Source organism: Tsuneonella flava, assembly GCF_002870965.1.
In the GTDB taxonomy this organism is placed as follows: domain Bacteria; phylum Pseudomonadota; class Alphaproteobacteria; order Sphingomonadales; family Sphingomonadaceae; genus Tsuneonella; species Tsuneonella flava.
The window spans coordinates 57,672-115,342 of record NZ_PHSO01000006.1 but is presented as its reverse complement, the minus strand read 5'-3'; the positions used below and the strand labels follow the sequence as shown (position 1 = coordinate 115,342).

At 61.0% G+C, this 57,671-nt stretch carries 37 protein-coding genes and 2 pseudogenes (1 of these 39 only partly in view); 22 read left to right on the top strand and 17 right to left on the bottom strand.

Translation table 11 applies throughout. The features are described 5' to 3' along the window. The 5 genes from CV013_RS10350 to CV013_RS10330 all read right to left on the bottom strand — a co-directional run. A protein-coding gene (locus CV013_RS10350; protein ID WP_102155389.1) for an amidohydrolase crosses the window boundary here: on the bottom strand, positions 1-1,169 show its 5' portion. Its footprint begins 259 nt before the window's first position; 1,169 of the gene's 1,428 nt are visible here — the first part of the coding sequence; its start codon is at positions 1,167-1,169; its stop codon lies beyond the left edge, outside the window. A gap of 98 nt (positions 1,170-1,267) precedes the next feature. Further along, positions 1,268-2,506 (bottom strand): dicarboxylate/amino acid:cation symporter, encoded by a 1,239-nt coding sequence (locus CV013_RS10345; RefSeq protein WP_102155387.1) that lies wholly within the window; start codon positions 2,504-2,506, stop codon positions 1,268-1,270. A gap of 75 nt (positions 2,507-2,581) precedes the next feature. Further along, positions 2,582-2,929, bottom strand: coding sequence for a RidA family protein (locus CV013_RS10340; RefSeq protein ID WP_102155385.1), 348 nt, complete (start codon positions 2,927-2,929; stop codon positions 2,582-2,584). Continuing rightward, on the bottom strand, positions 2,930-4,240 hold the full coding sequence (locus CV013_RS10335; protein WP_223805225.1) for an FAD-dependent oxidoreductase: 1,311 nt from the start codon (positions 4,238-4,240) through the stop codon (positions 2,930-2,932). It lies immediately after the preceding gene. After that, on the bottom strand, positions 4,237-5,646 hold the full coding sequence (locus CV013_RS10330) for a serine hydrolase domain-containing protein (protein WP_223805226.1): 1,410 nt from the start codon (positions 5,644-5,646) through the stop codon (positions 4,237-4,239). The genes CV013_RS10335 and CV013_RS10330 overlap by 4 nt, the downstream gene beginning before the upstream one ends. 506 nt (positions 5,647-6,152) lie before the next feature. On the opposite strand from CV013_RS10330, the gene CV013_RS10325 reads away from it, so the two are divergent. Further along, positions 6,153-8,993 carry a TonB-dependent receptor gene (locus CV013_RS10325; protein ID WP_190276495.1) on the top strand — a complete coding sequence of 947 codons (2,841 nt, stop codon included), beginning with the start codon at positions 6,153-6,155 and terminating at the stop codon, positions 8,991-8,993. Positions 8,994-9,105: 112 nt separating this feature from the next. Beyond that, positions 9,106-11,592: a S9 family peptidase gene (locus CV013_RS10320; RefSeq protein ID WP_102155381.1), complete on the top strand. Its 2,487-nt coding sequence runs from the start codon at positions 9,106-9,108 to the stop codon at positions 11,590-11,592. A 553-nt stretch (positions 11,593-12,145) separates the two neighbouring features. On the opposite strand, the gene CV013_RS10310 is transcribed toward CV013_RS10320, so the two are convergent. From CV013_RS10310 to CV013_RS10300, 3 genes are read right to left on the bottom strand one after another with little or no spacing between them, the layout of a single operon-like run. Continuing rightward, the gene (locus CV013_RS10310; protein WP_223805227.1) at positions 12,146-13,522 is read right to left on the bottom strand and encodes an amidohydrolase; all 1,377 of its coding nucleotides are present in this window, start codon (positions 13,520-13,522) and stop codon (positions 12,146-12,148) included. A gap of 1 nt (position 13,523) precedes the next feature. Then, a complete protein-coding gene (locus CV013_RS10305; protein WP_102155377.1) occupies positions 13,524-14,573 on the bottom strand; it encodes a FecR family protein in 1,050 nt (349 codons plus the stop codon). After that, complete coding sequence (locus CV013_RS10300; RefSeq protein ID WP_102155375.1) at positions 14,570-15,100, bottom strand: RNA polymerase sigma factor; 531 nt, start codon at positions 15,098-15,100, stop codon at positions 14,570-14,572. Before CV013_RS10300 ends, CV013_RS10305 begins: the two co-directional genes overlap by 4 nt. Before the next feature lie 195 nt (positions 15,101-15,295). Here CV013_RS10300 and CV013_RS10295 point away from each other — a divergent pair, with 195 nt between their 5' ends. The 6 genes from CV013_RS10295 to CV013_RS10265 all read left to right on the top strand — a co-directional run bounded on the left by CV013_RS10295 (position 15,296) and on the right by CV013_RS10265 (position 28,596). Continuing rightward, entirely contained in the window at positions 15,296-18,688 is a 3,393-nt protein-coding gene (locus CV013_RS10295) for a TonB-dependent receptor (RefSeq protein ID WP_102155373.1), read from the top strand. A 9-nt stretch (positions 18,689-18,697) separates the two neighbouring features. After that, positions 18,698-20,500 carry a gamma-glutamyltransferase gene (gene ggt / locus CV013_RS10290; RefSeq protein ID WP_102155369.1) on the top strand — a complete coding sequence of 601 codons (1,803 nt, stop codon included), beginning with the start codon at positions 18,698-18,700 and terminating at the stop codon, positions 20,498-20,500. Between the two features lie 153 nt (positions 20,501-20,653). Then, positions 20,654-23,053 carry a TonB-dependent receptor gene (locus CV013_RS10285; RefSeq protein WP_102155366.1) on the top strand — a complete coding sequence of 800 codons (2,400 nt, stop codon included), beginning with the start codon at positions 20,654-20,656 and terminating at the stop codon, positions 23,051-23,053. Positions 23,054-23,216: 163 nt separating this feature from the next. After that, a complete protein-coding gene (locus CV013_RS10280) occupies positions 23,217-24,620 on the top strand; it encodes an aldehyde dehydrogenase family protein (protein WP_102155363.1) in 1,404 nt (467 codons plus the stop codon). Positions 24,621-24,818: 198 nt separating this feature from the next. Next, complete coding sequence (locus tag CV013_RS10275; RefSeq protein WP_102155931.1) at positions 24,819-26,921, top strand: malate synthase G; 2,103 nt, start codon at positions 24,819-24,821, stop codon at positions 26,919-26,921. A 376-nt stretch (positions 26,922-27,297) separates the two neighbouring features. After that, positions 27,298-28,596, top strand: a complete 1,299-nt coding sequence (locus CV013_RS10265) for a sugar MFS transporter (RefSeq protein WP_102155359.1) — start codon at positions 27,298-27,300, stop codon at positions 28,594-28,596. A 557-nt stretch (positions 28,597-29,153) separates the two neighbouring features. Here CV013_RS10265 and CV013_RS10260 read toward each other — a convergent pair. Both CV013_RS10260 and aqpZ read right to left on the bottom strand, forming a co-directional pair. Beyond that, a complete protein-coding gene (locus CV013_RS10260) occupies positions 29,154-30,395 on the bottom strand; it encodes a CaiB/BaiF CoA transferase family protein (RefSeq protein WP_102155357.1) in 1,242 nt (413 codons plus the stop codon). A gap of 126 nt (positions 30,396-30,521) precedes the next feature. Further along, positions 30,522-31,247, bottom strand: coding sequence for an aquaporin Z (gene aqpZ, locus CV013_RS10255; RefSeq protein ID WP_102155930.1), 726 nt, complete (start codon positions 31,245-31,247; stop codon positions 30,522-30,524). Positions 31,248-31,403: 156 nt separating this feature from the next. On the opposite strand from aqpZ, the gene CV013_RS10250 reads away from it, so the two are divergent. The 4 genes from CV013_RS10250 to CV013_RS10235 all read left to right on the top strand — a co-directional run bounded on the left by CV013_RS10250 (position 31,404) and on the right by CV013_RS10235 (position 35,070). After that, positions 31,404-32,696 carry a SulP family inorganic anion transporter gene (locus tag CV013_RS10250; RefSeq protein ID WP_102155929.1) on the top strand — a complete coding sequence of 431 codons (1,293 nt, stop codon included), beginning with the start codon at positions 31,404-31,406 and terminating at the stop codon, positions 32,694-32,696. Positions 32,697-33,112: 416 nt separating this feature from the next. Next, complete coding sequence (locus CV013_RS10245; protein WP_102155355.1) at positions 33,113-34,027, top strand: bifunctional helix-turn-helix transcriptional regulator/GNAT family N-acetyltransferase; 915 nt, start codon at positions 33,113-33,115, stop codon at positions 34,025-34,027. Positions 34,028-34,305: 278 nt separating this feature from the next. Beyond that, complete coding sequence (locus CV013_RS10240; RefSeq protein ID WP_102155353.1) at positions 34,306-34,563, top strand: YjhX family toxin; 258 nt, start codon at positions 34,306-34,308, stop codon at positions 34,561-34,563. A gap of 12 nt (positions 34,564-34,575) precedes the next feature. After that, the gene (locus tag CV013_RS10235; RefSeq protein ID WP_102155351.1) at positions 34,576-35,070 is read left to right on the top strand and encodes a GNAT family N-acetyltransferase; all 495 of its coding nucleotides are present in this window, start codon (positions 34,576-34,578) and stop codon (positions 35,068-35,070) included. Between the two features lie 75 nt (positions 35,071-35,145). On the opposite strand, the gene rimO is transcribed toward CV013_RS10235, so the two are convergent. Further along, complete coding sequence (gene rimO, locus CV013_RS10230) at positions 35,146-36,525, bottom strand: 30S ribosomal protein S12 methylthiotransferase RimO (protein WP_102155349.1); 1,380 nt, start codon at positions 36,523-36,525, stop codon at positions 35,146-35,148. Between the two features lie 81 nt (positions 36,526-36,606). Between rimO and CV013_RS10225 the strand changes: the two genes are divergently transcribed. Further along, on the top strand, positions 36,607-37,017 hold the full coding sequence (locus tag CV013_RS10225; RefSeq protein WP_102155347.1) for a DUF1761 domain-containing protein: 411 nt from the start codon (positions 36,607-36,609) through the stop codon (positions 37,015-37,017). 27 nt (positions 37,018-37,044) lie between these two features. On the opposite strand, the gene CV013_RS10220 is transcribed toward CV013_RS10225, so the two are convergent. The 4 genes from CV013_RS10220 to serS are packed head-to-tail and all read right to left on the bottom strand — an operon-like array spanning position 37,045 to position 40,991. Continuing rightward, positions 37,045-38,115, bottom strand: a complete 1,071-nt coding sequence (locus CV013_RS10220) for a potassium channel family protein (RefSeq protein WP_102155344.1) — start codon at positions 38,113-38,115, stop codon at positions 37,045-37,047. Further along, complete coding sequence (locus CV013_RS10215) at positions 38,115-38,894, bottom strand: M23 family metallopeptidase (RefSeq protein ID WP_102155342.1); 780 nt, start codon at positions 38,892-38,894, stop codon at positions 38,115-38,117. Before CV013_RS10215 ends, CV013_RS10220 begins: the two co-directional genes overlap by 1 nt. After that, the gene (surE, locus tag CV013_RS10210; protein WP_102155341.1) at positions 38,891-39,655 is read right to left on the bottom strand and encodes a 5'/3'-nucleotidase SurE; all 765 of its coding nucleotides are present in this window, start codon (positions 39,653-39,655) and stop codon (positions 38,891-38,893) included. The genes CV013_RS10215 and surE overlap by 4 nt, the downstream gene beginning before the upstream one ends. Positions 39,656-39,710: 55 nt before the next feature. Beyond that, positions 39,711-40,991 carry a serine--tRNA ligase gene (serS, locus tag CV013_RS10205; protein ID WP_102155339.1) on the bottom strand — a complete coding sequence of 427 codons (1,281 nt, stop codon included), beginning with the start codon at positions 40,989-40,991 and terminating at the stop codon, positions 39,711-39,713. Between the two features lie 362 nt (positions 40,992-41,353). Here serS and CV013_RS10200 point away from each other — a divergent pair, with 362 nt between their 5' ends. From CV013_RS10200 to CV013_RS10175, 5 genes and pseudogenes are all read left to right on the top strand, one after another. Then, complete coding sequence (locus tag CV013_RS10200) at positions 41,354-43,015, top strand: ShlB/FhaC/HecB family hemolysin secretion/activation protein (RefSeq protein ID WP_190276497.1); 1,662 nt, start codon at positions 41,354-41,356, stop codon at positions 43,013-43,015. Between the two features lie 32 nt (positions 43,016-43,047). After that, positions 43,048-43,392 carry a hypothetical protein gene (locus CV013_RS10195; protein WP_123639911.1) on the top strand — a complete coding sequence of 115 codons (345 nt, stop codon included), beginning with the start codon at positions 43,048-43,050 and terminating at the stop codon, positions 43,390-43,392. Further along, entirely contained in the window at positions 43,389-52,769 is a 9,381-nt protein-coding gene (locus CV013_RS10190) for a two-partner secretion domain-containing protein (protein WP_102155334.1), read from the top strand. The genes CV013_RS10195 and CV013_RS10190 overlap by 4 nt, the downstream gene beginning before the upstream one ends. A gap of 470 nt (positions 52,770-53,239) precedes the next feature. Further along, entirely contained in the window at positions 53,240-53,518 is a 279-nt protein-coding gene (locus CV013_RS15560) for a hypothetical protein (protein WP_157935764.1), read from the top strand. Continuing rightward, positions 53,515-54,078, top strand: a pseudogene (locus tag CV013_RS10175) (DUF6990 domain-containing protein). The gene CV013_RS15560 and the pseudogene CV013_RS10175 overlap by 4 nt, the downstream one beginning before the upstream one ends. On the opposite strand, the gene CV013_RS15700 reads toward CV013_RS10175, so the two are convergent. Then, on the bottom strand, positions 53,975-54,295 hold the full coding sequence (locus tag CV013_RS15700; protein WP_190276513.1) for a hypothetical protein: 321 nt from the start codon (positions 54,293-54,295) through the stop codon (positions 53,975-53,977). The pseudogene CV013_RS10175 and the gene CV013_RS15700 sit on opposite strands and share 104 nt — an antisense overlap. A 271-nt stretch (positions 54,296-54,566) precedes the next feature. Here CV013_RS15700 and CV013_RS10170 point away from each other — a divergent pair, with 271 nt between their 5' ends. The 4 genes from CV013_RS10170 (at position 54,567) to CV013_RS10155 (ending at position 56,699) form a co-directional block, all read left to right on the top strand. Further along, positions 54,567-54,974 carry a hypothetical protein gene (locus CV013_RS10170; protein WP_102155331.1) on the top strand — a complete coding sequence of 136 codons (408 nt, stop codon included), beginning with the start codon at positions 54,567-54,569 and terminating at the stop codon, positions 54,972-54,974. Between the two features lie 380 nt (positions 54,975-55,354). Beyond that, entirely contained in the window at positions 55,355-55,663 is a 309-nt protein-coding gene (locus CV013_RS10165) for a hypothetical protein (RefSeq protein ID WP_157935763.1), read from the top strand. A gap of 71 nt (positions 55,664-55,734) precedes the next feature. Next, positions 55,735-56,133, top strand: coding sequence for a hypothetical protein (locus tag CV013_RS10160; protein WP_123639916.1), 399 nt, complete (start codon positions 55,735-55,737; stop codon positions 56,131-56,133). Positions 56,134-56,213: 80 nt separating this feature from the next. Next, positions 56,214-56,699, top strand: a complete 486-nt coding sequence (locus CV013_RS10155; RefSeq protein WP_198591857.1) for a hypothetical protein — start codon at positions 56,214-56,216, stop codon at positions 56,697-56,699. Between the two features lie 160 nt (positions 56,700-56,859). Here the strand turns inward: CV013_RS10155 and CV013_RS10150 are convergent. After that, positions 56,860-57,337: pseudogene (locus tag CV013_RS10150) on the bottom strand (integrase core domain-containing protein); the annotation flags it as partial. Positions 57,338-57,671: the final 334 nt, after the last annotated feature.

Sequence of the window (57,671 nt, the reverse complement as noted above, 5' to 3'; positions counted from 1 at the left end):
GTCGGGACGGCGCTGGAAACGTCGCCAACGTCAGTCGAACCATAGCTGGTTTTTACCCGATATGGCTCTACCTGCCCTGCTTTTGCGAAAGGAGGGGCCTTCTCTCCCAGACTTGCCCGGAGCGTTTCTGCCCATGCTTCCTCCTGCGCGCTATAGGTGATGCCGCCCATCCCCTGAAGGATTGCGCTCATCTTCTGCTGCAGTGCAGGGACTGGTCGGGTTGGATTGTTACCGTGGATCACTTCCCAATCGACTTTGGTGCCTGTGCCCATCGCGGCACCTTTTGCCGCCGCTTCGAGGCGGGGCCACAGTGCCCGCACCTCATCCGGGTCCGAATGGCGGACGTAGTAGAATACTTCCGCGAAATCGGGGACGACGTTCGGGGCCGATCCACCTTCCGTGATAACGTAGTGAATGCGCGTATCCATGCTGGTGTGTTCGCGCATCATGTTGACCATCATGTTCATCGCTTCCACGCCGTCGAGCGCAGACCGGCCCTTCTCAGGTGCGGCTGACGCGTGAGAGGAAATGCCGTGGAACCGGAATTTGGCGGAACGGTTGGCCAGCGTGCTGAGCGACGGGGCGGCGTTGCTGTCGCTCGGATGCCAGTCGAGCACGAAGTCGGCGTCGTCGAACAGACCGGCGCGGGTCATGTAGACTTTGCCTGATCCGCCCTCTTCAGCCGGTGTGCCATACAGCCGAATGCGGCCGGGGGTTCCGGTCGCTTCCAGCCAGCGTTTCAAAACGATCGCGGCGGTTAGCGAGCCAGCGCCGAACAGATTGTGCCCACAGGCATGGCCGGCGTGTTTCGTGTCGATAGGATCACGGGTCGCTTTATCCGACTGAGTAATGCCGGGCAGCGCATCGAATTCGGCCAGCACACCGATCACGGGCCCACCGGTGCCCCATTCGGCGATGAAAGCGGTGGGAATTCCGGCGACCCCGGATTTGATTGAAAAACCCTCTGCCTTGATCTCATTTTGCAGGAAACCGGATGACTTTTCTTCCAGATAGCCCAGTTCGGCGTTTTCCCAGATCTGGCGGGCAACCCGCGATGTGCGGCCCAGTTCGGCATCGACTGCCGAGCCTGCGTCATATGCCTCGCGCGCGAAAGCGGGGGCGGGTTGGAGGCACAGGGCCAGCGCGGCCAGTGGCATAAGCGATTTCATCGTTTTCTTCTCCAGATAGCTGCGGCTGAATTGATCAAGGTATCTGCCGTTTCGAGGGAAGCGGGCAGGGGCTGCCCAATCGGAGAGAGTGGTGTGTCTCAGACGTCGTCGGCCGATACGTATTCCTCGACATCGATCTCGCCCGACATCCGGCCGACGGCGACAGCGACGGCGGCGTCGCCGGAAACGTTCGTCATCGTGCGCGCCATGTCGAGGATGTGATTGATCCCTGCGACAAATGCGATGGTTTCCAGCGGTACGCCAATCGAAGAAAGTACCAGGCTCATGATAATCAGGCCCGATCCCGGTACGCCGGCCGCTCCGATCGCGCCGAGCGTGGACGTCAGAATGATCATGACATAAGAAAGCCAGCTCAGCTCAATGCCGTAAACCTGTGCACCGAACAGCGCGATTACGCCCAGATACATCGCTGTGCCGTTCATGTTGATCGTTGCGCCGAGCGCGACAGTGAAGCTGGCAACCGAATGCGAAACGCCGAGGTTCCGTTCGACGCAGCGCAGCGTCACAGGCAGTGCGGCATTCGACGACGCGGTGGAGAACGCCACTGCCTGTGCATCGATGATACCGCGATAGAAATCGATCACCGGCAGCCGTGCGATAAGGCGCAGAATCAGCGGATAGACAATCGCCAGAATGATAGCGCAACCGACATAATTCAGAGCAACAAGCTTGCTGAGCGGGATCAGCGCTTCGAAACCAAAAGTACCGGTAACCCATGCGATCAGCGCGAAGACGCCGAACGGGGCCAGCTCCATCACGAAAATCGTCATGTTCTGCATGACGATCGACCCGGCATTCATCGCCTGAGCAATCGGAGTCCCTTCCTCGCCCGATGCAAGAATGGCGATGCCGAATAGCACAGCGAAAACGATGACCGGCAGAACCGCCCCTTCCGCCATTGCCATAACCGGATTTTCAGGAACCAGCGAGATTACCATTCCGATCAGCGACTGATCGGGCGCAGGCGGAACGGCCGTGCCCACCGGCAACTCAATCGAAAGGCCGACGCCCGGTTGCACCAGTGTTGCCAGCGTCATCCCCAAAGTTACGGATATAAACGCTGTGGACATAAACAGCAGGAGCGCTTTCCCGCCCACGTTGCCCAACCGGCGCAAATCTCCGACAGCAGTCATCCCCGATACCAGCGAGAAGAAGATCAGCGGGATAACCAGCATTTTGATCGCGCGGATGAACAGATCGCCGATCCATCGCACAGATTCGGCATCTTCGCCCAGGACAACGCCCGCGATGATGCCGCAGACCATTGCCAGCAGAACTCTTTTCCAAAGGGGCGATCCGAACCAGATGCGTAGCATATCGTATTCTTCTCCCGTGACTTTTATCGATTTCGGGCGGGGTATTGTATGTGGCGGCCCAATTGTGGCGAAGAACTATCTTACGCAGGCAATCGCTTCGATTTCTACATCGCCGGCCACTAGCCCACAGATAACCGTGGATCGGCAGGGGAACGGCTCTGCAAAGAACTCGCGATAGACTTCGTTGAATGCAGGCATCAGCTTTGCATCGGTCAGCCATGCAGTCACTTTCACCACCTGATCGAGCCGTGCACCTCCTTCTTCCAGAACTGCGGAGAGGTTGGCAAGAGCTTGCCGGGTCTGAATTTCGATCCCGCCTTCGACAATTGCCCCGTCGCTGCCGCGCGGTAGCTGGCCTGAGGTGAAGACAAGATCACCCGCACGCCGGAAGCGGCTGAGCGGCGGAGGTGAGGGATGTGTCATTCACGATGCCTTTCTGATTTGACGGTGTTGACCGATCGATTGCTCCACCAGTGCAGACACTCTTTCGGCAGAACCGGCCGCAAGCGTCCAGCCCAGCATACCGTGCCCTACGTTCAGGAAAATTCTCTGTCCGGCTTGCGAGATCACTGGTTGAGAATTGGGCGTCATCGGCCGCAGACCAGCCCATCCGGAGCGAATTGCCTCGTAATCAACAGCATATGGCATCGCGGCTTTGGCCTGATCGATCAGATGGCGCAGGCGCGCCGGGTCAGGGGCTGGATCGTTGTTGTTCAATTCTGCCAGACCGGCGACCCGCATTGAATCGCCCAGGCGGCAGTAAACGATCTTGCGCGCTGCATCGGTAATGCTGACAGTCGGTGCATATTTGCCGGGTGGAGCGGTAAAGCTGTAGCCCTTCATCGCCGCGATTGGGGCGCGAATTCCCAAGGGAGCGAGAAACCGCGGAGTCTGTGCGCCAAGGCACACGACAACATTGCTGGCGGATAGTTCGTTGCCCTCGTCATCGACCACGATGACTGCATCTCGTTTCTGTGTGATCTGTGCAGCTGAGAAACGATACGCGGTTTTCAAGCCATATCGGCTGACAAGCACGGCCAGCAGACCTTTGCAGAAGCGATAGGGATCGCCAACTTCATCGCTGGGTGTCCACAACGCCCCTGCGATCGGTCCGGCGTCGTGCAAGGCCGGTTCAATGGCCATTGCTTGTGCGGAGGTTAGTATTTCCTGCTCAATCCCGGCGCTGCGTTTTAACGCGGCAACGGTACGCGAATGGTTGAGACTGCCTTCATCCCTGAAGATATGCATTTTGCCCGGCACTGTATGGGCGAAATCGAACGGGTGCCTTTCGCGCAAATCGGCCATCGCGGCTTGCGATTCGAGACCGAGCCTGAGCGTGGCCAGCGTATTGCTGTCGAACTGAGCCTGTGTGCAGTTTCGCAGAAAGGCCAGCCCCCAGCGGAAGAAATCCGGATCGGGGGACAGACGGACACGAAATGCCGGATCGAGTCCGGCGAAAAGAAAAGGCATTTTGCGAAGAAGCGACGGCTGAGCTAATGCGTCTGTATAAGCGTAGCTAAGCTGCGCTCCGTTTGCGAACGAGGCCCCTTGTGCCGGTCCGGCTTCGCGATCGGCGATGGTCACCGAAAAGCCACGCCGCGCGAGGGCATAGGCGGTGGTAATACCGACTACCCCTGCGCCGAGCACGAGTATGTCCGGGGTTTTGTCTGATGCAGAAGGGCAGGGCGAGCATTTTTCGCTCTCCATCGCTTCGCTCAGCATACCCCTTTTCATTCGGTGACATCTTTATCGCGGCGGATAAGGGCAATTCCTTCTATGCCACCCCGACCGACAAGAATCCGTGCGGGATCATCCGTGGGCGTGATCGACATCGAACCATCATGGTAACGGCCATCGTCCTGCGGTGTGAAGTGCCGGACAGTCGGCCTTGCAGTCAGGTCGGACGATATTTCTACCCGTAAACCATCCCCTTCGGGCGCAAGACGATAGCGGGATTCGAGCTGTTCCGAATAGAAGGTGCCAGTAGGCATAGTGGCCGGGAAACCGGGATAGCGGACCCCGCTGGCGGTTATCACATCCCGCAATTTCGCGCTGGCTGTCCAGTCGCCGCGGTTGCACAGGATCGCAAATGCCAGATGCTGACCCGGCAGGCGCGTATATGCGTGTTTCAGCGCCTCTGCCGATCCTGTGTGCATCACGACGTATTGGCCTCCCTTTTCACCAAGGTGGAGGCCGCCACCGTAACTTAGCCCGTTTCCATCATCGATCAGGCTGCCGTCGGCATAGCGCCCGGGTGTCAGCATGATTTTGGCGATTCGCGGGGTCCACACCTTATGGCCGCGATCGATATCGTATTCGTATCGGGCCAGATCGTTCATCGACAGCATCAGGCCGCCCGATCCGCTGAACCGCGGGAAGGTATCACGCACTGCGAAACCTTCTCCAACAGGGAGATAGCCGTGGGCGAAAGTGCCGGGACGAAGGTTATTATCGATGAAATAGGCGCTTTTCATGCCGATCGGTTCGAACACCGCGCGCCTTACATATTCAGCGAAGGGCAGTCCCGAAACGCGCTCTACAATTTCGGCAAGTAGCAGATAGCCGCCATTCGAATATCGGTAGGCAGTGCCGGGTGCGAAATCGGTGCCCTGCTGCTGAAACAGCAAGTGAAGTGCCTGCTCTTTCGACGCTCGTCCGACATCGTTCATGCCGGCGAGGCGCAACAGCCCGAGTGAATCGCGAATACCCGATGTGTGATGCATCAGCATCCCCACAGTCACCGGTGCGCGATAGGCGGGCAATTCCGGCAGATAGCGGCGCACATCGTCATCCAGCGCCAGTTTGCCTTGAGCGACCAGAGTTGCCGCTGCCAATGCTGTAAATTGCTTGGATATCGAGGCCGCGTAGAACTGAGTGTCGCCATCGATTGGCTGGCGGTTTTCAATATCGGCGTAGCCCTGAGGAATCATCTTTTGCGCGGAACCGTCTTTGAACGTCCCGACAATACAGCCTGGGGCAATTTCGTGCTGCTTGTCGGAGATGATTGCCCGGATCGCCTGATTTGTTTCTGTCGCCGGTGAACTGGCGGCAAAGCTATTCGAGACTGGCGACAGCGAAAGCGTCAGGCCCGCAAGAATGGCGCAGGCATGGATCGGATGTTTGCGAACGAAGACAGACAAGTCGGTTCCTTGTTTGGCCTATCACGCTGCGATGCAGCATCGGAAAGCGAAGGGTGAAGCTGCCAGACCCGCAACACAAGGTCGAGTTTTTGGCATATCCATAACCAATGACTATGCATGCGATCATTTGAGTTGAGATGATGAGGTTGGTTTGAAAATGCCAAGAAAGGCCTTCAGTCTTGGTGAAGTAGATCGACGGTTATTCGTGGGACGGCTCAAATCAACAGAAATCGGGGATTTGTGCAGTGCAACAAAATTCTGTTGAGTTATTCAGGCTATCTATAAGTTTCAGTTGCGGTGAGAAAGATCGCTCCTGAAAAATTTCAGCCTATCTCGGCGTTCCATAACGACAGGCTATGGTCTTGCCAAATGTTGCTGCTTCGCATGCCCTGCGATCATTGCAAGATTGTTACGTCTTTGGATCGAAATATGCGGGGAAAATTATGACGGACAGTAATATGGGGCAGGCTTCGGTCGCTGGTGCAATGCGCAGAAGGAAGCAAATTTTGTGCGGCAGCACAGCGCTGATGATGTGCCTGATGCCTTCGCTGGCATATGCACAGGACAGCGGCACCCCGAATGCATCTGAGCAAGCGCAGGACAGCGCCGATACTCAGGGTGCCATTGTCGTGACGGGATCTCGCGTCGCGCGTTCGGGTTTCGATAATCCCACGCCGACGACGATTATCAGCGCCGAACAGATCGCGAATACCGGCCTGAACGATATCGGTGACGTTCTGATGCAAAGCCCGCAAATCGCTGTGGGTCTGGGATCGAGCAACGACACGTTCCAGCGCGATATCGGCGCCAGCTTCATCAACTTGCGCGGTCTGGGCGAGAACCGGACGCTGGTACTCGTCGATGGGCGTCGCCGGGTTTCCGGGTCGCGCGATGGCTCGCAGGTCGACGTTTCTGCCATTCCGACATCGATGATCAAGAGTGTCGAAGTCATCACCGGCGGCGCCTCGGCGGTCTATGGTGCCGACGCCGTTTCGGGGGTGGTGAACATCATCCTCAAGGATGATATCGAAGGGTTCGAAGTGTCGGGCCGTGTCGGTCTGTCCGATCGCGGTGACGGCGCGACGTACCGGATTTCGACGTCAGGCGGAGGGCAATTCGCTGACGGTCGAGGCTCGGCGCGTTTTGGCCTGAATTACAGCAAGAGCGAGACACTGAAATACACTGATCGCAGCTACACCTATGGTGAAGGCGCACTGCGGTTCGTGAACAATCCCGACAACACCGGGCCAGACGATGGGATCCCCGATCGGATCGTCATCACCAACCCGCGCACGATTACGAGTTCGTATGAACCGAGCTTCGTCATTGGTGGCCAGCGGTATTATTATGATAATGGTCTGGCCACGCAATCCGGTGTCGATTGCTACGGCTCGTACTGTTCGGGTGGTGACTACGGATACGACAATCGCGAACGTAATCTGCGGAATCCGCGGGAAAGCTTTTCGGCGATCGCTGGTCTGAAATACGAACTGAGCGATAATATTACAGCGTTCACCGATTTCGAATTCTCCTTCGCCAACAGCGAAACCAACGGGCAGGGGTTCTTCGATTCAAGCCTGACTCTGCAGCGCGATAACCCGACGCTACCGGACGAAGTCACCGCGTTGATGGATGCCAACGGGCTTTCGTCGCTCAAGGTCGGTTACGAAGGGGAATATATCTTCGGCAATCGTGAGCATGGCAACTCGCGCTATATCTACACCGTTACGGGCGGCTTGCGGGGCAAAGTGGCCAATTTCGACTGGGAAGCGTTCGCGCAATACGGTCGCCGCGATCAGCGCTACAAGCGCGGAAACAGCCGTATCGAAAGCCGTTTCTACGAAGCGGTCGATGCTGTCATCGATCCCGGCACTGGCGAAATGGTATGCCGCAGCGAAGCTGCACAGGCCGCTGGTTGCAGGCCTATCAGTGTGTTCGACGGCATGGTGTCTGACGAAGACAAAGCCTATTTCGCAGCGACTTTCATGCGTGAGGTCACCAACGAGCAGCTTCTTGCAGGCATTCAGGCGACAGGTAGCCTGATCGATTTGCCCGCAGGGCCGCTGGGTGTCGCTATTGGCGCAGAATATCGCCGGGATTCGCTCTCCACTCTGGACGATCCGCTGGGTGCTCGTGGCTTGCTTTATCGTACCGATAACGGTGGCGAATCGGTTGATGCCAGCGCCGAAGTGGTTGAAGCATTTGCCGAATTCGTCGTCCCTGTTCTGAAAGACAGCTTTCTCGGCAGATCGCTGCAGGTCGAAGGTGCCGCGCGTTATTCGCATTACGACACAATCGGCAGCACGCTTGCGTGGAAACTGGGTGGCGAGTGGGCACCGATCGACGATCTGCGTTTCCGGGTAACCCGTTCGCGCAGCGTTCGTGCACCGACCATCGTGGAGCTGTTCGCACCGGAAACAATCGGCGCGCTGAATATTACGGCGGATCCGTGCGACGCTGCGGAAATCAACCAGAATCCCAATCGCCTGGCAAATTGCCGCGCGCTGGGCATTCCGGTTGGCTGGGTCGACCCGGCGGCTTCGCTGGCACTGACCACGCGCCTGGGCGGCAACCCCGATCTTCAGGAAGAAACGTCGAATTCGTGGACTGCAGGCGTGGTGACCACTCCTGTCGATGGTCTTACACTTTCGGCTGACTGGTGGTCGATCAAGATCGACGATGCCATTCAGACGATCAGTGGCAATTCGATTGTCGAAAAGTGTGTCGATTCAGAAACGCTCGACAATCCGTTCTGTGCGCTGGTGACACGCGGAAACTTCGTCGGTTTGAGTGATCCCTATGTGATCTCGTCCATCGATCTGCGGCAGGTCAATGTCGGATCGCTGACGGCACGAGGCGTCGATTTTGCAGCGAGTTATCACACATATCTCGACAAGATTTCGTCCAGCCTACCCGGTCGCCTGACGGTGACAGCCACGCTCACCTATCTCGACAAGCTGGAAGAGCTGGTGGACGCGACGGATGAAACGACTCTGTTGATCAAGGATGGGGGATACGAAAACCCGACCTGGCGTGCCAACCTCAACCTCGGCTACACGGTGGGTAATCTGCGGGCTAACTGGAAGGTTCGCTATATCGGCCCGTCGAGCCTCGATGTGGAGAAATCGGCCGAATATTACGGCGGCCTCACTGTTGACGAACGATTTTATCACGACCTGTCAATCAACTACGAACTCGACGACGGCAGCAGCCTTCAGTTCGGTGTAAACAATCTGTTCGACGAGCATCCGCCGCGGACGCCGTCCACTTACACCGGCGCATACGGAAGCTCGCTGTTCGATAGCGTCGGGCGCTTCTTCTATCTTGGTGCTACCAAGAAGTTCTGATGCGCCAATCGGTACGGCGGGCGGTCGCTTTGGCGCTGCTCGCCGTCCGATGCATTATTATCGTATGGAATATCCCGAAGCCGCAAGATTTTGATTTGGGGGGAATAGTTTGATGAGGATTATCGGCCTGATTGCCTACGCCGCACTGACAGTGGGCGTTTTCGTCCCTGCCAGTGCCAGCGCGCAGGATGAATATCGCGAACCGCCGCAGGAGGTGGCCGCAATCCTCGATATTCCGCCACCCCCGGCGGCCAGTGTCAGCCCGGATGGAAACTGGGCCGTTTTCACGACCTTGCAGGGAATGCCATCGATTGCCGATCGCGCTGTGCCGATGGCGCGGCTTGCCGGTGTGCGGGTGAACACCGCCACCAACGGACCCTACGATGCGAAGGCATATGACCGCAACTCTTCGTACACCGGGCGCGGGGTGGAGTATCGCCTGGTCAACCTGAAAACCGGTGCAGAACATCGGGTTGCGTTGGACGCGGCCAAGCTTGGCCCGCCGATGTGGGCGCCTGACAGCAGCCGGTTCGCTTTCCTTTACACCACAGCGAAGGGAATTGAGTTGTGGGTGGCCGATGCCGTCAGCGGCAAGGTGCGGGCGCTGTCCGGTCCATCGATCAATGTCGCCAGCAGCATTGCCAGCACCTCTGCCGGGCCGTGTGACTGGATGGCCGATAGCCGCCGCATTATGTGCCAGTTTATCCCGGAAAATCGCGGACCTGCGCCGGAAAGAGGTGTGCCGACAGGGCCTTCGGTGCAGCAGACCGATGGCAAGAAAGCACCGGTCTGGACCTTCACCAACCTGCTCACCGACAAGTATGACGAGCAGCTGTTCGATTATTACATGACATCGCAGCCGATGATCGTGGACGTTGTCAGCGGCAAGAAGACCCCGTTTGCCAAGGCCGGAATTTACGAAAGCCTGAAGCCGTCGGAAGATGGGCGGTACTATCTCTCGACCCGAATTGTCGGGCCTTATTCGTACCTTGTGCCTGCCAGCCGGTTTCCCAAACAGGTCGAAATTCTGTCTGCCGATGGTAGTGTCGTGAAGGAATTGGCCGATGTGCCGATCAACAATGCCGGGCCCGAAAGCATGGGCTGGGCGCTGGCGGGGGAGCGTGGCCATCAGTGGCGGCCGACTTCGCCCGCGGCGGTGATGTATGTCGAACCGCTCGATCAGGGAAATCCGGCAGTTTCAGCGGATTATCGGGACCGTGTGATGGTGCTGGAGGCACCGTTCGATGGCGAGCCGCGCGAATTGATGCGTACCGCCGACCGCATCGTCAGCGCATCGGACGATCTCGATGGCAGCGATCTGTTTGCATTTGCCGACAACGGTCGGCAGGCGATAGTGAAGCAGTTCGCATGGGCGACGCGCGGGGAAAAAGTGTGGCTTGCCAATGTGATGCAGCCCGCTTCGCAGCCGCGACTGCTGTGGTCGCACAATGCCGACGACTGGTATTCCGACCCCGGATCGCCGGTGACGAAGGCCGCACAGGGCGGGGCGGTTCTGCGGCAGAATGGCGACTGGATTTATCTGGCAGGGCAGGGCGGTTCGCCTGACGGGGACCATCCGTTTCTGGACCGGTTCAACCTCAAAACGCTGAAGTCGGAGCGGGTGTTTGCAACCTCCGGCGCGAGTTACGAGAGTGTTGTCGCAGTACTCGACGATCAGGCCAAGCGCTTGATTACACGGTACGAAACCAGTCTGGATCCGGCGAACTACATGCTCCGCGATCTGGCGGCGAAGGACAGCAAGCCGCTGACCAATCTGCCGCGGCCCGAACATGCCTTGCGTTATTCGAGCAAGCAACTGGTGAACTATGTCCGGTCGGACGGGGTGCCGCTGAGCGGGACGCTGTATTTGCCGCCTAACTATAAGAAAGGAAACAAGGTTCCCGCCATCGTCTGGGCCTATCCGCGCGAATATGCCAGCAAGAGCGGGGCCGGGCAGGTGCGTGGTTCGCCCTATCGATATTCGGGACGTTCTAACCGAGTTTCAAGCGATTACATGCTGTTCCTGACACAAGGCTATGCCGTGCTGGCGAATGCGGCGATGCCGATTGTGGGCGGGTTGAAAGCCAACGATACCTATGTCGAACAACTGGTCGCCAATGCTCAGGCGGCGGTGGATATGCTGGTCGATCAAGGGGTTACGGATCGCAAGACAGTGGGTGTCGCCGGGCACAGCTATGGTGCGTTCATGACTGCTAACCTGTTGGCACACAGCGATATTTTTGCCGCCGGCTATGCCCTGAGCGGGGCCTACAACCGCACGCTGACACCGTTCGGATTCCAGCGCGAACGGCGGACATACTGGCAGGCGCCGGAGGTCTATCAGGCGATGTCGCCGTTCATGCATGTGACCGATATCAACGAGCCGATCCTCCTTTTTCACGGAGAAATCGACAGTAATACAGGTACTTATCCGATTCAGTCGCAGCGGTTTTTCCATGCGCTGAAGGGCGTGGGGGCGACTGCCAAGCTGGAGATGCTGCCTTATGAAGACCATGCCTATGCCGCGCGGGAGAGCCGCCTGCATGTTCTGGCGGAGAGCTTCGACTGGTTCGACCAATACGTGAAGAACGCCAAATAAGGCATGTATTACAGATATTTCCGGGTGGCGGAAACGCTGCCCGGAAATGCTGCATCCCGGCCCGACAGCCCCCAGATAGCACCGGCCAGATGAGCACCCGGAACTGCACAGGGAATCACCCGGCAGCGCCGCTCAGGCCCGGTTTCACCTACATCTTCACCACGATATATGGCGCGCAACACGCTGTAATAGCGTAGCTATTTCGCAAAGCATCCTCGATTGCACCGCATGTAATCGCACAGGCTGTCACGCTGCCCCGACAGGGCGCTCTATTGGACAGGTAAGTCCGGTTTCGGGCTCGAAATCGCCCAAAATCGCCAAAAACCGGCAAAATCGCCAGCTCACCAGCCAGCCCGCAAGCTGTCCCGATCGGCCCCAACCACAGGCCCCAATACCGGCCCGGATCATGACACCAATCGGCGTTGCTGATTCCAGCCCCTGATTCCGGCCCCTGATTTCGGCCCAGCCAACCAGCCCAATCACGGCACCGACCCGGCGCGATGCAACGCAGGTTTCAAACCTCGTTTGCAATCGCACCGGGATCGGGCGGGGATTATTGCGCGTCGTTGCCCGCCACCATCAGCGTGGCGAGAGTCAGTGTTTCGATCCCGGCTTTGATCGACCCTTTGGGCGAAGGCGCGAAATAGGGCGAGTGGTTGACCGGCACCGGCTTTCCTTCGCTCTTGTACTTCGCGATCATTTCGGGCGGAGTGCCGCCGATCCAGAAATAGACCGAGTTCGGCATCCCGGCGGAGACGAATTCGGAATAATCCTCGCTCGCGCTGCCGCCCGGCTCGCTGGCGGGGATGAACGCGACCCGGCTGTCGCCCAGCGCGCCCTTCAGCACAGTCGCGGCCCGCGCTGCCAGATCGGGATCGTTGACGACCGATCCCGTGCCGTAAACGTGGGTCACTTCGGGGGCCGGGGCACGTTCCATATCGGCGGCGGCCTTTGCCGTGCGGGCGACACCGTCGTTGATGATCTTGCGCGTTTCAGGATCGAACGAGCGCAGCGTCAGTTGCAGGTCGGCATGATCGGGGATGATATTGGCGACCGATCCGGCATGGATCGAACCCACGCTGACGACGCCGAATTGCTTGGGGTCTTTCTGGCGGCTGATCGTGCTTTGCACACCCGTGATGAAATGCCCGGCCTGCATGATCGGATCGATCGATTTGTCGGGCATCGAGCCATGCGCGCCAACGCCGTGGAACCTGACGCTGATCCGGTCGGAAGCGGAGCTGATTACCCCTTGCTTGACAGAGATGGTGCCCAGCGTATCGGCACCGATGTGCGCGCCAAAGCCATAGTCCGGCTTAGGGAAGCGGGTGAACAGCCCGTCGTCCAGCATCGCTTTCGCGCCGGAGATGACCTCTTCCGCAGGCTGCGCCACGAACATCAGCGTGCCGTGCCAGCGATCCTTCATCGCCAGCAATGCCTCTGCCGTGCCGACCCACCATGCCATGTGAATATCGTGGCCGCACGAATGATCGACGAAATAGGTATTGCCGTCCACTTCCTGCTGAACCTTGCTGGCGTAAGGCAGGCCGGTCTTTTCCTCCATCGGCAGGGCATCCATATCGGTGCGGATCAGCACCACCGGGCCAGGACCGTTGCGATAGAGCGCGACGACGCCGGTTTTGCCGACATTTTCGGTCACGTCGAAACCCAGCGCGCGCATCTTCTTCGCCAGAATGGCTGCGGTGCGCTTTTCCTGAAACGCCAGTTCGGGATGCTCGTGAATGTCCTTGTACATCGCTTCGAGCGCGGGATAGTTCTTGTCGAACGTCGCCTGCACTTGCGTCAGCGCGGCATTGGCATCGGCGTGGGTGGTGCTGGCGGCTGTATCGGTGTTGTTCGCCGCGGCCTGCGCGATGGTCGAAGTGCTCAGGATCATCCCGGCGGCGATCAGTTGCGGCAGGTACTTCATTTTATTCCCCTTGTTTAGGAGCGGATTGCGGCGCGGATGCGCCGTCCAGTCGGGCACTGTCGCTGCGTTCCACCCGCAATGCGCCCGGATGTTCGATAATGTCCGACAGCGCGGCAGTGTCACCCTGGCGGATCAGCCCGTACACCGGGACATTCCGCAGGCTCTGATCCTTCAGCACGATGTTCTGGCTGGAATACCGGTTAGCGATACGGATCGCCTCTTCCAGCGGTTCGCCATCGAAGAACAGCATTCCGTTGGTCCACACGACTGACAGGTCGAGGTTCACTTCGCTGCTCGCCCCGATGAAACCCTGCGCCGATTTGCCATCGGGGCGCGATCCGAATTCCACCTGTTCGCCCTTGCGCGCCAGTCGGGCGATTTCGGACCCGGTTTCTTTATGCGGGGCGGCCACGGAAATGCGGATTACGCCATCGACCACGGTCACTTGCGCGGCCTTGCTCTTGTCGCGCAGGCGCACGTCGAAGGCAGTGCCCACTGCCATGACTTCGCCGCCCGCGGCCTTCACGATAAACGGGCGCGCCTTGTTATGCGCCACACGGAACAGCGCCTCCCCGTCGATCAGGCGGATCAGGCGTTGCTTTTCCGTATAATGGACTGTGATCGTGCTTTCCGGGGCCAGCGTGACTTCCGAACCGTCGCTCAGCGCGATGATGCTGCGCTGACCGCGTCCGGCGGTGTAAGTGTGGCCGGGTTCTTCGCGGTCGATCACTGCATCGGCCAGTTGTGTCAGGCCGGGCAGAGAGGCAGGGGCTTCGCGCTGGCTGTATATCACTGCACCAGTTGTCAGGAACGCAGCAACCGCTGCCGCAGCGGCGAGCCAGCGCGGCGACTTGCTGCGCGCAAACCAGCCGCCCTGTGGGGCATCGGCCATTTCATGCGACAGCGGCGGGCGTTCGAACTGGCCCAGCTGATCCCAGAAATCGGCGGCTTCCTCCGCGTCTGCAGGGTGCAGCGCACTCGAACGATTGTCGAACAGCCGCTCGAACACTTCGGGCGCGCGTTCGCCCAGGCCGATATGTCTGCGCTTCATGGCGCCTCTCCCGGCTGGCCGCGCAGGCGGACATAGAGGTGCGTCACGGCCCGGTTCAGATGTTTCTGCACCATGCGGTGACTGATGCCGAGACGCTGGGCGACAGTGCCGGTATCGAGATCGTCGAACCGGCGCATAATGAAAACGTCGCGGCAGCGCGGCGGCAGTTCGCTCAGCGCCGCTTCGAACGCGCCCTGCAAATCGGCCAGACCGGTGGCATCTTCCTGTTCGGGGCGAACGGGCAATTCGTCCACATCGATCGGCTGGATCGGCCCGCTGGCCGTTTCCCGCCGATGGATATCGGCCAGCAGATTGCTGGCCACGCGGAACAGATAGGCCTGCGGCTGGTGCACCGGATCGCTGCCAGCGCGGGCGAGCAGGCGGGCATAGGATTCCTGCACCAGATCGTCCACCAGATCGCGATCTGCCACCCGGCGCGAGACGAACCGGCGCAGCGCGGCGAGGTGAATCGCCGCTTCGTCGCCCGGATCGCTGTGATCGGGTATGGTTTTCGATTGCCGCTGCATGCCGGTTTGCCCGCTAGTCCCCTTTCCTAAGCTATGACGCAAAAGCGGCGCAATACGAACCCCGCCGTGCACATGTTGCAAAAAAATTTCAAAATTTACGTTTTGGTGGTTCGCATTCTTGCCATTTGTGCGTCTTCCGTATTGCAGGGCAAAAGGATCACGCCCGCAACAGGGAAAGATTCAGGGGGTTTTACGATGAAACATGTGGGTTTGATGGTGTCGGTCGCAGCACTGGCGATTGCAGTGCCGGCACAGGCCCAGGTGCGCCATGCGGTTGCAGCGGAACAGCAGTTTACTGTCGATCTGCCAGCGCAGTCGCTTGGCGCAACGTTGATGCAGATTTCGCGCACCACCGGAATGCAGCTCGTGTTTACCGACGGCGGCATCAAGCGCCGCGTCGCTCCGCGCGTGAGAGGCACTTATACCCCCAGCCAGATGCTGCAGATGGCGCTTGCGGGCAGCGGTTATACCTATCGCTTCACCGGCCCCGACGCGATCCGCATCGTGCCCGCCGGGCAGTTGCAGAAATCCGCTTCTTACACCACCTCGGTTCAGCCGGTGGCGGCGCAGGGCGCGACCGGTGCTGCGGCCCCCGCATCCGCCCCGGCCCCCGCAGTGGCAGAACCTGCAGAAGAAGCTCCGGCAATCGTTGTTGTCGGTTCGCAGATTCAGGGTTCGAAAGTGGCCGATGCGCTGCCGGTGACAGTGGTCGATGAAAAGCAGATCGGCGCGACCGGCGCGGTATCGGGCGACGAACTGTTCCGCTCGATCCCGCAGCTGGGCGATGTGTCGTTCAACTCCTCCTACCTGCCCAACAGTTCCAACGCGGCGCGCGGCGATGTCGGCTCGGTCAACTTGCGGAACCTGGGCGAAGGCAACACCCTGTTGCTGATCGACGGTCGCCGCGTGGTGACTCACCCGACCAGCCGCGCCAACGATCAGCTCGTGCCGGTGCTCACCTACAACACCAACGCGATCCCCGTGTCGGGCGTTCAGCGGATGGAAGTGCTGCGTGACGGTGCCGCTGCGATTTACGGTTCGGATGCCGTCGCGGGCGTCGTCAACGTCGTGCTCAAGAAAGACTACGAAGGGCTGGGTCTCAGCGCGCAATACGGGCTGGCCGAAGGCACCGGGATGCACGAATTCAGCGCCAACGGGATTTTCGGCACGAGGCTGGGCGACCGCGGCAACATCACTTTGCTGGCCGATTTCAACCACCGTTCGATGCTGCGCGCATCGGATCAGGAATATACCGCTTCGTCGGATAAGCGCCCGCTGTTCGTGGGCACTCGTTTCGAAGGGGCCACTTCGCTCGACGGACGCGCCAGCACCAGCCCGTGGGGCAACTTCGGCGCTGTCGGGGTGAGCGGGGGCGTGCGCCAGAACGGCACGCGCATCACATCGTCTTCCGGCCTGTTCCATATTCAGCCGGGTACCAATCCGGGCTGCCTCAGCAATCTGGGCAATGGCATCTGCATCGACGACGGTTCGGCATCGACCACCGGCGACGATCGCAACCTGCGTCACGACCGGCTGGCGGCATACGACCAGACGATCATGCCCGAAACCGATCGCGGCAATCTGTTCCTGACCGGCAACTACGAAGTCGCGCCCGATGTCGAAATATTCGGTGAAGGCGGGCTGTACCTTGCCCGCACCAAGAGCTGGCAGACATCGACCTATAACCTCAGCTCGATCCCGATCACCGTTCCGGCGAGCAATTACTGGAACCCGTTCGGCGCGACTACGCTCCCCGATGGTTCGCCCAATCCGAACCGTCTGCCCGGCCTCGACAATGTGCCGGCCGAAGGCGTGCCGGTGACGCTGCGGACTTACGATTTCTCCGACGTTGGCCCCAACCTGGTGACAGTGGACAACAGCGAATTCCGCCTGCTGGGCGGGCTGCGCTGGAAGCTGGGCGGGTTCAACTTCGAATCCGCGGCGCTGTATAGCGAAGCGCGGGTGCACGACAGCTCCACCGCTCTCAGCGCGACGCTGGTGCAGAAGCAGCTCGCACTGGCGACGCCCGATGCCTACAACCCGTTCAACGGCGGCAATCTGGCCAATCCCAGCCTGGCGGATACGACGCTGAGCAACCGCGCGGCGATGGAAGCGATGCGGATCACTGCCGACCGTATCTCCAAATCGACGCTGGCGCTGTGGGACATCAAGGCATCGAACGCCAATCTGTTCATGCTGCCCGGCGGCCCGCTGGGCGTGGCCATCGGCGGCGAATTCCGCCGCGAAACCCAGCGCGACGATCGCGATCCGCGGGTCGATGGGACGACTGTGTTCACAGACTCCGTGACCGGCGTCGAATATGGCAGCGATGTGGTCGGCACCAGCCCGTCGAACGATCTGTTCGGCAAGCGCGACGTGTTCTCGGCCTATGCCGAACTGGCGATCCCGGTGATTTCGCCGGACATGGAAATCCCGCTGGCCAAGCGGATCGAATTGCAGATCGCCGGGCGTTTCGAACACTACAGCGATGCCGGTTCGGTGGCGAAGCCCAAGATCGCCGGTGCGTGGGACGTGGTCGATGGCGTGCGTCTGCGCGGTTCGTATTCCGAAGGGTTCAAGGCGCCGAACCTCGAACAGGTCAACGCCACTATCGTGACCCGTTCGAACAACCGCACCGACTATGTCCGCTGCGAAGCGGACCTGCGCGCGGGGCGGATCGCAGACTTCTCCGATTGCAGCCAGACGCAGGCGGTTATCTCGCAGCGTTCGGGCAACCCCGATCTGCGGCCGGAAAAGTCGAAGTCGTGGAGCGCAGGGATCGTGCTTCAGCCTGAATTCCTGCCGCCCAGCCTGGGCCGGATCACGCTGACCGCCGATTACTGGAGCGTGCGGCAGAGCGGCATCGTCGGCCTGTTCGGCGATGGCAACTCGCTGATCCAGGATTACCTGTTGCGGACAGAGGGCGGTTCCAACCCCGATGTCGTGCGCGCCGATCCGACGACCGACGATATCGCGGCATTCGCCGGAACCGGGCTCGATCCGGTGGGCCAGATCCTGTACGTGAAAGATGCCTATCGCAACTTGCTGCCGCAGGAAGCGTCGGGGGTCGATCTCGGCCTGATCTGGAGCCTGCGCGACACCGGCATCGGCGATTTCACGGTCAATCTGAACGCGGCATACCTGCGTAAGTTCTTCCTCGAACCGTCGCCCGATATCGCGGCACTGATGGAGGCACAGGCCGCCGGTGAGATCAATTCGGGCATCAATATTTCCGGTGGCGGCGATCTGCTGCGCCAGAACGGCAAGCCTGAATGGAAGGCATCGGGCAGCGTGACGTGGAATTACGACGCGTTCCAGATCGGTGCTTACACGCAGTACACCGGTTCGGTGGACGATACCGGCCTGATCGATGGCGATGGCAACCCCTGGGTGGTGGACGATTCGATGACGTTCAACCTCTACTTCCAGGCATCGGTGGAGCGCGACGGGATGCAACCGTTCACGTTCCGCATCGGGGCGCGCAACCTGTTCGATACCAATCCGCCGCTCAGCTCGGATGGTTATATGGCGTCACTCTACAATCCTTACGGGCGCTATCTCTACGTGAATGTCCGCACTGCGTTCTAAGGAGTAACAATGTCTGGTCGCACCACGCTATCGCTGCGCGGCGTAACACACGCCGCCGCTATCGCTCTGGTCCTGTTTGGTTCGCCTCTGGCGGCCAAACAGCCGGCGCCGCCCGTCGCACAGGCCCCCGCAGCTGCCCCCACGCAGGAGCAGGCCTATTCGCGGACGGGCGGCGATATCGTCGGTTACGATTCGATCCACCATCCGGTGATCGGACACGGCGGCATGGTGGTGAGCCAGAATGCATATGGCACCCGCGCCGGGGCAGAGATTCTGCGCCGGGGCGGCAATGCCGTGGATGCCGCAGTCACTGTCGCGCTGGTAGAGGCGGTGTCGCTGGCCCGCGCGGGCAATATCGGCGGCGGCGGCTTTATGCTGATCCACATGGCGGCGGCAGACGGGAAGCCGGCCTCCACCACCGCCATCGATTACTATGGCGTGGCGCCGCGCAAAGTGACGCCCGATCTGTTGCTCGATGCCAATGGCAAGTTCGACCGCGATAAAGGCTGGTCGTTCAAAGGCGTGGCGGTGCCGGGCACTGTCGCGGGCCTGTGGGCGGCGCACGAACGGTTCGGCAAATTGCCGTGGGCCGATCTGGTGCAGCCGGCAATCGATCTGGCTACCAACGGCGTGATCCTGAGCGATGCCGAAGCGGAGGCCACCGCGCAGCAATCGGAAGCGCTTGCCCGCGATCCCGGCGCGCGCGCCGCTTATCTGAAGCCCGATGGCACCCCTTACAAGGCAGGCGACCTGTTCCGCCAGCCCGACCTTGCCAAAACCCTCACCGCGATCCGCGATCACGGGCGCGACGGGTTCTACAAAGGGTGGGTGGCCAAAAAGGTTGTCGCTGCGATGAAGGCCAATGGCGGTATCATCGATCAGGGCGATCTCGATGCCTATCGCGCCGATGTCTCGCCGCCGGTCTGGTCCAGCTATCGCGGGCATCCGGTGGCCTATATGCCGCCGACTGCATCAGGCGTCAGCGTCGCGGAAGCGATGAACATTCTCGAACATTATCCGGTGGGCGAAATGGGCTGGGGCAGTGTCGCCAACCTGCACCTGCTGGCGGAAACGATGAAGATCGTTACCTCCGACCGCCGACTGGTGGGGGGCAAGCCCGACTGGAACACACCGAGCAAAGGGCTGGCGAGCAAGGAATTCGCCGCGCAGCGTGCCGCGCTTATCAAGCCCGACAGCGCGCTGGATGAAAACACCCTGCCCGAAGGCAATCCCTATCCTTTCGAAAGCAAGGATACGACGCATTATTCAGTGGCCGATGCCAGCGGCAATGCGGTCAGCAACACTTACACGCTCAGCGCATCGTATGGCGCCCATGTTGTGGCGCCGGGCACCGGCTTCCTGCTTAACAACTCGCTGGGCAATCTGGCGTGGGGTGCGCGGGGCAAGGAATATCCGGCCACGCAGGTCGTGCCGGGCAAACGGGTGGGATCGACCATCACCCCGATCATCGTGTTCGATAAGGACAAGCCCTGGCTGGTCACCGGCACCCCCGGCGGCGGCACGATCATCGCTACGATGGTGCAATTGCTGTCCAACGTGATCGATCACCGGCTGAACGTTGCCGAAGCGGCGCAGCGGCCCCGGATCAATCAGTCCGACGCCGACCGGCCGATGGAAATGGAAAGCGGATATTCGCCCGACATCGCCCGCCTGCTGGAAGAGAAGGGGCACAAAGTGGTTCCTTCGCGGACGATGGGCAGCACCCAGTCGATCATGATCGAAGGCGACCGGTTCCTCGGCGCAGCGGACACCCGCCGCCCCGATGCACTGGCAGTGGGTGTGACCGAGTGAAACGCGCGTGACGGTACGGCTGTTCAGCCCTTCGGGTACGCAACAGAACAGCCGCAATCCGATATAATTTAATATAACCGACACACTACCGTCGCGAGCGTTTCACTTTTGCGATGCAGGGAGGCCCCGTTCACACAAAACGGGGTCTCTTTCATGAAGTTTCGAACTATCGCGCGCGCCACAATTTTGAGCGCGGCGTCACTGCTTCCTTTCCATGCGGCTTGTGCCGCCACTGCCGATGAAACCGGCGAAGCGGAAGCGGGTGCTGCGTCGGATGCTGGCGCGGATGGGGCAGGCGATCCGGCGCAGCCCGATAACCAGATCATCGTGACCGCGCAGAAGATCGAACAGCGCGAAACCGATGTTCCGATCACGCTGTCTGCTGTCGATGGCAAGCAGATCGAACGGCTCGGCGTCAGCGATCTGGACGAGTTGTCGAACTACGTTCCCGGCCTCAATATTCAGGAACAGAGCGCCAATAACCCCGGCATCGTGATCCGCGGGATCACATCGGATTCGGGATCGTCGCAGCAGGGGCCGCGTGTCACGCTGTATTACAACGGGGTCGATATCTCGCGCTCGCGCGGGTCGTATCAGGCGATCTACGATCTCGACCGGGTGGAAGTTATCAAGGGGCCGCAGGCAACCTTGTTCGGCACGGCATCGGCAGTGGGCGCGATCAGTCTGGTGTCCGCGAAGCCGCGCCCCGGCTTTTCCGCCGAACTGTCGGGCCAGTATGGCAATTACAACACCACCGTGCTGTCGGGCTTCGTCAATGCCGGGTCCGATGTGCTGGCGGGTCGCATCGCCTTCGAATGGCGCGGGCGCGACGGATATGTGCAGAACCTTGCTCCGTCGCAGAAAGACGAATTGTATTCGCAGGATCAGCTTGGCGTGCGCGGATCGCTGCGTTTCCGGCCTAACGACCGGCTGACAGTCGATCTGGTGGGCACATACGACCGCCAGCGTAACGGCGGCACACCCTTTATTTCAGGCACATATCCCACTCCCGCCGGGCCGGCCAATCCGTTTGGCGATGCCGATCTGGGCGGCTCGCCGTATTCGGCGCAGGCGCTGGGCAACAGCCAGCTCGGGCTGGTGCGCGATGTCTATGATGCCAACCTGACCGCGCAATACGAACTGACCGACGATCTCACTTTCACGACAGTCAACGGCTATCGCGAATTCGACAGCGCGGAAGTGTTCGATGCCGATGGCGGCCCGGCGCCATTCCTCGAATTCGCGGAAATCGCCAAGGGGTGGCAGTTCAGCCACGAAGGGCGTTTCTCCTATGCCGATCCCAACTGGCGGGCATCGTTCGGCTGGAACTTCTTCACGGAGAAGGGGCATCAGAACGTGCCGTTCTCGACAGAGGAAGTCACTTTCCTGCAATGTCTGTCCGAACTGTTCGGCGCGACCGGGCCGGTGCCGGGCGCACCCTGCGTCGCCAGCGATGGCAGCGTGCCGGTGTACGACATGATCGGCGCGGGTTTGCGTCAGGCGATCCCCTATAGCTCGGTGTTCGAAAACCGGGGCGAAAATCAGAGCTATTCGTTGTTTGCCGATACCACGTGGATCCCCATGCCCGCGCTGGAGCTGACCGCCGGGGCGCGCGTGCTGATCGAACAGCGCAAATCGGGCTATGTCACCAATGTGCCCAACTCGGTGCTGACCGGCGCGCCGCTGGTTCCTGGCCAGCTCGATACCGGCGGCGAAGTGTTTACCGCCCGTCGCAGTTTCTCTGCCGTGCTGCCGCGTTTCAATGCGCTGTACCGGGTGACGCCCGAACTGAATATCTACGGCACTGTATCGAAAGGGCGCCGTTCGCCGGTCGTCTCGCTCGGTGCGCGCAAGGCCGGGGCGGAGGTAGTGCCCAATTATCAGCTGATCCCTGAAGAAACCGTCTGGAACTACGAAGGCGGGCTGAAATTCGCATCGCGCGCGGTGTTCGCTTCGCTCGGCGCGTATCTTCAGAAGTACAAGGGGTTTCAGGTGACCCGGACAGTGTCCGATCCGAACGATCCCTCCGGGCTGCCGGTCGGTTCGTCGATCACCGAAAGCGCCGGTTCGGCCGGTAACTTCGGGGTAGAGGCAGAACTGAACGTCAAGCCGACATCGTGGCTCAGCGTGTTTGCCAATGTCGGCTATATCGACGGCGGGATCGACGACGATGCGGCGAACGGCATCTTTGCCGGCGACCGTTTCCGCCTGCAGCCGGAATGGCAGGCCGCGGGCGGGTTCACTGTCGATTATCCGATTGGTGGCGGTGCGCGCATCTTCGCGACACCCAGTGTGACCTATCGCAGCCGGATATTCTTCGAAGTGCCGAACAAGGCCAATATCTCGCAAGGGCCGGTCACGCTGTTCAATGCGCGGGCCGGGGTTTCGTTCGCAGACGACCGCTACGAAATCGCCGGATATATCCGCAACGCGACCGACGAGGATTACCTGCTCGATGCAGGCAACACCGGCGGTGCGTTCGGTATACCGACGTTCATTCCGGCAGAGCCGCGCTTCTACGGTATCCAGCTGACGGCGCGCTTCGGCGGATAACATACGGCATACCTCCGCGGCGGGCGCATCGTGTGCCCGCCGTGGCGCTGCCATGCGCTCTCCCGATAGCAACTCGTCCTGAAAGGGGGTGGGGCCGGTCGCAGATATGCTTGTCGACTCGCCATGCTCTCCCTAGGTTCAGTTGCAAAAGGAGAGTGAATCAATGAACACCCGGATGCTGATCAACGGCGAACTCGTAGAGGGGGCGGCCACGCTCGATGTCGTCAACCCTGCCAATGGCAAGGTTTTTGCCACTATCGCACGGGCTGACGAAGGCCAGTTGGAAGAAGCGGTGGCTGCGGCCAGAGCGGCTTTCCCGGCATGGTCGAAGCTGACTTACGAAGAGCGCGGCGCAATGGTCGGCAAGCTGGCCGACGCACTCGAAGCGCGCAAGGAAGAGCTGGCGCAACTGCTGACCCGCGAACAGGGCAAGCCCGCCGCGCAGGCAATGGGCGAAGTGATCGGCGGGATTTACCAGCTACGCTTCTACGCTTCTCAGCGGCACGAACCGCAGATCATCAAGGAAGATGCCAAGAGCCGCATCCTCGAACACCGCACCCCGCTGGGCGTAGTTGCGGCGGTGACGCCGTGGAACTTCCCGTTCATGATGGTCACGCAGAAAATCGGCCCCGCGCTGGTGACCGGCAATACCGTAGTGGCCAAGCCTGCGCCGACTACGCCGATGTGCGCGCTGTTCATTGCTGAGGAAGCGGCAAAGATCTTCCCGGCGGGCGTGCTGAACGTGATCGTCGATGAAAACGAATTGGGCGGTCCGCTGACCGCGCATCCCGATATCGCCAAAGTCAGCTTCACCGGATCGACCGGCACCGGGCGCAAGGTCTATGCCTCTGGCGCGGATGCGCTCAAGCGGATCACGCTGGAACTGGGCGGCAACGACGCGGCTATCGTGCTCGACGACGTATCGCCTAAGGAAATCGCGCCCAAGCTGTTCAACGGGGCGATGATCAACGCGGGGCAGGTCTGTCTGGCGATCAAGCGGGTCTATGCCCCCGCCTCGATCTATGACGAACTGTGCGACGAACTGGCGCAGTTGGCGAAAGATGCCGTGGTCGACGATGGCGCCAATCAGGGCGCGCAGATCGGCCCGGTGCAGAACAGGATGCAGTATGAAAAAGTGCTCGGCTTCCTTGAAGACGCGCGCGAAAACGGCACTGTTCTGGCCGGTGGCGACCGGCTCGACCGCGATGGATATTTCATCGCGCCGACAGTGGTGAAGGACATTCCCGACAGCGCCCGTCTGGTGCGCGAGGAACAGTTTGGCCCGGTGATCCCGGTGCTGAAATACGACGACATCGACGAAGTGATCGCCCGTGCGAACGACAGCGAATACGGGCTGGGCGGCACTGTCTGGTCGGCCGATCTCGATCGCGGGGTGGAAGTGGCGATGAAGATCGATTCGGGCACTGTGTGGGTGAACAAACACCTCGATCTGCCGTTCGATGTGCCGTTCGGCGGGGCCAAGCAATCGGGTATCGGCCGCGAGGGCGGCGACGAAGGCGTGTCGGCTTACACCCAGAAACACGTCGTCAACGTGGCGCTGAGCTGAGCATAGTCGCCTGAGCCTGACTGGCGGGCGAAGCTGGACTTTGCCCGCCTCAGGACTTTCGCGCTTGATGCAGGCGCAACATGCGGGTTAGCCGCACACCGCAGCTTTATGGCAGGCCGGGGGGCACGCCATATGCCGTGACACCACGGCGCTACATAGGGGAGCACCATTCGCGTGCCAGAGGGAGTGATTACCACCGTGACCGATCAGACCGTCCGCAACGGCCTTACCGTCGATACCGTACTCGCCGATTTCATCGAGAACGAGGCTTTGCCGGGCACGGGGATTACGCCCGATGCATTCTGGCAGGGCGCAGCGGATATCTTTGCCCGCTTCGCCCCGCGCAACCGCGAACTGCTGGCGAAGCGGGACGATCTTCAGGCACGGATCGACGACTGGCACCGCGCCAATCCCGGCCCGATTGCGGATATGGACGAATACCGCGCTTTCCTGACCGAGATCGGCTATCTCGTGCCCGAACCGGCCAGCGTGGAAGCGAACCCGCGCCATGTCGATGCCGAACTGGCGACCATCGCCGGGCCGCAACTGGTGGTGCCGATCCTCAACGCGCGGTTCCTGCTCAATGCCGCCAATGCCCGCTGGGGCAGCCTGTACGATGCGCTCTACGGAACCGACGCCATTCCGGGCGCAGCCGAAGGGAAGGGCTACGATCCCAAACGCGGGGCGCAGGTCATCGCCTGGGCGCGCCGCTTCCTCGACCGGGCAGTGCCGCTGGCCAATGGATCGTGGGCCGATTGGGACGGCAGCGCACCGCAACTGGCCGATCCGGCGCAACTGTTGGGCCATGCAGGCGACAACCTGCTGCTGAAACACAACGGCCTGCATATCGAAGTGGTGATCGACCGCAGCCACCCCATCGGCAAGGACGATCCGGCAGGCGTGGCCGACGTGATCCTCGAATCCGCCGTTTCGACGATCTGCGACTGCGAAGATTCGGTTGCCGCGGTCGATGCCGAAGACAAAGTGCTCGCCTATCGCAACTGGCTGGGCCTGATGCGCGGCGATCTGCAGGATACGTTCGAGAAGGGCGGCAAAACCGTCACCCGTGCACTCAACCCCGACCGCGCCTATACCGCCACCGATGGCAGCGCGCTGACGCTGCACGGGCGCAGCCTGCTGCTGGTCCGCAATGTCGGCCACCTGATGACTAACCCGGCGGTGCACCTGCCCGATGGTAGCGAAGCGCCCGAAGGCATCCTCGATGGCATCGTCACCAGCCTGATCGCGCTGCACGATCTCAAACGGCTGGGCAAACTGGCCAACAGCCGCGAAGGTTCGATCTATATCGTCAAGCCCAAGATGCACGGGCCGGAAGAATGCGCCTTCACCAACGATCTGTTCGACGCGATTGAAGATCTGCTGGGGCTGGAACGCAACACGATCAAGGTCGGCGTGATGGACGAAGAACGCCGCACCAGCGCCAATCTGGCCGCCTGTATCGCTGCGGTGAAAGACCGGATCATGTTCATCAACACCGGCTTCCTCGACCGGACGGGCGATGAAATGCACACCGCGATGCAGGCCGGCGCCATGCTGCGTAAGGGGGCGATGAAGACGACCCCGTGGATCACCGCTTACGAAGATCGCAATGTCCAGATCGGCCTCGCCTGCGGCCTGTCGGGCAAGGCGCAGATCGGCAAGGGGATGTGGGCGATGCCCGACCGGATGGCCGATATGCTCGAACAGAAAATCGGCCACCCGAAAACCGGCGCCAATTGCGCCTGGGTGCCCAGCCCGACCGCCGCGACGCTGCACGCCACGCATTACCACGATGTCGATGTGTTCGCCCGTCAGGCCGAACGCATGGCCGAACCCGTCGCTCCGCTGGCCGATCTGCTGACGATCCCCGTGGCCGATGGCAAGAACTGGTCGGAAGACGAAGTGCGGGCAGAGCTGGAGAACAACGCACAGGGCATTCTCGGCTATGTCGTGCGCTGGGTCGATCAGGGTGTCGGTTGCTCCAAAGTGCCGGACATCAACGATGTCGGCCTGATGGAAGACCGCGCCACTCTGCGTATCTCCAGCCAGCACATCGCCAACTGGCTGCACCACGGCGTCACCACCCCGGAAGAGGTGGACGCGGTGTTCCTGCAGATGGCGGCCAAAGTCGATGCCCAGAACGCGGGCGATCCGCTCTACAAACCGATGGCGAGCGATCCCGACGGAAGCCTGGCCTATCAGGCCGCACGTGCGCTGGTGTTCGAAGGTCTGTCGCAGCCCAGCGGCTACACCGAACCGCTGCTCCACGCCTATCGCCTGAAGGTAAAGGCGCAAAGCTGAGGGCCTGGGCCGCTATCCCGCTCCGCGATGGGTGGAGCGGGTTGTGTGTCGGAGGGGGAGGGTTTCATAGCTCTCTCGCTCCACTATCCCCTCTCGTCATTGCGATGAGCAGCAGGCGACGCGGCAATCCATGACGCAAGGCTTGCCTCCATCACAACCGCTGCGATGGGCGGGACCACCCCTTCATGGATTGCCGCACTGCATTCGCAATGACGAACAGGGAGATAGATGCCGAAAGCCGGGGCCCGGCGCCGCGCCGGATGAATCCGTGCATTCATATTCACGTTGACGGCCCGCGCGGTGCGGACGACCACTTGCGCCTTGCGACCGGGTGGAGGATAAGCCCGGCCCACGGTTCACGAGAGGAAGATACCCGATGGCGCTCGCCCCCCAAGCTGCAAGCAGTACCGATCCGCAACCGGCGGAAGTGGAAGGCGAACACATCAACGCCCCCGGCCTGCAGTTCTTCGTCTTCGGCCTGTTCTTCATCTTCGGTGGGATCACGTCGCTCAACGATGTGATTATTCCCAAGCTGAAAGAGCTGTTTACGCTCAACTACACGCAGGCGATGCTGGTGCAGTTCTGCTTCTTCGCCGCCTATGCCGCGATCGGTATCCCCGGCGCGCAGCTAGTGAAGAAAATCGGCTATATGCGTGGCGCGGTTGCCGGATTGCTGACGATGATGGCAGGCTGTCTGCTGTTCATCCCTGCCAGCCAGACAGCGACCTATGGCCTGTTCCTGTTCGCGCTGTTCGTGCTCGCCAGCGGCGTGGTGATCGTGCAGGTCGTGGCCAACCCGCTGATTTCGCTGCTTGGCCCGCCGAAAACCACGCATAGCCGCCTGACGTTCGCGCAGGCGTTCAATTCGCTGGGCACCACGATTTTCCCGCTGGTCGGCGCCGGGCTGATCCTTGGCAGTCTGGCCAAAGTGAGCGCGGACGAACTGTCCGGCCCGGCGCTCGATGCCTATCGTTCGGCCGAAAGCGCTGTGATCGTGAACACCTATATCGGGCTTGCCATTGCGCTGGCGATTGTCGCGGCGGTGGTGTGGTCGTTCCGCAATCGCCTGCAAGGTGAAAAGCATGAAGCGAGCAGCTTCCTCGGCGGGTTCAAGCTGCTGCAGCGCCCGCGCTTTGGCTACGGCGCGCTGTGCATCTTCCTCTACGTCGGCGCGGAAGTGTCGATCGGTTCGATCATGATCAACTACCTCGCGCAGTCCCGCGTTCTGGGGCAGCCGGAATCGGTGATCGGCTGGATGATCATGTTCTATTGGGGCGGCGCGCTGGTCGGGCGTTTCATCGGATCGGCAGTGCTGCGGATGGTCAGCCCGGGCAAACTGCTGGCGTGCGTTGCGGCAGGGGCGATTACGCTGGTGCTGATTTCGGCCAACACCAGCGGCCATGTCGCGGGCTATGCCCTGCTGTCGGTCGGCCTGATGAACGCGATCATGTTCCCCACGATCTTCAGCCTGGCATGTGAGAAGCTGGGGTCGCGCGCAGCAGACGGTTCGGGCATCATCAACGTGGCGATCTGCGGCGGAGCGATCGTTCCGCTGGCCTTTGGCGCGCTGGCCGATGCCAGCGGCAGCCTGGCATTCGCGCTGATCCTGCCGGTCATTTGCTATGCCATTATCGCCGGCTTCGGCATCTTCGCTCGGCGCCCTGCCGAAGCGTAAGGCGGTTTTACCGGCGTGGTGACGCGATGCTGCGGCGCGGTTGGAAGGAAAGCGGGGCTCCGCATCAAGTCCGGGGCGACGGGCTAACCTGGCACTAACCATCCATGCGCCCGTCCCCTTGTCATTGGGAGGGGCGTGGAGACGTGGCAGCCCATGAGGCAGGATTCGCCTCGATTGCAGCCGCTGCGATGGGAAGGGGCGTCGGGTGACAGTTTGTCACACGAAGACGCGAAGACACGGAGGGGGTTTGGTTCGGGGTAGGGCCACCGCTGCCGATGGTTGGCCAACACTATACGTGCGTATTCTCAGCCTCGTCATTGCGAGGAGCCGCAGGCGACGTGGCAATCCATGGCGCGCACGTTTCCTCCGCTACAACCGATATGATGGGCGAGGCCGCCGGACCATGGATTGCTTCACTGCGTTCGCAATGACGAGTGGGGAGTGACGCGGGCATGAAGCCCATGCCGCACCCATCTTATCGTCATTTTGAGGAGCGTAGCGGCGCGGCAATCCATGTCCTGACGTCCGCGCCTCCATCGCAAGCGATGCGATGGGTTCTATCGCGTTTCGATGGCGCCCGTCTGCTCCAGAGCGGCGATCTTTGCGTCATCCATTCCCAGCACTTCGTGCAATACGTCGCGCGTGTCCTCCCCGGCGAGCGGGGGTGCGCGGCGGTAGTCGGCGGGCGTTTGCGACAATTGCCCCGGAAAACCGACGACTTTCACTTCGCTCCCATTGCTCCGGCTGAGCGACTGAACCAGTTCGCGCGCGGCCACTTGCGGCAGAGCAAGCGCCTGCGGGATGGAATTTACCTTTCCTCCCGGCACTTTGGCGGCGTGCATCGCTTCCACGAAATCGTCCGACTGCCACTTCGCAATCGCCGGTTCGAGATATTCCATCAGCGCTGCGCGATTGACAGCGCGCCCCTTTATCTCCGCAAAGCGGGGGTCGTCCGCCAGTTCGTCCAGCCCGAGAATGCCGCACAGGCGGCGGAACTGCTGATCGTTGGCAGAAGCCACCAGCACATTGCCGTCGGCGCAGGCAAAGTCCTGATACGGCACGATTGTCGTGTGCTGATTGCCCATCCGTTGCGGTTCCGCCCCGGCGTTGAGCACGCTCGCCCAATGGTTGCCGAGCATGGCAATCGTGCCGTCGAGCATCGCGAGGTCGATCTGCTGCCCTTCGCCGGTCTGCGTGCGGTGGTGCAGCGCGCCGAGTACCGAAATGGCAGCCCATAATCCGGTCAGCAGGTCGGCAATCGGCACCCCCGCCTTGGTCGGCGGACCATCGGGCGCGCCGGTCACGCTCATCAGTCCGCTCATCCCCTGAATCAGGAAATCGTACCCGCCGCGATCCTTCTCCGGCCCGGAATGGCCGAACCCGGTGATCGAACACCAGATCAGATCGGGTTTGATCGCGCCCAGATCACTGTAATCCAGCCCGTATTTGGCCAGCCCGCCGGGTCGGAAATTCTCGATTACGATATCGGCTTTGGCTGCGATGCCGCGGATCACGTCCGCCCCTTCGGGGGTGGCGATATTGACTGCGATGGAGCGCTTGTTGCGATTGGCGCAGGCATAATACGATGCGTCGCCCGATCCGTCGGGCAGGAACGGCGGTCCCCATTTGCGGGTGTCGTCGCCCATACCCGGCTGTTCCACCTTGATAACCTCTGCACCCAGATCGCCAAGAACCTGCGCGCACCACGGCCCGGCCAGCACCCGGCTGAGATCGAGCACGGTCAGCCCGGCGAGGGGGCCGGTGGAAGCGGGCGGGGCGGGGTTGTGCGGTTCGGTCATACCTGCCCGATAGGCGCGTTTAAGGCCCTTCGCCAAGGGGTGATTGCGGCCCGCATTATCCGCTGACCAGGCCAGCGGTTAAGAGGGGCAGGCAATCCGCTGGCCGGTTCGCTGCCCCTCTCGATGTCACTCGATATTGCCTTCGCCGGCAATGCCTTCCAGCGATTCACCCGGCATCAGGATATAGCGCCAGATCACTGCGCCCAGCAGCCCGCCAACGAGCGGGGCCAGCCAGAACAGCCACAATTGCGGCACAGCGGCGGTTTCCGCGAACAGTGCTGCCCCGGTCGACCGCGCCGGATTGACCGAGGTATTGGTGACCGGAATTGAAATCAGGTGGATCAGCGTCAACGCCAGACCGATGGCAATCGGGGCAAAGCCGCCGGGCACCGCAGGGTTAGTGGAACCGAGAATAACCACCAGAAAACCGGCGGTCAGCACGATTTCGATCAGCAGCGCAGCCTGCATCGAATATCCGCCGGGCGACAGATCGCCATACCCGTTGGAGGCGAAGCCGCCCGCTTCCCAGCCTGCCTTGCCGGATGCAATGGCGAACAGCACAGCGGCGGCGATAACCGCGCCAATCACTTGCGCGATCCAGTACGGTATCAGATCCTTCCACGCGAACCGGCCTGCCACAGCCAGCCCCAGCGATACTGCGGGGTTGAAGTGACCGCCCGAAATGCCGCCCACGGCATAGGCCATTGTCAGCACGGTGAGCCCGAATGCCAGCGCGACTCCGGCAAAGCCGATCCCCAGTTCCGGGAAAGCGGCGGCCAGAACGGCAGAGCCGCAGCCGCCAAATACCAGCCAGAAAGTGCCGAAGAATTCGGCGGAAAGCCTACGGATCATCATACGATCCTCCCCTTAATCGCAGGTGCGATCCGTAACGATCTCTTAACCTTACGGAGCGCCCGACGATTGGCAAGTACGTTGCTGATCGCCAGCTCATGCTGCCGCTGCGAAAGGCGGCTGCAAAATCGCGCCCGATGTCCTAAGGCATCCATGATGAAGCCCAAGATCCTTACAACTATGCAGCACTACTCGTTCTCCGCATTCGGCGCCGATGCGCTGGCGGGGCTGACCGTGGCGCTGGTCGCGCTGCCGCTGAGCATCGCCATCGCCATCGCTTCGGGTGCGGAGCCTGCCGCCGGGCTGATTACCGCGGTCGTCGGCGGGTTCATGATTTCCGCTCTGGGTGGCAGCCGGGTGCAGATCGGCGGACCGACCGGGGCGTTTATCGTGGTGGTCTATGGCGTGATCCACGATCATGGCTACAGCGGCCTGCTGGTCGCTACGCTGATGGCGGGGGTGATCCTGCTGATCGCCGGTTTCCTGCGCGCAGGTCGCCTGATCCGCCATGTGCCCGAAGCGGTGATCGAAGGGTTCACTATCGGCATCGCGGTGGTGATCGCATTCAGCCAGATCAAGGATCTGGCGGGGATGAGCGGGCCGGCGCTGCCCGCCGATTTCCTGCCTAAATTGCAGGGGCTGTGGGCGATGCGGGCAACGGTCGAGCCAGCAGCGCTGGCGATGGGGGTGGGCTGCGTCGCGGCGATCCTGATCCTGCGCCGTGTGGCCCCGCGTATCCCCTGGCTGGTGCTGGTGGTCGCTGTGGCGAGCGTTGTGTCGGCGCTCGCGCTGCCATCGGTGGAGACGGTATCGGGCCGATATGGCGCGTTGCCCGAAGGATTGCCGATGCCGCATCTGCCGGCGGTGAGCGCAGAGCTGATGATTGCGCTGCTGCCATCGGCGCTGACAATTGCCTTTCTGGCGGGGATCGAGTCGCTGCTCTCGGCCATTGTGGCCGACCGCATGATCGGCGGCGCACACCGGTCGAATGCCGAACTGATTGCCCAGGGGGCGGCCAATATCGCTTCGCCGCTGTTCGGCGGGTTGCCTGCGACCGGCGCGATTGCCCGCACGGCGACCAATGTGAACGCCGGTGGGCGCACGCCAGTGGCGGGCATGGTCCACGCGCTGGTCGTGCTGGTGGCGATGGTGTTCCTCGGTTCGCTGGCCGGGGCACTGGCATTGCCCGCGCTGGCCGGGCTGCTGGTGGTGACGGCATGGACGATGAGCGAGCCGCATCGCTGGAGCGAACGGCTGAAGATGCCGCGCGCCGATTTCGCTCTGCTGTTGCTGACCGCAGTGATGACAGTGCTGGCCGATCTGGCGCTGGCGATTGCCGTGGGCACTGTGCTGGGGCTGGCGCTGCGCCTCTCACGCGGAGAGATCGACGCGCCAAGCTGGCACACCCCGTTCCGCTGGGGCGGTCGTGGCCGCTCCGACGACGAGTAACGACTGCCCGCTGGCAACTGTCTGTGCGAGCGGAGACATGGACCGCTCCCTGCAGTTTTGAAAGATGTGACTTTGTGAGGATTGCCGCGCCGGAACAGTGGCTTGCGCCTGTTTTCCGCGGGCGCACTGTGGCTTTCGCAAATCGCCCCGTTCGTGCGCCTCGCGCAGTGGAATGGGGGAGGGCGAAAATGGCAAGGCAACGGGTGGCAGTCATACTCCTCTAAGCTGACGGTTTCGCTGCATGTAGGACAGTGCAATGTGCGTGAGCGAGGGATGGGGCACACATTCCGAACAGGCACCAGACCGTGACACGAGCCGGCCATCTGCTCGCATCTGGAGCGGGTGTTTCGAGCCAATCGTCTCAGAGCAGGCTCTATATAGTTGACTTAGTCAACATAACTGCCATCTGAGGTGATATGGAAACCACCATCGAAGCCATTCGGACCTTCAATCGCTTTTTCACCCGGCATGTGGGTGCAATGAACGCGCGTTTTCTCGATACAGACGCGAACCTGGCAGAGGCGCGCCTGCTATTCGAGATAGCCCGGCAGGAGCCGGTTCAGGCCAGCACATTGCAGGCCGATCTGGACATTGATCGCGGATATCTCAGTCGCATGACTGCGCGGCTCGAAAATCGCGGATGGATTATGCGCGATCGTTGCGAAGCCGATGCCCGCACCCGACCGATCCGGCTGACCGAAGCGGGGCGCGTTGCATTCAGCCAGATGGACCAGCGCCAGCGTTCTGCCATCGCCCATGATCTCAGTTGCCTCGGGCCGGTGGAGCAGGAGGATCTGGTGCAGGCTCTGACCAGAGCGCGATTGCTGCTCGATCCCGATGCTCCGCTGTCATTTACTATCCGTGCCCCTCGTGTCGGGGAGGTCAGTCAGGTCGCAGCCCGGCAATCGATATTGTATGCCGAAAGTCATGGCTGGGGGCGAGAGCTTGAAGTTCTGGAAGCGGAGACGACAGCGGCATTTCTTCGCCAGTTCAAGCCGGATTGCGAAGGGGGCTGGGTCGCCGATCTTGCCGGGGTCATGGCCGGCGCAGTCTTCCTCACAGACGAAGGACAAGGGGTGGCCCGCCTTCGCCTGCTGCATGTCGAACCATTCGCCCGCCGACGTGGAATTGGCGATGCACTGGTGCACACATGCATCGATTTCGCGCGAGAGGCGGGATACGAACGGATCACGTTGTGGACGCATACGGTGCTCGACGCGGCACGTCGTATCTACACACGCAACGGTTTCGAATGCATCTCGACCGATGTTCATCACGAATTCGGAGAGCCAGTGCAGGGGGAAACCTGGCAATTGATCCTCAATCCCTGAGCTACGTTCTTGTTCGAATTCAAATGCCGGAGCCTGCGGGAGGTTTTCGCCGGTCTGCCAGCGTCGGCGTTTTCCGGCGCACAGCATTGACCGCAATACCATTCGTACATATCTGAAAGGTACGCCCATTTCGGGCGCAGGAATTGTAGATGCCGGAGCATGTAACCACCCGCTGATCGTCTCGACGGATCGAGACATCTAGCTGCACCATTTCGTCCCGGTCGTGTCACCGGGGCTGTGAAATGCTGCGCGGATCACACTGGTTTACAGGTTACATCATGAACATCTCACGCAGCGAGCAGCGCGTTTTGCACGTGCTCGCTCAGGGCGGATGCATCCGCCATCAACGGTCCGGTAACGGCCGTATTATCGATGTGCTTTGCTTTACACGCGACGGCCATGTGCTGGCCGACTGTACGTTGGAGGTATTTCTGAAACTCCGACGCAAACGGCTCGTCGAATCCCGTATGTCTTGCCCGTATCGCATTTCCGAACGGGGGCGACGGTCGGTTCGCGCTCAGCCCGATAATCGTTGAGGATAGCAGGATATGAAAATTCGTAATGAAAAGACCGCCGATATTCCGGCGATCGAACAGGTGATTACCGATGCCATGCGTGTGCTCGCTCAGGCAACGGGAACCGAGGCTGCCATTGTCGCGCGGCTGAGAGAGGCCAAAGCCCTTTCACTGTCTCTGGTGGCGGAGGAGGGTGGTGACGTGATCGGCTATCTGGCCGCGTCGTCCGCACAGGTCGGAAAACAGGATGGCTGGGGGCTGATCGGCCCGGTTGCCGTTGCCCCTGCTCACCGCCTCAACGGAATTGGGTCGGCGTTGATGTGCGAGGCTTTGCACAGGCTGCGGGAGACGAGCCGGGGTGCCGCTCTGGTTGGCGACCCGATCTATTACGCCCGGTTTGGGTTTCGCGCCTATCCCGGACTGGTCGTGCCCGGCTGTCCGCCTGAGGTGGTTCAGGCCATTCCATTCGACGGTGCAGAGCCGTGCGGGGAATTGATCCATCATCCGGCGTTCGGTCTGGATCAATAACGAGGAATGGGAATCGGGCCGTATGCCGTGCGGTATGCGGCCCGATTTCCCCTATCGCCCCCAACCGTAAAACCGTCAGGCAGGCACCCCGAACAGATCGTGCGCGTCAGCGTCTTCGATATGCGCGTCGAGGATGTCGCCTGCCGCCAGTGTGGCGGGGACATTGCGGAGGAATACCTGCCCGTCGATTTCGGGCGCATCGGCCTGGCTGCGGGCAGTGGCGCCAATATCGCCGTCTTCATCGGGCTCACCCACTTCGTCGACGATCACCGGCAGGGTGCGGCCGACTTTGGCGGCCAGCCTGGCGGCGCTGATCCGCTCGGTCACTTCCATCAACCGGGCGTAGCGTTCTTCTTTCACCGCTTCGGGCACGGGGTCGGGCAGATCGTTGGCGGCAGCCCCTTCGACCGGTTCGAAGCGGAATGCGCCCACCCGATCAAGCTGCGCCTCTTCCAGCCAGTCGAGCAGGTAGGTGAAATCCTCCTCCGTCTCGCCGGGGAAGCCGACCACGAAGCTGGAACGGATCGTCAGATCGGGCGCGATGGCGCGCCACGATTTGATGCGTTCGAGCACTTTGGCTTCGTTCGCGGGGCGCTTCATCGCCTTCAGCACTTTGGGGCTGGCGTGCTGGAACGGGATGTCGAGATACGGTGTCAGCAGCCCTTCGCCCATCAGCGGAATCACTGCATCGACATGGGGGTAGGGATAGACATAGTGCAGCCGCACCCACGGGGTGTGCCCGTCGGGCGTCCGCAACTGGCCCAGTTCGCGGGCGAGGTCGGTCATATGCGCGCGCACCGCGTGGCCGTGCCACTGGCGCTCCTCGTGTCGGATATCGACGCCATAGGCGGAGGTATCCTGACTGATGACCAGCAGTTCTTTCGTGCCTGCCGCGACCAGCTTTTCCGCTTCGCGCAGAACCGCGTCGATCCGGCGACTGGCCAGTTTCCCGCGCAATTGCGGGATGATGCAGAACGCGCACGAATGGTTGCAGCCTTCGGATATCTTCAGATAGCTGTAATGGCGCGGGGTCAGCTTGATATCGGGTTGCGGCACCAGATCGACGAACGGCCCTTGCGATGGCGGGGCCGCTTCGTGCACGGCATCGACCACCTGTTCGTATTGATGGGCGCCGGTCACCGCCAGAACTTGCGGAAAACGTGCACGAATGGTGTCCGCTTCTTCGCCCATGCAGCCGGTTACGATCACTCTGCCGTTTTCCGCTATCGCTTCACCGATAGCGGCGAGGCTTTCTTCCTTCGCGCTGTCAAGGAAGCCGCAAGTGTTCACCAGCACGACATCGGCCCCGGCATAGTCGGGGCTCATCGCGTAGCCATCGGCCCGCAATTTTGTGAGGATACGTTCGGAATCGACCAGCGCCTTGGGGCAACCCAGACTGACCATGCCGACGCGTTTCTGATCGGGGATCGCAATGGATGAAGTGGAATCGGACATTATGCCGCGCCCCCTACACCGATGCAGTCGAATGCGCTACTAGAGTGAATGTATAACAATAGCTAACCCGGGAAGATCGCATTGGGACCTGTCAACTGGTTCGCCGTAATCATTGCCGCTGTTGCTGCCGGAGCGGTGAGCGCCGTGTGGTGGGGGCCGCTGTTCGGCCGCGCCAGAACGCGCGACATCAAGCCGGGTAAGGTTCTGCCCACCAAAGGCCCGTTGCCCAAAATGGCGCTGACCGGCGTGTTGTTGCTGATTACGGCGGCGATGATGGGCCATATGTTCGCTCGCGTCGGTGAAGCGACTCTGGCGGCCAAACCCTGGCTGTGGTTCATGATGAGCGGCGGTCTGGCGATTGCCTTCGTCATTCCTGCGCTGTGGATCAGCTATACCCATACCCGCGTCACCACGCGCATCGCACTGATCGATGCGGGATACTGGCTGGTTGCCTATCTGACGATGGGGCTGGTGTTCTTCCTGCTGAGCTAAGCTGAGAGGCGCAGGCGGGGGGCGTGCTTAGCCCAACTCGTCCGTCGCGCGGATTTCCACCACCAGATCGCCTTCCTGCATAGTGGCGGCGGCCGCTTCCCAGAAACCGATGCCCACCCCATCGCGATAGAGCCGCAGACCGCGCCCGCCGGTGGCCAGATCGCTGAGCGCGCGGCCCACCTCTTCGGGCAGCACTGCGCGCTCGATCAGTTGCACGCGCCCGCCGACAGAGGCGAGATCGGCCATGTAATCCGCGATGTGCGAACCCTGAGCGCTGCCCGCCAGCAGCAGCCCGGTGAAACGCACAGGGTTGATGACGTTGTCGGCCCCGGCCTGCCGGGCCAGCAATTCGTTGTCCGATGCACGCACGACCACGCTGATCGGCACATCGGGCGCAAGGTGGCGCACAGTCAGCACGATCAGGATCGAGGAATCGTCGCGCCCGGCGGATACCAGCACACTACTGGCCCGGTGGATGCGCACGGCGACGAGGGTTTCGTCGCGCGACGCATCGCCTGCCATCACGTTACACCCCATCGCTTCGGCCACAGACAGCCGTTCTTCGCTGGGATCGAGCACGACGATCGATTGCGGATCGGTGCCGCGTTCGATCAGTTCGCGCACCGCTTCCGACCCCGATATGCCGAAGCCGAGGACGACGACATGGTCGGTCAGTTTTTCCTGAATGCGGGCCATGCGCCATTTCTCCCAACTGCGCCGAATAACGAAATCGTAGGCGGCGCCCACGAAAATGAACAGAACCGCAAAGCGGATCGGAGTGACGATCACCGCCTCTACCAGACGGGCGCGGTCGGATATCGGAGCGATGTCTCCGAAACCGGTGGTGGTGATCGAGATCATCGTGAAATAGACCACGTCGAGGAACGAGACATGGCCATCGAGGTTATCGACCAGCCCGTCGCGATCCCACCAGTGGATCAGCACCACCATGCCCAGCAGACCGAACGCCAGCCCCAGCCGGATGCCGAGATCGGCCCATACCGGCACTCTCAGCGCGCGGCGCAAGGGCTGGAAACGGTTGCCCTTCAGATCGGGCACCTTCGACTGCTTTGGAGGCGGGTCGTCCCGGTCGCTCATCACGGCAATCTGGTGGCGGGGTCGATTGGTTTGCGGTTGTGCTGAATGCCGAAATGCAGCTCGGTCCGTTTGGCGTCGCCGGAATGCCCGGCCAGCCCGATCCGTTCGCCGGTTTTGACGACATCGCCCATCTTCACGGTGATCCGCGCCAGATGCCCGTACACCGTGCGCCAGCCATTGCCGTGATCGAGCGTGACCATCCGCCCCAGCCGCGGATTGTGGTGGCTGATGCCGATCACGCTGCCACTGGCCGCGGCGCGCACCATGTCGAGCGGGTTGGCGGCGATATCGATCCCATCATGCCCCTTGCCATCGGCGCGAACGGCATAACCCAGCAGGATTTTGCCATCGTGCGGGCGGCGAAAATACGGCTCCGTTGGGGTGGCCTGCGCCTTGACAGGGGGCGTGACCATCGCCGGGATAATCAGTTTCTGCCCCAGTTTGACGGTGCCGTTATCGTCCAGCCCGTTGGCAATCGCGATCATCTGGAACGGAACGCCATAACGCAACGCGATGCCGAATCCGGTTTCGCCTGCCTTCACGGTATGTGTCCGTTGGCGCGGAATAGTCAGCTTCTGCCCGGCCTGCACCGAATAGGGTTCGGCCAGCCCGTTGGCGACAGCGATGGCGACCGCTTCCACCCCGGCGCGGTTGGCGATGCCGCTCAGCGTTTCGCCTTCCTGCACGACATGTTCGGTTTCGGTCGCCGGATTGCCCGCGGCAGTCGCCAGCAGCAGTGCTGCGCCAAGCAACAGCGGGCGGAAGGCGCGGCGCATCATCCCTCGTATCGCTCCGCCAGGGCGCCGAGCGAGGAATGGTGCGTCAGATCGAGCTGCAGCGGGGTCACCGCGATATAGCCATCGTCGATTGCCTCCAGATCCGTCCCATGGTCGAGCGTGTGTTCCATCGCTTCCAGCCCGAACCAGTAATACGGATAGCCGCGCGGGTCACGCCCTTCCACGACAGAGCCGCGCGAATAATCGTGAAACCCCTGACGAACCACGCGAATACCCTTCACTGCGTCGGGGTGGATCGCGGGGAAGTTGACATTGACCAGCGTGCGGCGGGGCAACGGTGCATCAAGCAGCGGTTCCAGCACTTGCTTGCCCCATGCCCGCGCCACATCGAATGGCACGGCATCGGCCATTCCTTCGGTCGAATAGACCTGGCTCAGCGCGATCGAGCGGACCCCGGCCAGCGCGCCTTCGATAGCGGCAGATACCGTGCCCGAATAGGTGATGTCGTCGCCCAGATTGGCCCCGCGGTTGACGCCCGACAGGATCACATCGGGCTTCCCCTCCATCACTTTACGCAGGCCCAGCGTGACCGAATCGGTTGGCGTGCCCGATACCGAAAAGCGCCGCTCGCCATGTTTACGCAGGCGGACCGGGCGGGTCAGCGTGAGCGAGTGGCCCGCGCCAGACTGTTCCTCGCTCGGCGCGCAAATCCAGATGTCGTCCGAAATCTGGCGGGCGATTTCTTCCAGCACTTTCAGGCCGGGTGCGTGGATGCCATCGTCGTTGGTCAGTAGGATTTTCACAAGTCAGTCTTTCATTTGCAGATGCAGGGAACGCGCCGCTCTCAACACACGCGGATTACGTGGCGGGGACAAGTCGGTCGATGCCGCCCATCCACGGGCGCAACGCATCGGGCACCACGACCGATCCATCTTCCTGCTGATAGTTTTCCAGCACCGCCACCAGTGTGCGCCCGACCGCGAGGCCCGACCCGTTGAGCGTGTGGACGAAAGCGGGCTTTTTCTCCCCCGCCGGACGATAGCGGGCGTTCATCCGCCGCGCCTGAAAATCGCCGCACCAGCTGATGCTGCTGATTTCGCGATAGGCGCTCTGCCCCGGCAGCCAAACCTCCAGATCGAAAGTCTTTTTCGCGCCGAAGCCCATGTCGCCGGTGCACAGCAACATCTTGCGATAGGGCAGATCCAGCGCCTCCAGCACCAGTTCGGCGCTGCGGACCATGTGATCGTGTTCGGCCTGCCAGTCGTCCGGGCGGCACACGCAGACCAGCTCGACCTTGTCGAACTGATGCTGCCGGATATAGCCGCGCGTGTCCTTGCCCGCCGCGCCCGCTTCGGAGCGGAAGCACGGAGTCAGCGCGGTCATCCGCAGCGGAGCGGACAAGTCTTCGATTATCTGTTCGCGCACCGCGTTGGTCAGGCTGACTTCGGCGGTGGGGATCAGCCAGCGATCGTCGGTGGTGCGGAACAAATCCTCTGCAAATTTCGGCAATTGCCCGGTGCCGAACATCGCCTCGTCCTTCACCAGCAGCGGCGGGGCGCATTCGGTGTAGCCGCGTTCGCTCGTTTGCTGATCCAGCATGAATTGCGCGATGGCGCGTTGCAGGCGGGCCATCTGTCCGCGCAGGAACGTGAACCGCGCCCCCGAAATTGCCGCGCCGGTTTCGAAATCCATCCCCAACGCCGGGCCGAGGTCGGCATGTTCCTGAGGTGTAAAGGAAAATTCGCGCGGAGTGCCCCAGCGCGATACTTCGGCATTATCCGCTTCGTCCGCCCCTTCGGGCACGTCGTCGGCGGGCAGGTTGGGCAAGCTGGCGAGCAGGTCGTTCTGCTCTGCCGTCAGTGCGCGTTCCTGTTCCTCCAGCGCGGGCAGATCGGTTTTGATCCGCGCGACTTCGGCTTTCAGCGCTTCGGCCTTGTCCTTGTCGCCAGCGCCCATCGCTGCGCCGATAGCTTTCGACGCTTCGTTGCGGCGGCTGAGCAGTTCCTGCGCCTGCGTCGAAACGGCGCGCCGTTTTTCGTCGAGCGCCAGTATGTTGGCGGATTGCGCGGCAGCTCCACGGCGGGCGAGGGCGGCGTCGAAACCTTCGGGATTGTCCCGGATCAGGCGAATATCATGCATGGCCGCGCCTATGCCCCACCACCGGGCAGCACGCAATGCGTGGGTGGCGGGTTTGATGCGTAGTCACGAAATTTGGGCTTGCAGATCGGAAGCGCGATGCGGAACCGCCTGTTTCAGTGCAACGCTCCCACTGCCGGGGCAGTGCTCCTGTTGCGAATTCTGAATGCAGAGGCGTTTTGTATGACAAATGAAAGTATTTCCAATATATTTAAAGTCATACATCATTAAGTGTAACTAATTATATTATATTTTAACCAAAAGTAAAAAATAAAAATGACATAAATATTATTGATGAACTGTACCGTTAATCTGAGGTACATGTTGCAATAGTCACCGGCCCGCTCATGAACTTGGGGCGACTTATGAGATGCAGCGGTTGTGCCGGTCCGATTGCGGCGCTGGCATCTCTGTCGCTTACGGCGCCTCAGGCGCTGGCGCAGGATGTATCCCCTTCCACCCAGGAACAGGCGCGCATTCGTGCCGAGCGCGAGGCTGCCGAGCGCGCTGTCCGGGAGAACGCGCCCAACGCCCGGCTGGAAGGGCAGGAAGCGCCCTCCCTTGGCGCTTTTCCCGAAGAAAGCCCTTGCTTCACTATTCACGCGATTGCGGTGGAAGGGGCGTCCGCGCGCAAGTTGCGCTGGGTTCCGGAATATCTGGATCGGTTTCGTGGACGCTGTGCGGGGCAACAGGGGCTTAACTACATTCTGAAGAGCCTGCAGGCCGCGTTTCTCGACAGGGCATTGGTAACGACGCGCGCCGGATTGCCAGAGCAAGATCTGGCTTCGGGAACGCTGCACGTGGTGGTTATCCCGGGCGTCGTCAGCGCAGTCCGCACAAATGGCAGGGATCGGCACTTTTCGTGGGATGTGGCCTCCCCCTTGCACAAAGGCGACATAGTCAATCTGCGCGGGATCGAGCAGGGGCTGGAGCAGCTCCGCCGTGTGCCGTCCCGCGAGGTCCGCGTCGATCTGGTGCCGGGAGAGGGTCCGGGCGAGACAATCCTCGATGTAACGCTGTCGGACAGGTTGCCTGTTTCGGGATCGGTATCAGTCAACAACTTCGCCGGCGCTACCGTGGGTCGCTGGCAGGGATCGGTACAAGTTTCCGCGCTCGATTTGCTGGGCGCTTCGGAACTGTTCAGCTTGTCCTACAACCGGCGGATCGAGGCGCCGGGCCTGCCTGCGGACAGCAAGGGAAGCGGGGCTTCGCTGTCGTTTCCAATGGGCTGGTGGACCTTCGGGGCATCGGCCTCGAGTAACCGCTATGGCCAGACGGTGACTGGCGAAGTCACGGATTTTGCCACGCGCGGCAAGCTCGATGCGATGAGTGTCTGGGCGGAGCGGGTCATTCACCGCGACCGCACGTCCAAGACCGCCTTGCGTCTGGCCCTGTCGCGGCGCTGGGCGCACAACTTCATCAACGATGTCGAGATCGGCATCCAGCGCCAGAACCTGACCGATCTGGAGATCGGCATCAACGATCGCCGCGAACTGGGGCCTGTGCATCTCGACAGCGCACTGGCCCTGCGCGCCGGGATCAAGTTCCTGGGCGCCCAGAGCGAAGTTGCAGACAGGCCCGCTGCCTTGCCCACCGCGCGCTACCGCATCGTAACGGCGGATCTGGGCATTTCGGTTCCATTTGGCAGTGGCCCGATCGAAGGCTGGCGGGCCACTGCTCATGCCCAGTGGAGCGCTCGGAACCTTTATGGCTCGGACCTGATTTCCGTAGGTGGCCCCTATTCGGTACGCGGTTTCGATAGCGACACCGCAGAGATTGGCCGGACAGGCTGGTTTGTCCGGCAGGAACTGGGCTTCAAGGTGACCGGCCAGTTCAGGCCCTATGCCCTGTTCGATATGGGCGCGGTCGAGAATGGCCATGGGCTGCGCGCCGGCGCTGGCGGCGGTCTCAGGGTCCGGCGCGGGGTATTCTCGCTCGATGTCTTCGCAGCGCTTCCGGTCATCGGCCGCGAGATCGCCAACATACACAAGGTCCGCCTCGGTTTGAGCGCGACTGTGGGATTTTGATTATGAACTTCGCCAGCAGGCTCAAAAAAGAGATGAGTGAAGGTATTGTCAGGGCAGTTCTCGAACACGCCGACTACCGCGTAACCGACTTCGGCATCGAAAAGGCAGTGCCCTATTTCAACTGCCTTGCGGGAAACGACAATCCGGCACCGCTCCTTCCAACGGCGCTGGCCACCCGCAATAAACCGCAGCACGCGTGGTACGATGTCAGCAAAATCTCCGGCACAGAGGCGCTTTGGTGGCGGCTGTTGCCGCTGTACGATGTATTCCTGCAACTTCGCGAAGAGGATTGCCGCGGCAATTTACGCGCGGCGATCAGAGCGATCAGCGGAATTCTCGACGAACCGGCAGCATCGCTGGAGGAGGAAGCGGCATGACCGGGGTCTTTTCCCCTGTTCGTCGCCAACACCATTGGCAGATTTCTGCATCGCTGTGCGTCATAGCAAACCAGTTGCTGCGCGCCACGCTTTCCGGCGCACTCCTGACTGGTAGCGTAGTGGCAAGCGCCCAGGATGCAGCTATCGTTCCGATCCCCGATCAGCCTGCTACCACCACGCCGAGTCTGGACATGGCAGCGAATGGCACGCCGGTCGTCAAGATCGCCACGCCTGCGAACGGCACGAGCTACAATCGCTACCAGGACTTCAACGTCGATGCGCGCGGGCTGATCCTTAACAACTCGGACAAGATCGTCACTACCAGCCTTGCTGGCTATATCGACGGCAATGCCAATCTCAAGACCTCCGGGCCAGCTTCGCTGATCGTTAACGAGGTGGCAGGCGCGGCCCCCTCTAACCTTGCCGGCTATATCGAGATCGCAGGATCAAAGGCCGATCTGGTGCTGGCCAATCCTTATGGGATCACCTGTCGGGGCTGCGGCTTTCTCAATGCCGCGTCCGTGGCGCTGGCGGCAGCAAGTCCGGTGCGTGGCAGCGACGGTTCGCTCAGCAGCTACCATATCGCTGACGGGACGCTGACGGTAAACGGACATGGGCTCGATGCCTCGGGCGCACGGCTCGACCTGTTCGCGCGGGCGATCGTACTTAACGGCGGCGTTTGGGCAGACAGCATCAACGCCAGCTTTGGGGCAGGCGATGCCCGCAGCGGCACACGCGAGATCGTCGTCACCGCTCAATCGGCGGCGCAGGCCGACCAACCCGCATTCGGGCTCGATGTTGCGGGACTGGGCGGTATGTATGCCCGTTCCATTCGCCTGATCGGCACCGAAGCCGGGCTTGGCGTTAATGTCGATGGCAGCATCGCCGGGCTCGAACGAGGTGTTTCGCTGTCTGCCGATGGACGGATTGCTATTGCCGGCACGCTCACCAGCACGGGCGGCGGCATTATCAAGACCGCGGCCAATCTCGCCGCGAGCGGCCAGCTCTACACCGATGGGCAACTGGCGATCACCAGCGCCAGCGTGACCGGCGATGGGCTTATCGCGAGCGGCAGCAACCTGTCGATCAGCAGCGGCAGCGTGACCGGCGCCGCAACCATCGCCGCCGGGCTCGCCCGCGATGGTTCGGTCAGTCAGACGGGCAATCTTGCACTGACGAGCAGCGGCACGATTGGGCTGGACGGCGAGGTCATGGCACATGACACAGTTACGCTCAGTGCAGCAGCGATTGATCTGACCGGCCGCGTACAGGGTTCCGGTCTGACCGCTACGGCGGCCAGCATTGGTGTGACCGGCGATGTACGCAGTAGCGGAGCGCTGGACCTTTCTGCAAGCGGCGGGCTGACCAGTCATGGTCTCATTCAGGGCCAGACCGTTACCCTGCAGAGCGCCAGCCTCGACAACACCAATGGTGTGATCGATGCTGGCGCCAGCCTCGCCGTGCAAACCGGAGCGACCTTAAACGTCGCCGGGCTGATCCAGTCGGCGGGCGGGTTGATGCTGTCGGGCAGCAGCCTGACCAACGACGAAGGCAAGGTGTTGGCGCTGGGCAACGATGCGCTGCAGCTCGGTGTCAGTGGGGCGCTCGCCAATGCGAACGGCCAGATCGCAACCAATGGCGTGCTCACGCTTACTGCCGCCAGCCTCGACAACACGGCCGGGCGGATCACCGCTGGCAACAGCGGAGAGCTCGCGCTCAAAGACAATCTCGTCAACGATGGCGGGCAGATTGCCTCCGGTCTTGGCCTTACCCTTACGGCAGGAACGGTATCGAACGCGCGCGGCACGATCGAGACAACTGGCCTGCTCGATACGAGACTGGCCTCGCTGGGCGGCGATGGAGGCCGGGTCGTGGCGACCGGCACCGGTGCTGCGCTTAACTTCGATGCGACCGGCAGCCTGACTGGTGCTAACGCGCTGATCGGATCCGCGGGTAGCGCCACCGTTGCCGCAGGCTCGGTGATGCTGGGCACTGGCAGCCGGTTGACCGGTGCCAATACCCTCACGGTTACCGCACGAAGCGGCGACCTGGCACTGGGCGGCGGTTCGGCGGATGGCGGAACGCTAACCCTGACGTCCACTCAGGGGACCGTCTCGACCGGAACCGGCGGGCTGATCGTGACGCCAGGCACGCTAACGCTCAGTGGCCAGAGTGTCGATCTGTCGGGCGGAGCGGTTCAGGGGCAAACCGTCACGCTCGCGGCCTCTACGTTCGGCAACCTCGGTGGCAACTTCAACGCGCTCGGCAATGCCAGCCTGAGTGTCAGTGGTCTGCTCGACAATACGGGTGGTCAAATCTTTGCCGGCAATGGCCTGATTCTGGACGCAGGCGCTCTCGCTAACAGTCGTGGCCGGATTGCACATGCCGGTACGGGAACCCTGCTCGGTGCCATCGGAGGCGGAACAGACAACAGCGATGGCGAGATCGTCTCGAACGGAACGCTTGCCCTTACTGCAAAGACTCTCATCAACGACCGCGGGCTGATCGCTTCCGCCTTGGGCGGGACGCTGACGGCCGACCAGACGCTCTCGAATCTTGCCGGTACGATCCAGGCGGACAAGGCCTTGACGATCAACGCTTCCAGCCTGAGCAATGACGGCGGTCATATCGACAGTATCGATGCGCTCGATCTCACGGCTGCTTCGGTCGCTAACGGCTCGGGCACGATCATCGCGCGTGGTGGTACAGGGCTGTCGATAGGTGCTCCTGCCGGGCAGACTCTGGTTCTGACCAACGGCACCGGCACCATTGGCGCGTCAGGCGATGTTGTGATCACCGCGTCGAGCGTCGTCAATCAGGGGTTGATGCAGGGCACTTCGATCTCGCTCGATGCGAGCGTACTTGCCAATGGCGGCACTATCTATGGCGACACACTTGGCATTCGCGCTGCCACACTGACCAACACCGGCGGTCAGGTGGGAGCTACGGGCGCTGCCGCTGTCGCGGCCAGTTCCAGCCTCGACAATCGTTCGGGACAAATCGTCGCGGGTTCGACCGGTCTCACACTGACTACGGCGTTGCTGCTGAACGATGCTGGCGTGCTTGCCAGCGATGGCCTGGTGACGCTGCTGGCGGCCAGCACTGAAAATGGCACAGGCCAGATCGCTGCCGGCAACGATCTAATGGTTAGCGGTGGCATCCTGAACACCACGGCAGGCGGGGCTCTGTGGGCGGCACAGGACGCGACGCTGAACCTTTCGGGCGGCCTTGCCAACCGTGGCAGCATCGGTGCAGCGCGGGATCTGGTTGTCCGCACCACCGTGCTCGACAATGGCACGGGAACTGCTGCCGGTACTCTGGCGGCCGCCCATTTGCTCGACATTACGATGAGCGGCGGCACCCTTGGCAAGCTGGTTGCCTCCGATACGCTGACTCTCGCGCTTGCAGGCGATTACGTCAATGCGGCTGGCGAAATGCTGGGCAGCCAGGGCGTGTTTAATCTGTCGATTGGCGGTAACTTCGCCAATGATGGCATAATCGAAGCCGGCACCGGGCTGGAGCTGACCGGGGGCGCTGCGATCGTCAACAGCGCAAGCGGCAGCATCGCGGCCCCCGCTTTGACGATCAGCGCCGCAGAGGAGTTCGATAATCGCGGATTGATCAACGGCCAGTCGGTGAGGTTGTCCGGGCAAAGCGTTAGCAACGAAGCGGCGATCTTCGGGGATACGGTCGCGATCAGTGGCCAGCAATCGATCCTCAATCAGGGTGCGCCGGCGATCATCGCCACGCGTTCGCTGATGCTGTCACTGGCGAGCGCGGGCGCTATCACCAACCGTGATGGAGCCTGGCTCTACAGCCTGGGCGATATTGCGCTGACCGGGCCTGACGGAGCGGGATCGGCGGCCTCGTTTACTAATGCGTCGGGCATGGTTCAGGCGCAGGGCGACATTCTCATCAACGCCAACACCGTCACCAACAATCGCGCGCTGTTCACTACACAAGAGAGCGTGCTCAGCGCGACCCCGCATCAGATCATCAACAACCTGAACAAGCGCAACCGCACTGTTCTCGACTATACTGAGACGGTCACCGACACGACGATCACGGCCGACAGCGGCGCTTCGACGATCGTGGGAAACAACATCACGATCAATGCCGCAACGCTGCTCAACGATATTTCGACAATCAGCGCGTCGGGCAATCTCGCCCTCGGAGCGGCAAACGTCACCAACAGCGCCTTTACCGGCTATCATACAGTTACCGGCACGGGCACCCTGCTGACGCAGAGCCGCAGTTGCCCCATATTCGGCTGCAAGAGCTGGCACACTAACTCGACCACACCGTACTCCAGTGTCGATGCAAAGAGCTTGTTCGCGATCCCCTCGGTTATCACCGCAGGCGGTGCGCTGGCGATCGATGCACACACCATCGACAATCTGGTTACCGGCCAGACTGGCGGCAACCCCGGCGATTATGCCGCCTACTCCGAAACCGTTACCGCCACCGTCCTGCCGGGCACTGCCGGGCTCGCCAGGGTCAGCGGCAGTTCGCTGGCCAGTGTCGGCGCGGCACTCGCCGCCGCCACGCCAGCCACAGTCACCGGACAGGCGGCGGGTACGCCCGGCAGCCTGACGCTCAATCTGAGCGGGCTGTTCCATTACGCCGATCCTTCCGCGAACTTTCTGGTCGAGACTAACCCAGCTTTCACCAACTATGGCAACTTCCTCTCCACCGACTATTTTATCGATCGGCTCGGCTACGATCCGACCCGCGTCCAGCGCCGGCTTGGCGATGCGTTCTACGAACACCAACTGATCTCCGATCAACTGGTGGCTGTTGCCGGTGTCCAGCGGCTTGCGGGCTTTTCCGATAGCGAAGTCCAATACCGCTCGCTGATGGATGCGGGCGTGGCCTATATGCAGCGTTTCGGGCTGGCGCTGGGCGTCGGGCTCTCGGCCGAGCAGATGGCGACGCTTACTACCGACATCGTCCTTCTGGTCGAAGTGACGGTCGAGACGCCTTCGGGCCCGCAAAAGGTGCTGGCGCCCCGGGTCTACCTGAGCAGTGTCCACCAGCAGGATCTGACCACGGGTGGGGCGATTATCGCGGGCAGAGAGATAGCGCTGCGCTCTGCCGATGCGCTCACTAACGCCGGGGTTATCCGGGCGTCCGCTGAATCGACAATTACGGCGGGCACGATCGCTAACACCGGCCGCCTCGATCTGGGCGCGCACGGTGTGGCAGCTGCGAGCGATGATCTTACGAGCCGTGGCGGGGTGATTACCGGCGGCGATGTTATGCTTGCTGCGGGCGGTAACCTCACTCTGGAGGCGGCCGCGACCACGGCAACGATGGCAACGGCCTATCGGGCTGCGGCATCGCATCAGGGCATGTCGCTGACGAAGACGGCCAGCAACATCGGCAGCCAGGTCACTGCAGGCGGCAATCTGGCGCTGATATCGGGGCGCAAAGTCACGATCACCGGATCGGATCTTGCTGCCGGTGGTAACCTGACCGCATCTGGCCAGGATGGCATTGTGATCGGGTCGGCGGTGGACAGCATGTCGGGCATGAGCGTCGGCCGCGAGGGCAAGGCGCTGTTCACGCAAAACGAGAACAATCAGACCCATCGGCTCTCCACACTCTCGGCAGGCGGCAATACCGCGCTCGTGACCGAAGGGCAGCTCAGCATCAAGGGTGGCGCCGTTGACGCAGGCGGCGCGCTCGATGTGCAGGCAGGCAGCATTGCCGTCGAAGGGGTAACCGACAGCGCCAGCCTCACCCGCGACACAGTAACCAGAACCGGTGGCCTGCTGTCCTCGACCACGACCACAACCCATTATGCCGGAACCGGTCAGACCGCGGTCTCCTCGACACTGTCGGGCGATATCGTCAACCTTGCCAGCACCGGTGGCACTCGCATCCTTGGCTCGAATGCCGTTGCATCAAACGGCCTCACCATTGCCGCAGGCGGCACCGTTGGAATCGGCTCCATGACCGAGACAGACACGGTGAGCCAGTCGCATGAGGTCAAGAAGAGCGGCCTGTCTCTGGACAGTGGCGGACTGTTTGCCGGTGTCGCCAGGACAAAGAGCGTTGCCGATACCAGCCAGGTCACAAGCGTGGGCTCGCTCGTCGGTAGCGAGAACGGCGATGTTTCCATCGTCTCGGGCGACAAACTCTCCGTTACAGGCAGCACGGTTGCTGGTGGCGCCGACGTGCTGCTCGCAGGCAAATCGATCGATATCGCCAATGCAGTCGATACCAGCGATACCTCCAGCACGACCAGATCATCCAGCTTTGGACTCTCGGTCGGGGCGTCGAGCCCGATCCTCGCCGGCGTGACGGCAGCGGCCGACATGGCACAGGTAGCTACCTCGAGCGGCAACGAACGCACTCAGGCGGTTGCCGCGCTCGCAGGCGGACTGGGCGCCTACAACGCCTATGGGGCCGCATCGAAGATCGGTTCAGTCTCGGATCTCAGGAACGCTGGACAGGTATCCGTCACGCTGGGGTTCTCCTCGAGCAAGTCGGCCAGCGCAACCAGCGACGAGGCGGTCGTCGGCAGTCTGGTGACTGGCAACAACGTGATGCTCCTCGCCAATGGTGCGGGTGTTGGCTCCACCATCGATATCACCGGTTCCGCTGTCAGGGCTGCGAAGAACCTCACGGTGGCGGCAGAAGGCGATATCGCGCTGGCCGCGGCCGCCGCTCATGCCAGTGAGAGCGGTACTTCGAAAAGCTCCGGCGCCAGCATCGGGGTGTCGATTTCCGCGCGAGGGATCGGAGCGACCGCCAGTGTCAATAGCGGGCATGGAAACTATTCGGGCTTTTCAACGACGTATACCGATGCGGCGGCTTCCGCAGGCAATATTGCAAGTGTGACGACCCCGCGCGCGCTTGACCTGACCGGAGGGCAGCTTTCAGCGAGCCAGGTGAAGGTCGATGTTGGCAATCTCGGCATTGTCAGCCTTCAGGATACTTCGACCCACAACGCGAAAAGTTCCAGCTTCGGGCTCTCGGTCAGCGTCCCGATCGCCGGCGCGGGAAGCGCAGCGATCTCGGGCAACCTGTCTTCGTCGAACCAGCAAGGCACATTCGCCAGCGTCGGGCAGGACAAGCAGGCAGGAATCTACGTCGGCTCGGAAGGGTTCGCTGTAAACGTCGGCGGCAACACCAGCCTTGTCGGCGGGGTGATCGCCAGCACTGCCGATATCGGCAGCAACAGTCTCACCACCGGCACGCTGACCTCCAGCGACATCCAGAACCGCGAGCGGTACTCCGCACGCGAGATTTCGCTGGGTAGTGGCATCACGTTCGGGCCAGCCAGCAATGTGGGGCAGGGCAATGGCGGCAAGGTGGAGACGCCCGCCAGCACGAGCGGCAGTGCGCTGCCGGGGCTGGCTGTTGCCGGGCTTGGCACGATATCGGCCAGCCCACCTGTCGCCATGGGCGCGCATGGCGATCAATCGGGCACGACTGACAGTGCGATTGCGCCGGGGGCGATCGTGATTACCAGCGGCGATGCGACGAGCGGGGCGGTGGCCGCCAGCATCAGCCGCGATACAGCCGGGGTCAATGATGGCGCGCTGGCGCAGCAGTTCACCGATGCCAGGCGCGAGGAGATCGCGCTGGGCTTTGACGCCGCGCGCACTCTCTCCGGGGAAGCCGCTGCCTTCCTCGCCAATCGAGCGACGGACGACGCGGAATGGCGCGCGAAAAATCCTGACGAAGATCCGGCGACCAGCCCGTTTGCCACCTGGGGCGCGGGCGGTGCTGGCAATATCGTCCTGACCGCGCTGAACGGAGCGGCGAGCGGCAATGTGGCGGGCTCTTCTGGCGGTCTGGTCCAGGCGAGCGCGGTCAACGTTCTGCAGAGCCTTGCGACAAGCGAGGTGAAGGACATTGCCGACGATCTGAACAGTGAGGAAGCGCGCTTTGCGCTTCAGGGCATAGTTGGTTGCGCAGGCGCAGCGGCGGGCGGTTCGGGCGATTGCGGTTCGGCGGCGATGGGAGCTGCGACGAGCGTGGTGCTCAACAACCTGCTCGATGGTCTGGGCGCACCCAGGGATGAGGACCGCAACCACGACGGTGTGATCGACACGGCAGACGAGAGGCTGAGCCTGAAAGACCAGCAGGCGCGCACCGATCTGGTAGCCACGCTGGTCACCGCCATTGCCGAAGGGGCCGGGCTGGATGCCACCAGCGCCAACTATGCCGCCCGGATCGAGACGCAGAATAATGCGAACGTCGTCAGCAACGGCAAAACCATCATTCAGGTTGCCGAAGAAGGCGGCGTTTCGATCGAAGAATTCAAGGCGGGCTGGCCGGATGCGTGGAATGAAGCTCTGGGCCTGTTTGGCGGCAATGAAGAAGCACTCATTGCCCACCTGCGCAGTCCGGAAGGGCAATCGCTGGAAGAGGCCGGAGATGCCTATATAGCCGCGCAGATCGAAATGGCTGCTGGCGGCGACTCTGCTATGTCGCAGAAATTGCAGGATCAGTATGCCAGTGGAACACTGACCGGCGCACAGATTGCGGAGATGGCCGAAGTTGGTCGGCAGCTCTATCTTGAAAATGCAATTGCCAACGCTGCCGGTCCGGCAGTCGCCGACGAAGTCATCGTGAATGAGATGATTGCTGCCGGTCTGGTGTCACCCCATGCGGCACAGCTTCCGTTTGCTGAATTTGCGGCGAACTATTCCGGGCCGCTTGGCCGGTATGTCATGAGCAGCGGCAAGCGCCCGAATGCGCCGGCCATTGTCGGTATGATAGCAGGCGGGGTTCTGGCGATGAGTGCCAGTCACCTGATCCCGGATCTGCCAGAACCTGTGCAGGAGACTTTTCCGGCGGATCCGCCTGATAGCAAAGCGGGAATTGAGGCCTATCCCGATCAGAGCGAGGAAGTCGGGGAATATGGGCAGCTGCCCGGCCTTCTCCCCGAGCCAGCCTTGTCGCCGCCGCTGGTCACGCCCATGCCCGACGCACAGCCCCCACTGCCCGGATATGGCGAGGGCGCGGATGTTCCCACTGGACTCGATGTGCTGGCGAATGATAGTGCTCCAAATAGAACACTGACCAGCTCCGATTTTCCTGACGTCAACGCACGACTAAGCACGCAACGTCAGGCTAGGCACATTGAAGGAGGCACTGATCCCCGCACGGGCCAACCGGTGACCGGTAGTGTGATGAGGAGTCAAGGCGATGCGCAGCAAGTGCTCGACGCATATCGTTCTGGCGATGCGACGGTGATAGGCCAGACTCAGCAGGGCTTCCCGGTCGTTCGGTACGATGGTGTGACGGGGCTAAACAACAATCCGGGTGCAGGCTTCGTTAATCAAGAGACCAACGTATTTATTATCAAGGGGACAAGTAGTCCAAGTATTGTACCAACGAACCCGAATTTTGGCCAATGATGAAACCAAGTTTAGACGATTGGGTCTGGGTACAGGCCATGCTCAGCCAGGCCATGATAGGCGTGGTGTCCACGAACGTGCGACAAATGTGCTTGGTTTACAAAAACGGGTGGGTGATAGAGGCGATACTTGAGCAACCGAGAGACCAAGATGTTGATGACATTCAAGATATCGCAGATGAAACGAGCATCTACTTGGAGGACATCAAAGATCGCATTTCCCCTGCGGCACACGCTTCTATCTTGGCATCGACTATTTGCAGCACAGAACCTCTTGAAAATCCAGCTTCTTCCGATTGCCGCATAATATATCGGAGGAAAGAAGGAGTCGCCGCGAGAAATCACTCCGCCGCCCCGTCCTCGGGCACTTGATACTCTGGCATGGCAATTGCGCAGTATTGAGTTCCGGAATCGCCTTTGGCACCCTGTCCGTTTGCAAGCCTGCACCAGCTTGCGTCGTCGTCCTAGGAGATGAGCTGGATTGAGCGCTGGAAATCATTCCTGACGATGTTGGCTTTTGCGACGAAGAACGCGCCCCCGCCCGCGAGGAGGGCGGCGACGACCATGCCAGCGGCCAGTGTGACCCAATCCCATTTTGAGCGGGTGTCGCGGTTTCGAAATGGCGACGCGATCCCTCGTGGTGATGTTGCCCGCGAATTTGGCCTCAGACCCGGAGTTCCTTTGCGTGAGCAGGGTTATCCAAATGGCATTCCGATTGAAATCAGAACTTTTCCGGGGGCAGATCAATGAAGATCAAAGAGGTTACAGACGTTCTTAAAGCCCTAGGTTGGCGAGCATACACTGATGAAGTGGGAGATAAGTCCACGCGCTTTTGTCTGCCAGATCGTACAGTCCAGATCATTTATGGAATACGAAAATACGGAGAAGAGCAGCAGCTTGAAGCAACCCTTTCAGCATCTAGCGACGCTTTCTCACATGGCTGCAAAACTATAGATTCAGGGCTAGGAAGCTATGCTCCGCTTGTTCGGAGCAGGAAGGGATTAGTTTATCAAGTCCCTGAAATCCTTGAAGAGCACGTCCGTCAGGCGTCGGAGGAGGCGATAGCGTGGGCCGAGGCGCAGGATTTGGACAAAGCGCTGCGGGACCATGCGGCCTTGCCGACCAATGCGCCGGGTGCCCGCCCGATCTAGCATCTTGCCGCCTTGGCATTGCTTGGGGAGGTGGCGAAACTGAAATCTTATCAGGCTAGTTTTGAGGCCGGTGATCGCCTTGGTTTTGTGCATTATGTGACAAAGGATTACATAGACCGCGCCGTGACTTTGGCGGAACAAAATGCTGCTGGAGCGTGATCAGTCTGCCGACTCTGGCGCCTGATACTCTGGCATGGCGATTGCGCAGTAGCTGATCCCATTGCGATCCTGAATAATGGGTCGTTTGCAATGCCACACCATCCTGCGTCATCGTCCTAGGAGATGAGCTGGACGGATCGCTGGAAATCATCCTGACGATGTTGGCTTTGGCGTAATAGAACGCGCCGCCGCCCGCGAGGGCGGCGGCGGCGGCCATCCTCACCACCAGTACCGCCCAGTCCCATTTTGATCTTTGGGCATGGGCCTCGATACGAGCTGTGATAATGCTGCTGTTGGGCAGCGCCGCTACGATGCCGTTGTGCGTACAGACAGCGGAGACCTATGGGGTATTGAATACAAAAGCGGGGGTGAAAGTAAAACCTCGCAACAGAACTTCAATGATATGTATATGAACAAGTTTGGGCCAGCGAAGGTGTTGGTAAGCTGAACGGTGAGTCTATTGTTGGGAACATAACGATATATCTGCCATGAAAATGCTCCTTGAAGTCGAAAAAACACCACCCGCGCAAGTGCAAGATTTTGCAAAAATCGAGAAAAGCCTGAGGGCCTTGAAAAGCTATGGCCCGCAATCGTATGCAAGCCTGATTAGACCAGATGGTTCATATATTCAGGTGGCCGGTGGTCGTGTCACTTGTGTTCTGGAGATACGAGAAATGCCCAGTGGAAAACACTGGCGAGCATATCTTGAAGAGCCAAAAGTACCATTCAAAGGAGAGCAAACTCTATTGTTTGGTGGCGGCCACATGAAAATGGAACCTGACGAGGTGCTGTTCATTGATGATGTTGTCACAGCCTTTAGGTCATTTTTTGACGGCGTGGCTTTTCCAGAAAACCTAAGATGGCGCGATATGTCACAGATGTTTGGCGGGACTTAATTCCCTCCCCCTTCCTTATACACCGGCATATGTTTCGCGCAGTGGCTCGACCGCATCGTTTGCGGTATCGCCCTGAGCGATTGTGTTTTTGAGCTTTGTGGCGAGCTCGGCGCTTGCTTTGCAGCCTTACAGCCGAGCAGCTTATCGAGAATTACAACGCATGGTCCGCATGCATTGGCGCTGAGCCCGAGGTCTGTTCCGTAGAACACAACGAGTTTTACGACGCATTCGGCTAGTTGTACGGCGCCTATATTGATGCCGGGCTTGAGCAAGACAGAATCGACAATGCGCTGTGCGCAGGCGATGCGTCTCTTGTTTGCGGGATCCAGCGGTCGAATGCATTCCTGAATTCGCCGGATGGCACGCGGTTCAAGGGGGCAATGGAAGCCGCAAGCGGTACGGCTGCTGTCTTTTTCAGCTTCACCGGCGGGCTTGCAAGCTGCGTGGAAACGGTTGGCGCTGGATGTGCCGCTGGAGCTGCCGGGGTACTGGCTGGTGCTGATCAGGCCGTAACAGGCACCCGAAAGCTGTTCACTGGGAAAGAGGTTCTATCGTTCAGGGTTACGGGCCTGATGCAAGCGGGCATGAGCCGCGACGATGCCGAGCTCACCTATTTTGCCGCTACCGCTGGCATCGCCATTGCCGAGGGCGGCGTCGGGCTGCTGCCGAAAGCCGGGCAAGGCAGATAATGCCGCCGCACTCGTCGATGACCTGCTCGACGCAGGAGCAGATGCTGCTAATGCCTCAAAGGGAGCAGACGATGTTCCGAACACGGGTAAAAGACCGTCTTGGCGGCAGTCTGGAGGGGGATGTTCTGGACGAAACGGGTGGGGTCGGTCAGCAATCCTATAAGGGCGGTGATTCTATGCTGAACGGGACCAAGGGAAGTATCCGAGTTGACTGTGTTGCCGACAATTGTGCGATAGAAGTTAAAAACTGCGATCTCTCGAGAACCGGCGGCCAGAGTTCTCTCATCCGGGACGCTTCGAATTCGATCAACAAGCAGGCGGACAACATCACGCCAGGCATGGATCAGGAGTTGGTGATAGATGTGCGAGGTCAAACTGTGACCGAAGCCCAAAAGATCGAAATTCGGACGATGATCGTTGATAGGACAAATGGAAATCTGACAGCGGATGATATCGAGTTTCTAGAGTAGATATGGCCTATAATCGACCCAGCAACCTTGTTGATCAGAGACGGAATTCCTTTGGGCTGGTATTCCCAAACCACTCGTTCATGCTTGGAACGAAAGGGGATGTAGAGACATTTTTTCTGCTCCTGAACGACTTGATATCCGAAGGGATTTTGGAAGATTGCTACCTGACCATTTCGCATGATCTATATCGGACTCTGGTGAATGGGTATAACCTTGAGCGCTTTAAGAAGGAGGCTTCCAAGCTCAAGGAGGCATTTTCCGCACTCAGTTCCGACCGCTTTGCGTGGGATCGCTATCCGTTCAACCGGGAAGACGGGGCGTTTGACTATCAGCAGCGGCGGATTGATCCGGGCAAACCAGCCCTTCTGGATGTGTTCGAGAGGTTTTTTGTCGGGTTTGATAAGGCTCCGTTTTGGGTTGAAGAGTCTCTCTCCCGGAATGGAAAGTGTTCTCGGCTGATAGTGGCTCCCACGGAGATCAGAACCGGCAGAAAGTTCCGGAAATTTACGGATGCGGAGTTTCTGGAAGCATCGGCTGATCCCCTTTGGCTAAGAGGGCCTGCCTGAATCGCGTTACTCCCCTTACTGTCCGCCTTCGTCCTCCACTTCTGCGTAATTTGGCATGTGTAACGCGCACTGCTTTGACCCATCGTTTGCGCTGACGATTTGTCCTTTGGCGGTGCGGCGGCGATGGGTGACGTGACCCCCAGCTTTCCTCCAGCTGGGATTAGAGCCGAACCGCTTTGTTGCGCATGAGCGCGGTTGAAGCAATGGGCTGCCTAGCGGAGCCCGTACGGCGTAGCGAAGCAGGCCATTGCTTATCCAGTTCGGCGGCGAACGCCGCCGGGGTTGCGTAGCCAAAAGACGAGTGCGGTTTCTCTCGGCTGTAGTCATCCACCCAGGCGGCGATCTCGACCCGGGCATGGGCCAGGCTGAGGAACAACGTCTCGTTGAGCAGCTCGTCGCGTATGCGGCCATTGGAAGCGAAGCTGGCCAAAGGCCAACCTCTCGACGTAGCCGTTTTGCATCGGCCTGCCCGGTGCGATGTAATGCCACTCCACACCGATCTCCCCGCACCATGCCAGCACCGCATTACTGGTAAGCTCGGTGCCGTTGTCGCTGACGATCATACCGGGCTTGCCGCGCTGGGCGATCGGCTCCGTCAGCTCGTGCACAACACGGCGGCCAGAAATCGAGGTCTCCGGCCCCGCTTATGGCACCATTGCATGGTTTGGTCATATGCCCATCGCAGCCTGGATCGCTGTCGCCATGCTTTGCTGGCGCGCGCCTCAATTAGCGCAATCGAATTTCCGGCATTATACTGTCTGGGCGTGGATTTTTGGTTTCAAATCCATCGCACCTGCCGCTTATCGTCGGCGAAGGTATGCGCCCGACCGATGAGGCGAAGCGGCATTTGCTGACAATAGTCTGTACCGCTCAGCTTCGGCATGTCTGACGCTGTTGCCCTTTAAGTATGTTTAGGCCGCTGTTCTTGGCGCTCCTCTCATTCAAACCGCGCATGGGCCTATCATTTTGGCG

Coding starts and splice junctions, on each gene's coding strand:
- CV013_RS10345 (WP_102155387.1), bottom strand. CDS start 2,506: ATGCTACGCATCTGGTTCGGATCGCCCCTTTGGAAAAGAGTTCTGCTG.
- CV013_RS10340 (WP_102155385.1), bottom strand. CDS start 2,929: ATGACACATCCCTCACCTCCGCCGCTCAGCCGCTTCCGGCGTGCGGGT.
- CV013_RS10335 (WP_223805225.1), bottom strand. CDS start 4,240: ATGAAAAGGGGTATGCTGAGCGAAGCGATGGAGAGCGAAAAATGCTCG.
- CV013_RS10320 (WP_102155381.1), top strand. CDS start 9,106: ATGAGGATTATCGGCCTGATTGCCTACGCCGCACTGACAGTGGGCGTT.
- CV013_RS10310 (WP_223805227.1), bottom strand. CDS start 13,522: ATGAAGTACCTGCCGCAACTGATCGCCGCCGGGATGATCCTGAGCACT.
- CV013_RS10305 (WP_102155377.1), bottom strand. CDS start 14,573: ATGAAGCGCAGACATATCGGCCTGGGCGAACGCGCGCCCGAAGTGTTC.
- CV013_RS10300 (WP_102155375.1), bottom strand. CDS start 15,100: ATGCAGCGGCAATCGAAAACCATACCCGATCACAGCGATCCGGGCGAC.
- CV013_RS10295 (WP_102155373.1), top strand. CDS start 15,296: ATGAAACATGTGGGTTTGATGGTGTCGGTCGCAGCACTGGCGATTGCA.
- ggt (WP_102155369.1), top strand. CDS start 18,698: ATGTCTGGTCGCACCACGCTATCGCTGCGCGGCGTAACACACGCCGCC.
- CV013_RS10285 (WP_102155366.1), top strand. CDS start 20,654: ATGAAGTTTCGAACTATCGCGCGCGCCACAATTTTGAGCGCGGCGTCA.
- CV013_RS10280 (WP_102155363.1), top strand. CDS start 23,217: ATGAACACCCGGATGCTGATCAACGGCGAACTCGTAGAGGGGGCGGCC.
- CV013_RS10265 (WP_102155359.1), top strand. CDS start 27,298: ATGGCGCTCGCCCCCCAAGCTGCAAGCAGTACCGATCCGCAACCGGCG.
- CV013_RS10260 (WP_102155357.1), bottom strand. CDS start 30,395: ATGACCGAACCGCACAACCCCGCCCCGCCCGCTTCCACCGGCCCCCTC.
- aqpZ (WP_102155930.1), bottom strand. CDS start 31,247: ATGATCCGTAGGCTTTCCGCCGAATTCTTCGGCACTTTCTGGCTGGTA.
- CV013_RS10250 (WP_102155929.1), top strand. CDS start 31,404: ATGAAGCCCAAGATCCTTACAACTATGCAGCACTACTCGTTCTCCGCA.
- CV013_RS10245 (WP_102155355.1), top strand. CDS start 33,113: ATGGAAACCACCATCGAAGCCATTCGGACCTTCAATCGCTTTTTCACC.
- CV013_RS10240 (WP_102155353.1), top strand. CDS start 34,306: ATGAACATCTCACGCAGCGAGCAGCGCGTTTTGCACGTGCTCGCTCAG.
- CV013_RS10235 (WP_102155351.1), top strand. CDS start 34,576: ATGAAAATTCGTAATGAAAAGACCGCCGATATTCCGGCGATCGAACAG.
- rimO (WP_102155349.1), bottom strand. CDS start 36,525: ATGTCCGATTCCACTTCATCCATTGCGATCCCCGATCAGAAACGCGTC.
- CV013_RS10220 (WP_102155344.1), bottom strand. CDS start 38,115: ATGAGCGACCGGGACGACCCGCCTCCAAAGCAGTCGAAGGTGCCCGAT.
- CV013_RS10215 (WP_102155342.1), bottom strand. CDS start 38,894: ATGATGCGCCGCGCCTTCCGCCCGCTGTTGCTTGGCGCAGCACTGCTG.
- serS (WP_102155339.1), bottom strand. CDS start 40,991: ATGCATGATATTCGCCTGATCCGGGACAATCCCGAAGGTTTCGACGCC.
- CV013_RS10200 (WP_190276497.1), top strand. CDS start 41,354: ATGAGATGCAGCGGTTGTGCCGGTCCGATTGCGGCGCTGGCATCTCTG.
- CV013_RS10195 (WP_123639911.1), top strand. CDS start 43,048: ATGAGTGAAGGTATTGTCAGGGCAGTTCTCGAACACGCCGACTACCGC.
- CV013_RS10190 (WP_102155334.1), top strand. CDS start 43,389: ATGACCGGGGTCTTTTCCCCTGTTCGTCGCCAACACCATTGGCAGATT.
- CV013_RS15560 (WP_157935764.1), top strand. CDS start 53,240: ATGAGCTGGATTGAGCGCTGGAAATCATTCCTGACGATGTTGGCTTTT.
- CV013_RS15700 (WP_190276513.1), bottom strand. CDS start 54,295: ATGGCCGCCGCCGCCGCCCTCGCGGGCGGCGGCGCGTTCTATTACGCC.
- CV013_RS10170 (WP_102155331.1), top strand. CDS start 54,567: ATGAAAATGCTCCTTGAAGTCGAAAAAACACCACCCGCGCAAGTGCAA.
- CV013_RS10165 (WP_157935763.1), top strand. CDS start 55,355: ATGGAAGCCGCAAGCGGTACGGCTGCTGTCTTTTTCAGCTTCACCGGC.
- CV013_RS10160 (WP_123639916.1), top strand. CDS start 55,735: ATGTTCCGAACACGGGTAAAAGACCGTCTTGGCGGCAGTCTGGAGGGG.
- CV013_RS10155 (WP_198591857.1), top strand. CDS start 56,214: ATGCTTGGAACGAAAGGGGATGTAGAGACATTTTTTCTGCTCCTGAAC.